The sequence below is a fragment of the Halorubrum sp. JWXQ-INN 858 genome, from assembly GCF_009806985.1.
In the GTDB taxonomy this organism is placed as follows: Archaea; Halobacteriota; Halobacteria; order Halobacteriales; family Haloferacaceae; genus Halorubrum.
In genome coordinates this window covers 1-53,705 of the sequence record NZ_WUAX01000009.1, presented here as the reverse complement: position 1 = coordinate 53,705, position 53,705 = coordinate 1, and the positions used below count along the sequence as shown (strand labels likewise).

General features: G+C 68.6%; 61 protein-coding genes, 4 tRNA genes and 1 pseudogene (1 of these 66 running past the window's edge). 26 read left to right on the top strand and 40 right to left on the bottom strand.

Annotated features, from left to right (window positions below; genetic code table 11):
* A protein-coding gene (locus GRS48_RS07465) for a type II glyceraldehyde-3-phosphate dehydrogenase (protein WP_159485131.1) crosses the window boundary here: on the bottom strand, positions 1-313 show its 5' portion. It extends 755 nt beyond the left edge of the window; only the first 313 of its 1,068 coding nucleotides appear in the window; its start codon is at positions 311-313; its stop codon lies beyond the left edge, outside the window.
* A 187-nt stretch (positions 314-500) separates the two neighbouring features.
* Here GRS48_RS07465 and GRS48_RS07460 point away from each other — a divergent pair, with 187 nt between their 5' ends.
* The gene (locus GRS48_RS07460; protein WP_159485129.1) at positions 501-1,451 is read left to right on the top strand and encodes an aminopeptidase; all 951 of its coding nucleotides are present in this window, start codon (positions 501-503) and stop codon (positions 1,449-1,451) included.
* 23 nt (positions 1,452-1,474) lie between these two features.
* Here the strand turns inward: GRS48_RS07460 and phoU are convergent, their stop codons facing one another.
* From phoU to GRS48_RS07435, 5 genes are all read right to left on the bottom strand, one after another.
* Positions 1,475-2,152, bottom strand: coding sequence for a phosphate signaling complex protein PhoU (gene phoU, locus GRS48_RS07455; protein ID WP_159485127.1), 678 nt, complete (start codon positions 2,150-2,152; stop codon positions 1,475-1,477).
* 174 nt (positions 2,153-2,326) lie between these two features.
* Positions 2,327-3,454 (bottom strand): ABC transporter ATP-binding protein, encoded by a 1,128-nt coding sequence (locus tag GRS48_RS07450; RefSeq protein WP_159485125.1) that lies wholly within the window; start codon positions 3,452-3,454, stop codon positions 2,327-2,329.
* Between the two features lie 2 nt (positions 3,455-3,456).
* Positions 3,457-4,470, bottom strand: a complete 1,014-nt coding sequence (locus tag GRS48_RS07445; RefSeq protein ID WP_159485123.1) for a carbohydrate ABC transporter permease — start codon at positions 4,468-4,470, stop codon at positions 3,457-3,459.
* Positions 4,471-5,490 carry a carbohydrate ABC transporter permease gene (locus tag GRS48_RS07440; protein ID WP_159485121.1) on the bottom strand — a complete coding sequence of 340 codons (1,020 nt, stop codon included), beginning with the start codon at positions 5,488-5,490 and terminating at the stop codon, positions 4,471-4,473. It abuts the gene before it with no gap.
* 5 nt (positions 5,491-5,495) lie between these two features.
* Positions 5,496-6,956: an extracellular solute-binding protein gene (locus GRS48_RS07435; RefSeq protein ID WP_159485119.1), complete on the bottom strand. Its 1,461-nt coding sequence runs from the start codon at positions 6,954-6,956 to the stop codon at positions 5,496-5,498.
* A gap of 305 nt (positions 6,957-7,261) precedes the next feature.
* On the opposite strand from GRS48_RS07435, the gene GRS48_RS07430 reads away from it, so the two are divergent.
* Entirely contained in the window at positions 7,262-8,170 is a 909-nt protein-coding gene (locus GRS48_RS07430) for a PspA/IM30 family protein (RefSeq protein ID WP_159485117.1), read from the top strand.
* Positions 8,171-8,234: 64 nt separating this feature from the next.
* Here the strand turns inward: GRS48_RS07430 and GRS48_RS07425 are convergent, their stop codons facing one another.
* From GRS48_RS07425 to GRS48_RS07405, 5 genes are all read right to left on the bottom strand, one after another.
* A complete protein-coding gene (locus GRS48_RS07425) occupies positions 8,235-9,272 on the bottom strand; it encodes a dipeptide epimerase (protein ID WP_159485115.1) in 1,038 nt (345 codons plus the stop codon).
* Positions 9,269-10,324: a DUF1611 domain-containing protein gene (locus tag GRS48_RS07420; RefSeq protein ID WP_159485113.1), complete on the bottom strand. Its 1,056-nt coding sequence runs from the start codon at positions 10,322-10,324 to the stop codon at positions 9,269-9,271. The genes GRS48_RS07425 and GRS48_RS07420 overlap by 4 nt, the downstream gene beginning before the upstream one ends.
* Positions 10,325-10,438: 114 nt before the next feature.
* On the bottom strand, positions 10,439-10,756 hold the full coding sequence (locus GRS48_RS07415) for a DUF5785 family protein (protein ID WP_159485111.1): 318 nt from the start codon (positions 10,754-10,756) through the stop codon (positions 10,439-10,441).
* A 183-nt stretch (positions 10,757-10,939) separates the two neighbouring features.
* Positions 10,940-11,245 carry a hypothetical protein gene (locus GRS48_RS07410; protein WP_159485109.1) on the bottom strand — a complete coding sequence of 102 codons (306 nt, stop codon included), beginning with the start codon at positions 11,243-11,245 and terminating at the stop codon, positions 10,940-10,942.
* A complete protein-coding gene (locus GRS48_RS07405; protein WP_159485105.1) occupies positions 11,242-12,279 on the bottom strand; it encodes an Mrp/NBP35 family ATP-binding protein in 1,038 nt (345 codons plus the stop codon). Before GRS48_RS07405 ends, GRS48_RS07410 begins: the two co-directional genes overlap by 4 nt.
* A gap of 198 nt (positions 12,280-12,477) precedes the next feature.
* Here GRS48_RS07405 and GRS48_RS07400 point away from each other — a divergent pair, with 198 nt between their 5' ends.
* Both GRS48_RS07400 and GRS48_RS07395 read left to right on the top strand, forming a co-directional pair.
* Entirely contained in the window at positions 12,478-12,627 is a 150-nt protein-coding gene (locus GRS48_RS07400) for a hypothetical protein (protein ID WP_159485103.1), read from the top strand.
* Entirely contained in the window at positions 12,620-13,630 is a 1,011-nt protein-coding gene (locus GRS48_RS07395) for a response regulator (protein ID WP_159485099.1), read from the top strand. The genes GRS48_RS07400 and GRS48_RS07395 overlap by 8 nt, the downstream gene beginning before the upstream one ends.
* 12 nt (positions 13,631-13,642) lie before the next feature.
* Here GRS48_RS07395 and GRS48_RS07390 read toward each other — a convergent pair whose 3' ends face one another.
* From GRS48_RS07390 to GRS48_RS07315, 16 genes are all read right to left on the bottom strand, one after another.
* Positions 13,643-14,431 carry an isopentenyl phosphate kinase gene (locus GRS48_RS07390; RefSeq protein WP_159485097.1) on the bottom strand — a complete coding sequence of 263 codons (789 nt, stop codon included), beginning with the start codon at positions 14,429-14,431 and terminating at the stop codon, positions 13,643-13,645.
* Positions 14,431-15,447 (bottom strand): mevalonate kinase, encoded by a 1,017-nt coding sequence (gene mvk / locus GRS48_RS07385; RefSeq protein ID WP_159485095.1) that lies wholly within the window; start codon positions 15,445-15,447, stop codon positions 14,431-14,433. The genes GRS48_RS07390 and mvk overlap by 1 nt, the downstream gene beginning before the upstream one ends.
* Positions 15,448-15,907: 460 nt before the next feature.
* A complete protein-coding gene (rpsB, locus tag GRS48_RS07380) occupies positions 15,908-16,714 on the bottom strand; it encodes a 30S ribosomal protein S2 (protein WP_159485093.1) in 807 nt (268 codons plus the stop codon).
* Between the two features lie 16 nt (positions 16,715-16,730).
* The gene (gene eno / locus GRS48_RS07375) at positions 16,731-17,933 is read right to left on the bottom strand and encodes a phosphopyruvate hydratase (protein ID WP_159485091.1); all 1,203 of its coding nucleotides are present in this window, start codon (positions 17,931-17,933) and stop codon (positions 16,731-16,733) included.
* The gene (locus GRS48_RS07370; RefSeq protein WP_159485088.1) at positions 17,933-18,112 is read right to left on the bottom strand and encodes a DNA-directed RNA polymerase subunit K; all 180 of its coding nucleotides are present in this window, start codon (positions 18,110-18,112) and stop codon (positions 17,933-17,935) included. Before GRS48_RS07370 ends, eno begins: the two co-directional genes overlap by 1 nt.
* Positions 18,113-18,114: 2 nt before the next feature.
* Positions 18,115-18,309 (bottom strand): DNA-directed RNA polymerase subunit N, encoded by a 195-nt coding sequence (locus tag GRS48_RS07365; protein WP_159485083.1) that lies wholly within the window; start codon positions 18,307-18,309, stop codon positions 18,115-18,117.
* Between the two features lie 12 nt (positions 18,310-18,321).
* Positions 18,322-18,720, bottom strand: a complete 399-nt coding sequence (locus GRS48_RS07360; protein ID WP_159485081.1) for a 30S ribosomal protein S9 — start codon at positions 18,718-18,720, stop codon at positions 18,322-18,324.
* Complete coding sequence (locus GRS48_RS07355; protein ID WP_159485079.1) at positions 18,714-19,163, bottom strand: 50S ribosomal protein L13; 450 nt, start codon at positions 19,161-19,163, stop codon at positions 18,714-18,716. Before GRS48_RS07355 ends, GRS48_RS07360 begins: the two co-directional genes overlap by 7 nt.
* Entirely contained in the window at positions 19,160-19,513 is a 354-nt protein-coding gene (locus GRS48_RS07350) for a 50S ribosomal protein L18e (protein WP_159485077.1), read from the bottom strand. Before GRS48_RS07350 ends, GRS48_RS07355 begins: the two co-directional genes overlap by 4 nt.
* Positions 19,514-19,552: 39 nt before the next feature.
* Positions 19,553-19,637 (bottom strand) — tRNA-Leu (locus GRS48_RS07345).
* A gap of 140 nt (positions 19,638-19,777) precedes the next feature.
* On the bottom strand, positions 19,778-20,530 hold the full coding sequence (locus tag GRS48_RS07340) for a DNA-directed RNA polymerase subunit D (protein ID WP_159485075.1): 753 nt from the start codon (positions 20,528-20,530) through the stop codon (positions 19,778-19,780).
* A gap of 1 nt (position 20,531) precedes the next feature.
* Positions 20,532-20,921, bottom strand: a complete 390-nt coding sequence (locus GRS48_RS07335) for a 30S ribosomal protein S11 (protein WP_159485073.1) — start codon at positions 20,919-20,921, stop codon at positions 20,532-20,534.
* A 6-nt stretch (positions 20,922-20,927) separates the two neighbouring features.
* On the bottom strand, positions 20,928-21,455 hold the full coding sequence (locus GRS48_RS07330) for a 30S ribosomal protein S4 (RefSeq protein WP_159485071.1): 528 nt from the start codon (positions 21,453-21,455) through the stop codon (positions 20,928-20,930).
* Positions 21,452-21,976: a 30S ribosomal protein S13 gene (locus tag GRS48_RS07325; protein ID WP_159485069.1), complete on the bottom strand. Its 525-nt coding sequence runs from the start codon at positions 21,974-21,976 to the stop codon at positions 21,452-21,454. Before GRS48_RS07325 ends, GRS48_RS07330 begins: the two co-directional genes overlap by 4 nt.
* Positions 21,977-22,033: 57 nt before the next feature.
* Positions 22,034-22,119 (bottom strand) — tRNA-Ser (locus tag GRS48_RS07320).
* Positions 22,120-22,277: 158 nt separating this feature from the next.
* The gene (locus tag GRS48_RS07315; protein ID WP_159485066.1) at positions 22,278-22,973 is read right to left on the bottom strand and encodes a hypothetical protein; all 696 of its coding nucleotides are present in this window, start codon (positions 22,971-22,973) and stop codon (positions 22,278-22,280) included.
* 102 nt (positions 22,974-23,075) lie between these two features.
* Here GRS48_RS07315 and GRS48_RS07310 point away from each other — a divergent pair, with 102 nt between their 5' ends.
* From GRS48_RS07310 to dhaM, 9 genes are all read left to right on the top strand, one after another.
* Entirely contained in the window at positions 23,076-24,116 is a 1,041-nt protein-coding gene (locus tag GRS48_RS07310) for a zinc-binding dehydrogenase (RefSeq protein ID WP_159485064.1), read from the top strand.
* A complete protein-coding gene (locus GRS48_RS07305; protein ID WP_321168342.1) occupies positions 24,106-24,438 on the top strand; it encodes a hypothetical protein in 333 nt (110 codons plus the stop codon). Before GRS48_RS07310 ends, GRS48_RS07305 begins: the two co-directional genes overlap by 11 nt.
* A 121-nt stretch (positions 24,439-24,559) precedes the next feature.
* Complete coding sequence (cmk, locus tag GRS48_RS07300) at positions 24,560-25,138, top strand: (d)CMP kinase (RefSeq protein ID WP_159485062.1); 579 nt, start codon at positions 24,560-24,562, stop codon at positions 25,136-25,138.
* 28 nt (positions 25,139-25,166) lie between these two features.
* Positions 25,167-26,234, top strand: coding sequence for an RNA-guided pseudouridylation complex pseudouridine synthase subunit Cbf5 (locus GRS48_RS07295; protein ID WP_159485060.1), 1,068 nt, complete (start codon positions 25,167-25,169; stop codon positions 26,232-26,234).
* A 23-nt stretch (positions 26,235-26,257) separates the two neighbouring features.
* Positions 26,258-27,379, top strand: a complete 1,122-nt coding sequence (locus GRS48_RS07290; RefSeq protein WP_159485058.1) for a succinylglutamate desuccinylase/aspartoacylase family protein — start codon at positions 26,258-26,260, stop codon at positions 27,377-27,379.
* Between the two features lie 101 nt (positions 27,380-27,480).
* Positions 27,481-27,551 (top strand) — tRNA-Pro (locus GRS48_RS07285).
* Positions 27,552-28,093: 542 nt separating this feature from the next.
* On the top strand, positions 28,094-29,092 hold the full coding sequence (gene dhaK / locus GRS48_RS07280; protein ID WP_159485056.1) for a dihydroxyacetone kinase subunit DhaK: 999 nt from the start codon (positions 28,094-28,096) through the stop codon (positions 29,090-29,092).
* Positions 29,089-29,817 (top strand): dihydroxyacetone kinase subunit DhaL, encoded by a 729-nt coding sequence (gene dhaL / locus GRS48_RS07275; protein ID WP_159485054.1) that lies wholly within the window; start codon positions 29,089-29,091, stop codon positions 29,815-29,817. The genes dhaK and dhaL overlap by 4 nt, the downstream gene beginning before the upstream one ends.
* Positions 29,817-30,197: a dihydroxyacetone kinase phosphoryl donor subunit DhaM gene (gene dhaM / locus GRS48_RS07270; RefSeq protein WP_159485052.1), complete on the top strand. Its 381-nt coding sequence runs from the start codon at positions 29,817-29,819 to the stop codon at positions 30,195-30,197. The genes dhaL and dhaM overlap by 1 nt, the downstream gene beginning before the upstream one ends.
* Positions 30,198-30,253: 56 nt before the next feature.
* Here the strand turns inward: dhaM and ptsP are convergent, their stop codons facing one another.
* Entirely contained in the window at positions 30,254-31,951 is a 1,698-nt protein-coding gene (ptsP, locus tag GRS48_RS07265; RefSeq protein ID WP_321168341.1) for a phosphoenolpyruvate--protein phosphotransferase, read from the bottom strand.
* Positions 31,948-32,223 carry an HPr family phosphocarrier protein gene (locus GRS48_RS07260; protein WP_159485050.1) on the bottom strand — a complete coding sequence of 92 codons (276 nt, stop codon included), beginning with the start codon at positions 32,221-32,223 and terminating at the stop codon, positions 31,948-31,950. The genes ptsP and GRS48_RS07260 overlap by 4 nt, the downstream gene beginning before the upstream one ends.
* Before the next feature lie 275 nt (positions 32,224-32,498).
* On the opposite strand from GRS48_RS07260, the gene GRS48_RS07255 reads away from it, so the two are divergent.
* Positions 32,499-32,642, top strand: a complete 144-nt coding sequence (locus GRS48_RS07255; protein WP_159485048.1) for a hypothetical protein — start codon at positions 32,499-32,501, stop codon at positions 32,640-32,642.
* 157 nt (positions 32,643-32,799) lie between these two features.
* On the opposite strand, the gene GRS48_RS07250 is transcribed toward GRS48_RS07255, so the two are convergent.
* Together GRS48_RS07250 and GRS48_RS15380 are read right to left on the bottom strand one after the other, a co-directional pair.
* The gene (locus tag GRS48_RS07250; protein WP_159485046.1) at positions 32,800-33,894 is read right to left on the bottom strand and encodes an archaeosine biosynthesis radical SAM protein RaSEA; all 1,095 of its coding nucleotides are present in this window, start codon (positions 33,892-33,894) and stop codon (positions 32,800-32,802) included.
* Between the two features lie 104 nt (positions 33,895-33,998).
* Complete coding sequence (locus GRS48_RS15380; protein WP_321168340.1) at positions 33,999-34,463, bottom strand: VanZ family protein; 465 nt, start codon at positions 34,461-34,463, stop codon at positions 33,999-34,001.
* Between the two features lie 196 nt (positions 34,464-34,659).
* Here GRS48_RS15380 and GRS48_RS07240 point away from each other — a divergent pair, with 196 nt between their 5' ends.
* The 3 genes from GRS48_RS07240 to GRS48_RS07230 all read left to right on the top strand — a co-directional run bounded on the left by GRS48_RS07240 (position 34,660) and on the right by GRS48_RS07230 (position 38,901).
* Positions 34,660-36,585: an aldehyde ferredoxin oxidoreductase family protein gene (locus GRS48_RS07240; RefSeq protein ID WP_159485044.1), complete on the top strand. Its 1,926-nt coding sequence runs from the start codon at positions 34,660-34,662 to the stop codon at positions 36,583-36,585.
* A 49-nt stretch (positions 36,586-36,634) separates the two neighbouring features.
* Positions 36,635-36,973 carry a hypothetical protein gene (locus GRS48_RS07235; protein ID WP_200840228.1) on the top strand — a complete coding sequence of 113 codons (339 nt, stop codon included), beginning with the start codon at positions 36,635-36,637 and terminating at the stop codon, positions 36,971-36,973.
* A gap of 104 nt (positions 36,974-37,077) precedes the next feature.
* Complete coding sequence (locus tag GRS48_RS07230; protein WP_200840227.1) at positions 37,078-38,901, top strand: S8 family serine peptidase; 1,824 nt, start codon at positions 37,078-37,080, stop codon at positions 38,899-38,901.
* Between the two features lie 12 nt (positions 38,902-38,913).
* On the opposite strand, the gene GRS48_RS07225 is transcribed toward GRS48_RS07230, so the two are convergent.
* Entirely contained in the window at positions 38,914-39,735 is an 822-nt protein-coding gene (locus GRS48_RS07225) for a hypothetical protein (protein WP_235028025.1), read from the bottom strand.
* A 173-nt stretch (positions 39,736-39,908) separates the two neighbouring features.
* On the opposite strand from GRS48_RS07225, the gene GRS48_RS07220 reads away from it, so the two are divergent.
* Positions 39,909-39,982, top strand: a tRNA-Tyr gene (locus GRS48_RS07220).
* A 177-nt stretch (positions 39,983-40,159) separates the two neighbouring features.
* Here the strand turns inward: GRS48_RS07220 and GRS48_RS07215 are convergent.
* Both GRS48_RS07215 and GRS48_RS07210 read right to left on the bottom strand, forming a co-directional pair.
* Positions 40,160-40,423 (bottom strand): glutathione S-transferase N-terminal domain-containing protein, encoded by a 264-nt coding sequence (locus GRS48_RS07215; protein WP_159485042.1) that lies wholly within the window; start codon positions 40,421-40,423, stop codon positions 40,160-40,162.
* A 133-nt stretch (positions 40,424-40,556) separates the two neighbouring features.
* The gene (locus GRS48_RS07210; RefSeq protein WP_159485040.1) at positions 40,557-41,339 is read right to left on the bottom strand and encodes a DUF6517 family protein; all 783 of its coding nucleotides are present in this window, start codon (positions 41,337-41,339) and stop codon (positions 40,557-40,559) included.
* A gap of 248 nt (positions 41,340-41,587) precedes the next feature.
* On the opposite strand from GRS48_RS07210, the gene GRS48_RS07205 reads away from it, so the two are divergent.
* Positions 41,588-42,202 (top strand): hypothetical protein, encoded by a 615-nt coding sequence (locus tag GRS48_RS07205; RefSeq protein ID WP_159485038.1) that lies wholly within the window; start codon positions 41,588-41,590, stop codon positions 42,200-42,202.
* 19 nt (positions 42,203-42,221) lie between these two features.
* On the opposite strand, the gene GRS48_RS07200 is transcribed toward GRS48_RS07205, so the two are convergent.
* Positions 42,222-44,036, bottom strand: coding sequence for a site-2 protease family protein (locus GRS48_RS07200; protein ID WP_159485036.1), 1,815 nt, complete (start codon positions 44,034-44,036; stop codon positions 42,222-42,224).
* Positions 44,037-44,129: 93 nt separating this feature from the next.
* On the opposite strand from GRS48_RS07200, the gene GRS48_RS07195 reads away from it, so the two are divergent.
* Positions 44,130-44,369, top strand: a complete 240-nt coding sequence (locus tag GRS48_RS07195; protein ID WP_159485034.1) for a hypothetical protein — start codon at positions 44,130-44,132, stop codon at positions 44,367-44,369.
* A 164-nt stretch (positions 44,370-44,533) separates the two neighbouring features.
* On the opposite strand, the gene GRS48_RS07190 is transcribed toward GRS48_RS07195, so the two are convergent.
* Both GRS48_RS07190 and GRS48_RS07185 read right to left on the bottom strand, forming a co-directional pair.
* On the bottom strand, positions 44,534-45,517 hold the full coding sequence (locus GRS48_RS07190) for a 5,10-methylenetetrahydromethanopterin reductase (RefSeq protein WP_159485032.1): 984 nt from the start codon (positions 45,515-45,517) through the stop codon (positions 44,534-44,536).
* Positions 45,518-45,599: 82 nt separating this feature from the next.
* The gene (locus GRS48_RS07185; protein ID WP_159485030.1) at positions 45,600-46,355 is read right to left on the bottom strand and encodes a coenzyme F420-0:L-glutamate ligase; all 756 of its coding nucleotides are present in this window, start codon (positions 46,353-46,355) and stop codon (positions 45,600-45,602) included.
* A 136-nt stretch (positions 46,356-46,491) separates the two neighbouring features.
* Between GRS48_RS07185 and GRS48_RS07180 the strand changes: the two genes are divergently transcribed.
* The 4 genes from GRS48_RS07180 to GRS48_RS07165 all read left to right on the top strand — a co-directional run bounded on the left by GRS48_RS07180 (position 46,492) and on the right by GRS48_RS07165 (position 49,150).
* A complete protein-coding gene (locus GRS48_RS07180) occupies positions 46,492-47,481 on the top strand; it encodes a zinc-binding alcohol dehydrogenase (RefSeq protein WP_159485028.1) in 990 nt (329 codons plus the stop codon).
* Positions 47,482-47,569: 88 nt separating this feature from the next.
* Positions 47,570-47,941 carry a hypothetical protein gene (locus GRS48_RS07175; protein WP_159485026.1) on the top strand — a complete coding sequence of 124 codons (372 nt, stop codon included), beginning with the start codon at positions 47,570-47,572 and terminating at the stop codon, positions 47,939-47,941.
* Positions 47,938-48,708, top strand: a complete 771-nt coding sequence (locus GRS48_RS15215; protein WP_200840226.1) for a CDP-alcohol phosphatidyltransferase family protein — start codon at positions 47,938-47,940, stop codon at positions 48,706-48,708. The genes GRS48_RS07175 and GRS48_RS15215 overlap by 4 nt, the downstream gene beginning before the upstream one ends.
* 58 nt (positions 48,709-48,766) lie before the next feature.
* Positions 48,767-49,150 (top strand): 6-carboxytetrahydropterin synthase, encoded by a 384-nt coding sequence (locus GRS48_RS07165; protein ID WP_159485024.1) that lies wholly within the window; start codon positions 48,767-48,769, stop codon positions 49,148-49,150.
* Between the two features lie 26 nt (positions 49,151-49,176).
* Here the strand turns inward: GRS48_RS07165 and GRS48_RS07160 are convergent, their stop codons facing one another.
* The gene (locus GRS48_RS07160; RefSeq protein ID WP_159485022.1) at positions 49,177-50,193 is read right to left on the bottom strand and encodes a methyltransferase; all 1,017 of its coding nucleotides are present in this window, start codon (positions 50,191-50,193) and stop codon (positions 49,177-49,179) included.
* A 161-nt stretch (positions 50,194-50,354) separates the two neighbouring features.
* Between GRS48_RS07160 and GRS48_RS07155 the strand changes: the two genes are divergently transcribed.
* Positions 50,355-51,158, top strand: a complete 804-nt coding sequence (locus tag GRS48_RS07155) for an HpcH/HpaI aldolase/citrate lyase family protein (protein ID WP_159485020.1) — start codon at positions 50,355-50,357, stop codon at positions 51,156-51,158.
* Positions 51,159-51,319: 161 nt separating this feature from the next.
* On the opposite strand, the gene GRS48_RS07150 is transcribed toward GRS48_RS07155, so the two are convergent.
* Both GRS48_RS07150 and GRS48_RS07145 read right to left on the bottom strand, forming a co-directional pair.
* Positions 51,320-52,249: a DUF106 domain-containing protein gene (locus GRS48_RS07150; RefSeq protein ID WP_159485018.1), complete on the bottom strand. Its 930-nt coding sequence runs from the start codon at positions 52,247-52,249 to the stop codon at positions 51,320-51,322.
* Between the two features lie 172 nt (positions 52,250-52,421).
* Positions 52,422-53,033, bottom strand: coding sequence for an adenylate kinase (locus GRS48_RS07145; RefSeq protein WP_159485016.1), 612 nt, complete (start codon positions 53,031-53,033; stop codon positions 52,422-52,424).
* Positions 53,034-53,245: 212 nt separating this feature from the next.
* Between GRS48_RS07145 and GRS48_RS07140 the strand changes: the two are divergent.
* Positions 53,246-53,705, top strand: a pseudogene (locus tag GRS48_RS07140) (RNA-guided endonuclease TnpB family protein); the annotation flags it as partial.

The window sequence follows — 53,705 nt, the reverse complement described above, 5'->3', positions numbered from 1 at the left end:
CGGGAACGTCGTGTGCGCGGTACAGCTCGCGGTTCTTCGCGCCGACGCCGGAGGGACAGCAGTCGACGACGACCTCGACCGCATCGAGCAGGTCGGGGAGCGTCCCGGCGACCTCGACGCCGGCCGCCGCGAAGGCGTCCTCCCGTTCAGGGATCGCGGCGTAGAGGTCGTAGCCACGGCGACGAGCCGTGTCCGCCTCGAAGTTCGGTCGCGTCTTGGTGACGCCGACGACCTCCATGTCGGGCTGGGCCGCGACGGCGTCAGCGACCCGTTTCCCGATCGTTCCGTACCCGTTCACGCCCACGCGTGTCATGCCCGTAGGTCCCCGGCCGAACGCAATAATACTTTCGAGTAAATCAATGGGGAATTAACTACGTCGCGAGTAACGGATCGGTTAATTCGCCACCAGTCGCGGTGTAACTGTCTTTCGTAACGGTGTACTTTTGGGCGCATCGACGGTGATGACAAGGACTAACGCCCGGGGCGATCGACGGGCGTGTATGACCGACGAGATCGCGACCGCGGCGCGGACCGCCATCGAGCAGTGTCTCGCCGTGGGCCCCCACGAGACGGTACTGGTCGTCACGGACGACGAACGACGGCGCATCGGCGAGGCGCTGTACGAGGCCGCCGCCGCCGTCACCGACGACCCGTCGATCGTTCGGTACCCGCCCGGCGAGCAGCACGGCACCGAACCGCCCGCGCCGGTCGCGGCCGCGATGGCGGACTGCGACGTCTTCCTCGCGCCCACGACGACGAGCCTGAGCCACACCCGCGCCCGCGGAAGCGCCTGTGCGGCGGGCGCTCGCGGCGCGACGCTCCCCGGGATCACGGAGGACGTGTTCGTGGCGGGGCTCGACGCCGACTACGCCACCATCGCGGACCGCTGTGAGGAGGTCCTCGATCAGGTCGGCGACGCCGACGAAGTGCGCGTCACGTCCCCACAGGGAACCGACATCACGTTCGGGATCGGCGACCGCGAGTGGCTCTCGGACACGGGGATCGTCCACGAGCCCGGCGTCTTCTCGAACCTCCCGGCCGGGGAGGTGTTCGTCGCGCCCGAAACCGCGACCGGGACGTACGTCGTCGACGGGACGATGCGACCCCACGGCCTGCTCGACGCCGGTGAGACGCTGACCTTCGAGGTCGAGGACGGGCTCGTCACGTCGATCTCCGACGACGAGATCCGCGCGGACGTCGAGGCCGCGGCCGAAACGGTCGGCGACGCCGCCTACAACCTCGCCGAGCTCGGCATCGGTACCAACGTCGGTGTCACGGAACTCGTCGGGTCCGTGCTGCTCGACGAGAAGGCGGCCGGGACGGTCCACATCGCGATCGGCGACGACGCCGGCATCGGCGGCGAGACCGACGCGCCGCTCCATCTCGACGGCATCCTCCGCGAGCCGACGGTGTACGCCAACGGCGACGAGGTCACCCTCCCGAGCGCCTGATCGCGAGACGGGAACGCAACCGATCAGAAGAGCAGTTCGTCGTTGTTCTCGATCATGTACAGCGCGCGCGCCGCGATGTTGACCGTGTGGTCACCGACCCGTTCGAGGTCGCGGATCGTCAACAGGAGCCGCGAGACGTTCCGCATCGTCGACTCGACCTCCGCTTCGTTCTCGTCGAGGTGTTCGCGCTCGATCAGGTCGCGCACGACGAGCTCGCTGGCGTTCTCACACAGCGCGTCGAGGTCGTCGTCCATGTCAGCGACGTCATAACAGACGTCCGGGTTCGACGTCTCGTAGGCGGTCATCGCCGTCTCCAGCATGTGGAGCGTCTCGTCGCCGATCCGTTGGACGTCGACGTCCGGGAACACCTCCCGCTCCGCCTGCCCGGCGTACGCGCCGAGGTTCGTGGCGAGGTCGGCGATCCGTTCGAGGTCGGTGATGATCTTGAACGAGGCGGCGATGAAACGGAGGTCGCCCGCGACCGGCTGCTGTAACGCGATCAGGTCGGTACACTCCCGTTCGAGTTCGAGGTACAGCTCGTTGATCTCCGCGTCGCCCGTGATGACTTTCTCGCCGAGTTCGCCGTCCCGCAGCTCGAGCGCGTCGAGACCCATCCGCAGCCGCTCGGCGACGAGCTCGCTCATGTAGAGGACGTCGTCGCGCAGGTTCTCCAGTTTCGTCTGGTACTGTTCGCGTGGCATCGTTCCGGGTGGTATCGCACGCCGAACGCACAAAAACACGTCGTTGCCACGGACGATCACCGCTCTCACCGCCGAGAAACGCGGGTATCCAGGATCCGCCGTGACGACGAACTCAGTTCGTGACGGTGAATCCGGCCCACGACGACGGATCCCGTCGACGGCGGTCGAGGGACCCTAGTCGAAGCCGTGGCTGATCGCTTCGCCGGAGGCGGTTTCGAACAGGTGGAGCTTCGAGCGGTCGAACACGACGTCGATCCGGTGCTCCTCGTCGATGGCGATGTCCGGGTCGACGCTCATCAACACCTGGTCGTCCGCCTGTTCGTCGAGCCGGACCTCGCCCTCCTCGTCCAGCTTGAGGTAGACGAAGATCTCGTTGCCCATCGGCTCGATGACGTCCGTATAGGCGGGGAACCGGCCGGATCGGTCCTCGATGGTGGCGTCGGAGTCCGCGATGTACACGTCCTCCGGCCGGACACCGAGCGTGACCTCCTCGCCGACGGCCGCCTCGTGTGCGCCGACGTCGAAGTCGATGTCGACGTGGTCGGACGTAAAGCCCGACTCGGTGACCTCACCCTCGATGAAGTTCATCGACGGCGACCCGATGAAGCCGGCGACGAACAGGTTGTCCGGCTCGTTGTAACAGACGAGCGGCGGATCGATCTGCTGGAGCTGACCGGCGTTGATCACGGCGATCCGGTCGGACATCGTCATCGCCTCCGCCTGGTCGTGCGTGACGTAGATGATCGTCGTGTCCAGCTGCTTGTGGAGCCGCTGGAGCTCCGTCCGCATGTGGACGCGCAGCTTCGCGTCGAGGTTCGCCAGCGGCTCGTCCATCAAGAACACGTCGGGGTTCCGGACGATGGCGCGGGCGATGGCGACGCGCTGGCGCTGCCCGCCGGACATCTCGTCGGGCATCCGGTCCATCATCCCCTCCAGCTGGACGACCTCCGCCGCGTTCTCGACGCGCCGGTCGATCTCCGCCTGGTCGTACTTCCGGAGGCGGAGCCCGAAGGAGATGTTGTCGTAGACGTCCATATGCGGGAACAGGGCGATGTTCTGGAACACCATCGACACGCCCCGGTCCTTCGGCGGGAGGTTCGTCACCTCACGGTCGCCGATCCGGATCGTTCCCTCCGTGGGGAGCGTCAGCCCCGCGATCGTTTCCATCGTGGTCGACTTGCCACACCCCGAGGGGCCGACGAACGTAACGAACTCGCCGTCCTCGATCTCCAGGTTCATGTCGTCGACCGCCGTTACGTCTTCGTACCGCTTCGTGATGTGTTCTAGTTGTACGTCGGCCATGGTTACTCCTTCAGCGCCCCCGAGGTGAGGCCGCTCACGATCTTCTCCTGTGCGACGACGACGAGCAGCGCGACCGGGATAACCCCGACGATGCTCGCGGCCGCCATCAGGTTGAACAGTACCTCGTGTTGCCCCTGATAGCGGAGGATACCCTCCACCAGCGGGGCCCAGTTGTGCTCGCGTCCGTCCGTCATCAACGAGGAGAAGAAGTACTCGTTGTAGACGGCGATGAACGTCAACACGCCCGCGGTCGCAACGCCCGGTGCCGACAGCGGGGCGATGACGCGGAACAGCGCGCCGACGCGGGTGGTCCCCTCGACGCGGGCGGCGTCCTCCAAGCCGTCGGGGATCTGCGCGTAGAACGTCGTGAGGATGAAGATGGACAGCGGCATGAACAGCGCCGAAAACGGGATCAACATCGCGTACGGCGTGTTGTACAGCGTCCCGTCCGCGAGGATGGGACGCATCACGTCGACCGGCGTGTTGAACAGCTGGTTCAACGGGATGAAGAACGCCGCCGGCGGGAAGAACGACACGATCAACACGAGCAGCATGAGCGGCCCTTTGAACCGGAACTTCAGGCGGCCGAACACGTAGCCCGCGAGGCTCGCGACGACGATGACGATCACCGTCGTCACCGCGGCGATGGCGAAGCTGTTGAAGATGTATCGGTGGAACGGGACCGTCATGAACACCTCCACGAACGCCATCGGGTTCGTGCCCATGAAGACGTCGCCCTCAGCGAGGAGCGTCGGATCGAAGCTCCCGGGCGTGAAGACGATGTTCTGCAGGTTCCCACGGCTGGTCAACGCGACCATCAACAGCCAGTAGAACGGGAACAGCGTGGTGACGAGGAAGAACACCGTCGCGGTGTAGAACATCGCCTTGTACGCGCGGTCCGGGTTCTTGATCGCGTTCGCGGCCCACTGCTCGACGGGCCCGCGATCCAGCTCCGGCTCCTCCTCGTCGCCGTACTGCTTGAGGTTCTCGGCAGCGTCGGTTTCGTTCGTGCTCATCTATGCGAACCCTCCTTCCGACTCACGGAACTGCCACAGATAAACGATGACGAACAGCCCGATGACGACCGCGGTCATGAACGCGACGGTCGCGGCCGTCGCGTAGATCCGGGTGCCGCCGAACAGCCCGTCGACGACGAGACAGGTGAGCGACGGAACGGTCGTACAGCCGACCGTGGAGTCGATCACCCCGTAGACGCGCATCGCGTCCATCGTCCGGAACAGCATCGCGACGAGCAGCGCCGGCAACACGATCGGCAGCGTGATCAGCTTGAACCGCTGCCACGGCGACGCGCCGGACACCTTCGCGACGTCGTACAGGCTCCGGTCGACGCTCTGGAGCCCGGCGAGGATGAGCAGGGCCATGAACGCCGACGTCTTCCAGATGTCGGCGACGAGCACGATGATGAACCCGTCACGGCTGCTCGCCAGCGGCGAGGAGCCGAAGATCCCGATCGTCTGCATCAGGTCGGAACCGAACCCGACCGTCGGCTGGAACATCAGGTAAAACAGCATCCCCTGGATCGCCACCGGGATCGCCCACGGGAGGATGATCGCGACGCGAACCCAGCGGCGTCCCCGGAAGTCCTGATCGAGGACCAGCGCCTGGCCGAACCCGATCAGGGTCTCGAAGAGCACGCTCAGGATCGCGAACGCGAGGGTGACGAAAAGCGCCTGCCGCAGGAACGGGGTGCCGAGTTCGAGGAACGGGAACGAGCCGGAGAGGCCGACGTCGACGAACTCGCGGGTCAGCCGCGTCTGGCCGGTGAGCACGTCGACGTAGTTCTGGAAGCCAACGAACTCGCCGAACGGCGACGCCCCGGCCGTCTCGTCGGCCAGCAGCGACATCCGGAACGTGGCGATCAGCGGGTAGAACGCGACGATCGCCAGCAGGATGAACGCGGGGATCAACAGGAGGTAGGCGTAGGCGGCCTCGCTCAACGTCTCCATCCGGTTGACGGGCCTGGAGACGAGGCTCCGGAGGGCGTTCGAACCGTCGTTCGAGCTATCTGTGGCCATCTACCTCAGTCCTGGTCGCTCGTCTCGAGCTGTTCTTGGAGGTCCGCCATCGCCTCGTCCGGCGTCTTCTCTTGGGTGTACGCGTCGTGGACCTCCTGGTACACCTGCGCGGCCTGCTGTGGCCAGACGTCGGTCACCGGCCGCGGGATCGTGTTGTCCGCGGCGACGGTGAGCGTGTCGAGGTACCGGCCGATCGCGCCGAGCTCGTCGGGGTCGGCGTTCTCCATGACTTCCGGGACCGGCGGGATGTTTCCGTTGAGCTCGAACAGCGTGAGCATCACGTCGTCGTCGACGAACGCTTCGACGACCTCGACGGCCGCTTCGACGTTCGAGGAGTTGGGGTTGACGGTGAGGTGCCAGCCGCCCAGCGCGTGCTGGGTGCCGCCGAGACCGTCGTACTGCGACTCGGACGGGTCGACGCCGTACGGGAGCGGCATCGTACCCAGGTCCTCGCCGAAGGCGTCGTCCTCGCCGTTGATGACGACCGAGTAGGGCCAGTTGCGGTGGAAGATCGCGTTGCCGTTCGTGAACGGCTCCCGGGCGTCCTCCTCGGTGTACTGGACGATGTCGTCGTTGGTGATCCGTGGGAAGTCGGGATGGGCTTCCTCGTCGTCGTCACCGTACATGAACGCGCGCATCATCCGGATCGTGTCGACGACGGGCTCCTCGGTGACCGTCACCGGTCGGTCGCCGCGGGTGAACAGGTTCTCGCGGCCGCCGAAGTACGCCCCGCCGAACGACGACATCGTTTCGTTGAACGTACAGCAGGCGAGCCCCTCGTAGGCGTCCGCCTGCGTCGTGAAGCCGTAGCGGTACTCGTCCTCGCCGCCGTGGTACTCCCAGACGTCGGCGACCATCTCGGACCACTCCTGCCAGGACATCGGCTCCGTCGCCCAGTTCTCGCCCTCGGGGTCGTAGCCGGCCTCCTCGACGAGGTCCTTGCGGTACTGCATCACGGGGTAGTCCGGGAACAGCGGAACGCCGTAGAGGTCGCCGCTTTCGGGGTGCTCGGCGGTCGACACCGACGCCTCGAGGTATTCGCTGCGGACCCGGTCGACGACGTCGTCGGAGAGCTCCGCTTCCATGTTGAGGAGCTGCTCGCGCAGGATGAACGGGATCGTCCACCCGCTGTCCATCATGAAGATGTCCGGGTCGCCGCGGTTCGCGTCGAGCGCGGCCTGGTAGTCCTCGCGGCGGGAGTCCGTCTCGAAGTCCCCCGGAAGGACGTCGACGTCGATGTCCTCGGAGAGGCCCGCGGCCTGTAGCGCGTCGTTGATCTCGTCGCTGATCTCCTCGAAGTCGGCGTCCGCGGAGAGGCGGATCGTCGTCGTTCCGTCGTCATCGCCGCCGTCGTCGGAACAGCCGGCGATCCCCATCGCCGCCCCCGTCGCCCCTGCGGCCGCCATGAAGCGCCGCCGGGAGACGTCGCTCTCCGTGGAACCGGTTTGTGGGTCAGTATCGACCATTACGGTTACTGTGTTACGTGTACCCCATCAAATAGCTTTTGACTGTCTTACTACACCTGTTGTAGTCAATTCTCTCCGCTCATCGAGAGCGAATCCCCTCCGCGTACGTCGATTATGTTTACTTGCACGATAGTAAACACTCAGCATCCTCGTCACGCAGGGACGCCACCGTCCGCCGACCACGCCTCTGGACGGATCACCCTCCTCGGACAGGGGCCCTCGTCCGGGTCGCCCGGTGGTCGACCGCGTGGGGGGTCGTAGACGAACCGCATGAGGTTTTAACGGGTGGGGCGTGTATGGCGCGTATGGGAATCCTCTCTCGCGCCTCCTACGTCATCCGCTCGAAACTGAACGCCCTCCTCAATCGGGCGGAGGACCCGACGGAGACGCTCGACTACTCGTACGAACAGATGCGCGACGAGCTCCAGGACGTCAAACAGGGGATCGCCGACCTCACGACCCAGAAGAAGCGGCTGGAGATCCAGAAACGGAAGCTCGAGGAGAACGTCGAGAAGCACAACCGGCAGGCTCGCGAGGCAGTCCAGCAGGACCGCGACGACCTCGCGCGCAAGGCTCTCGAAAAGAAGAAGTCGAAGATGGCGCAGATCGAGGAGCTTGAGGGCCAGATCGCCGATCTGAACCACACCCAAGAGCAGCTCGTCGAAAAGAAGAACACCCTCCAGGGGCGGATCGAGGAGTTCCGCACCAAAAAGGAGACGATGAAGGCCCGCTACGAGGCCGCGGAGGCTTCCTCGCGCGTCTCCGAGGCGATGACCGGCGTCGGCGACGAGATGGAGGACGTCTCCCGGTCCATCGAGCGCGCCGAGGAGCGCACCGAGGAGATGGAGGCGCGCGCGGAGGCGATGGACGAGCTCCAGGACTCCGGCGCGTTCGAGGACGCGCTCTCGGACAAGGACGACATCGACCGCGAGCTCGATTCGCTCTCGACGGACAGCGAGGTCGACGCGGAACTGGAGACGCTCAAAGGCGAGCTCGGCAAAGGGACCGAGACGGCGGACACGGGGTCCGAGTCGACCGACGCGGAGATCGACGCCGAGCTCGACGAGATCGAAACGGAGATCGACGGCGCGGACCTCGAGGCGGAGCTCGAGGACGACATCGATGTGGGGGACGACGTCGATGTGGACGTCGACGCCGACGTGGAACTCGAGGAGTCGGAAGCGGAGGCGGACGCCGACGAACGACGGAACTGACCGAACGGTTGAACGGTCGAACGATCCGATCGGCCCTTAAAAAGGCGTTACGAGGCGGTCCGTCCTATTCTTCGGCGCCGGTCCCGCCCCGCTGTTGGTCGCCCAACCGAATACTCCCGCCCGAGAGGTCGACGCCGGTGAACGGGTCGTCCGCGAGCAACAGCGACCCGTCGAGATCGGCGTAATCGAGCAGCGGGGCCAGCTGTGCGCCCGCCGCGATCGACGCGTTCGACTCGATCATACAGCCGAGCATCACCTCCAGCCCGTGTGCGCGCGCGGTCGCGATCATCCGTCGGGCTTCGAGCAGTCCGCCGGTCTTCATCAGCTTCAGGTTCGCGATGTCACAGCGGTCGGCGATCGCGGGGATGTCCGAGAGCGTGACGCAGGACTCGTCGGCCGCGATCGGGAGCGCCGAGCGCTCGTAGGCGAACCGGAGCCCCTCGGGGTCCTCGGCGGGCACCGGCTGCTCGATGAACTCGACGCCGTAGTCGGCGAGCCACTCGCTGTTGACGACGGTCTCGCGGGGCGTCCACGCCTCGTTGGCGTCGATCCGGAGCGTCGCGTCGGGGGCGGCGTCCCGAACGGCCTCGACGAGCTCGCGGTCCCGGTCCGTTCCGAGCTTGATCTTCAGGATCGGGTAGCCCGCCTCCGCCGCGGCCGCCGCCTTCTCGTGGACCCGTTCGGTCGTGTCGAGACCGATGGTGTACGAGGAGTCCGGGACCGCCGACGCGTCGAGCCCCCACATCCGGTACAGCGGGACGCCGAGGCGTTTCGCGGCCAGGTCGTGAACCGCGATGGAGACCGCACAGCGCGCGGCGGGGTTGTCGTGGACGACCGACTCCATTCGGGACTCGATCTCGTACAGCGCGTGCGGGTCGCCGACCTCCTCGACGACGTCGAGGAGGTCCGGGAGCACGGCGGCGACGGTGTCGGCCGTTTCGCCGTAGTGTGCGGCGGGCCCCGCGCCGCCGATCCCGGTCATCCCCCCGTCGTCGGTCACCCGAACGATCAGGTTCTCGGCGGCGGTCTGGGTCCCTCGCGAGATCGTGAACGGCTGGTCGAGATCGAGCGACACGCGCTCGAAGGACGCCTCGAGGCTCATCGGTTCATCACCGTCTCGGCGATCGCGTCGGCGATCGCGCCCGCGCCGTCGCGGACGGGGTCCGCCGCCGGGACGCCGACGGCCTCGCCGTACTCCGCGACCGTGTCCGCGGCCGCGCCGTCGTCGGCGATGTCCTTCGTGTTCAACGCGCCGGCGACGATCTCGGCCTCGTGGACCGGTGCGGACAGGTCCTCGTAGAGGTCGACGTACGCCGACAGCGACGGGAGCGGGAACGACTCGTAGCCGTTGATGGCGTCGCGCCCCGCCGCGTGACAGAGGACGAGCCCGTCCGCCATCGCGCCGTGGAGGATCCCGCACGTCACCGCGGAGTAGGCCGGGTGGACGATGCTGCCCTGCCCCTCGACGACGAGCAGGTCGTGTTCGTCGCCGAGCTCGAGGATCATTTCCTCGACCGCGCCGGCGGTGAAATCGGAGATGACGCGGTCGATGGGGTTGCCCCAGCCCGCGATCATGATCCCGGTCTGTCCCGTTGGGACGAACGCGGCGTCGATCCCGCGCTCGCGCGCCGCGTCGACGATCTCGAGCGACGCCGTCATCTTCCCGACGGAGCAGTCGGTCCCGACGGTGAGCACGACGTCCGCGTCGACGTCGCCGGACGACCCCGTCGCGACCGTGAGGTCGTCGTGTGGCTCCCGGACGTCGCGGAGCGTCACGCCGTGTTCGTCCGCGAGCGACGCGAGGTCCTCGTCCTCGTTCAGGAAGTAGTGCAGCCCGCTGACGACGTCACAGCCCGCCTCGATCGCGTCCCGCACGTCGTCGCGCCACGACTCCTCGAACCCGCCGCCGATCGGGGCGATACCGATATATAAGGCGTCGACCTCGCCGTCGGCGGCCTCGTACGCGTCGGCGAACGTGCCGGCGATCGGCGCGTCGTCGACGTCGGGGACGTGGTCGTGAACGCGGTCGCCGGCGGTGTCGCGGTCGAGAACCGCACGAACCTCCTGGTCGCCGTATCGCATCACTCCGAGGGCGGTCTTCGCGCCGTCCGGGAACTTCTCGTGTGCCAGAATGACGATCCGCTCGTGGTCCATGCCCGGTCGGTTACCCCCCGTCCGACTTAAAAGGGAGGGGGTCGGCGCGGGCTGCCGGCATCGCCCGCCGGCAACGCCGAACGGGCCGCGTTCGTGGGAGGGTCGACCCCTCGATTACGCCGATCCGTCGACGAACGCGTCGGCCCCCTCGTAGAACCAGTAGCCGCCCTCGCGCATCGCGCGACCGAGCTCCTGGTGGAACTCGACGAAGTCGTCGAACTCCGCTTGGTCGACGTACTCGAAGATCTCCGCGACGGAGACGACCGTCTCGTAGTCGATCCGAACGGGGTGATCGCCGAACTGCTCGACGTAGTCGGCCGACCGGAGCGGGAAGTCCTCCTCCTCGTCTATCTTCTTCGCGAGCACGGCGTGGCCGTACTGCCGTCTGCCCTCGCTCCCCTGCTCGCCGTCGGGGTCGTGTGGCCAGTCCATACGCCGCGTTGGCCCGGACTCGGGATAGTCGTTACGCTCGCCGCGGGCGGGGCGGCGTGTAACCCGTCGCGTCGCGACGGCGACCGTCGCCCGATGGTGGCCACGCCATCGGTGCCCCACTCACACCGTCGGTGCCCTACCCACGCCGTCGACGCCGACGTATCGTGAGCCGGAGGTGACCGACTACCGCCGCAGCCCACCCCGTTCTTTGACCTGCATGATGTGTCTGACGTTGCGGTAGATCTCCTCCGGGGAGGTGTCCTCGCCGGGGTCGTACAGGTCCGACACCCGGTACACGACCGCCGCGAGCTGTTTGCTTTCGGACGTCTCCCCGCGGACGTCGTCGGCGACCCCGCGAAGGAACTCGCGGACCTCGTCGTCGTCCGCCTGCTCGACCGCGTCGATCGCCTGCTCAGCCGCGTCGCCGTCCGCGCTTCCGGCTTCGTCGTCGGCGTTCGCGAGCGCGTCGCCGGCGTCACCGACCGTCATCGTCCGTCGCCCACCCCGCGTCGGCGGACGACGCCCGCGTTGTTCGCGACGTTCTCGACGATGACCCGGAACGCGTCCGCGGTGTCGCCCTCGCCCAACACGATCGGGTCGCCGCCGTCGCCCCCCGTCCGAACCGCGGGGTCGAGCGGGACGCCCCCGAGGAAGGGGAGCTCGTGCTCGGCGGCCATCGCCTTGCCGCCGCCGGAGCCGAATATCTCGTGGAACCCGCCGCAGTCCGGACACTTGAACCCCGACATGTTCTCGGCGATCCCCAACACGTTCGTGTCGTGTTTGCCGAACATCCGCAACCCCTTCACCGCGTCGTCGAGCGCGACCTCCTGGGGCGTCGTGACGATCACGGCCCCCGTCAGCGGCAGGGTCTGCAGGATGGTGAGTTGGGTGTCCCCGGTGCCCGGCGGGAGGTCCATCACGAGGTAATCGAGCGAGCCCCACTCGACGTCCTCGACGAGCTGGGTGATGATCTTGTGGACCATCGGCCCGCGCCAGATCACCGGGTCGTCCTCGCCGGTGAGGAAGTCCATGCTCATCAGCTTCACCCCGTACCGCTCGGGCGGGACGATCGACTCGCCGTCGGTGCGGGGGCGCTCCTCGGCGGCGACCATCCGCGGGACGTTCGGGCCGTACACGTCGGCGTCGAACAGCCCGACGCGAGCGCCGAGCGCCGACAGGCCGGCGGCGATGTTCACCGACATCGTCGACTTCCCGACGCCGCCCTTTCCGGACGCGACCGCGATGACGTTCTTCACGCCGGGGAGCACCTGATCGGCCGGCGAGAGGTCCGTGGGGATCCGCGCCGACAGGTCCGCCGTCAGCCCCGCGTCGTCCAGGACCGATCGGACGTCGTCGGCGATCCCCGTCTCGTGTGGCGCGTAGGGCGCGCCGAGCGCGAGCGAGACGCGCGCCGTGTCGCCGTCGAGTTCGACGTCGTTCACCAGTCCGAGCGACACGATATCGTCCCCGAGGTCCGGGTCGTGAACGTCCCGGAGGAGGTCCCGCACGTCGGCTTCGTTCATAGTCGAACGGAGTGCGGTGATCCGAATAAGGGTTCTGTACGCGGCGGTCGCCCGTCGGGCCAAGGATCTCCATCACCGAACCGCGGCGGAAACCCGGAACCCTCCCCCAGGACCCCTCCGATCGCGAGCCACGGTGGAAACGCGGGGCCCGCGATCGCGATGACGAGGAGTCCCGTCCCCGACCGTGGGGGTTTTTACGTGGACGTCGACGACTGGCTGCCGAACATGGCCGCCGTCGTCCACGTATCGACCGGGTACGATCGATGGCAGCGGGGGCCCCGTTGGAACCGCGAGCACGGCGAGACGGATCGGCGACGCGACCGCCGACGCAGGTGGTTCGATGCGTGACGGGAACCGACGCGCTTCCGAGACGGGGGCGGGAGCGACGACGGGCTCGTCGTATCCGTCGGACGGCCCGTCGTCGGAGAGCGCTTCGGACGGTCAGTTGGGGTCGGAGCGCTCCCCGGAGGGGATCCGGCTGCTCCACGTCGAGGACGACGAGGCGTTCGCCGCCCTCACGACGACGTATCTCTCCCGGCTCGCGCCCGGGATCGACTGTGTCTCCGCCTCGACCCTCTCGGAGGCACGGGGGCGACTCGAGGGAGAGTCCTTCGACGCGATCGTCAGCGACCACGACCTGCCGGACGGAACCGGGATCGAGTTCCTTCGTGACGTCCGTGACGACGACCCGAGCCGCTCGTGTACCGACCCGAACCTCCCGTTTATCCTGTTTACGGGGAAAGGAAGCGAGGAGGTCGCGAGCGAGGCCATCTCCGCGGGCGTGACCGACTATCTCCAGAAGCGTGGCGGCGCGGACCAGTACGCGGTGCTCGTCAACCGCGTCCACAACGCGGTGGACCGGCATCGGCTCGAGCGACAGGTCGACCGGAGCCTCGCGGCGTTGGAGACCGCGAGCGAGCCGATCGGGATCCTCGACGAGGAGGGCGTCTATCTGTTCGCCAACGCGGCGTACGCCGGCGTCTACGGGCTTCGACCGAACGACCTCGTCGGGACACACTGGTCCCGGCTCTACCCGTCAGACGAGATCGACCGGTTCACCGACAGGATCCTGCCGCGGGTCGTCGACGACGGCCACTGGACCGGTGAGGCGACGGGCGTACGGGTCGACGGCACTCCCGTCCGCGAGCGGCTCGCGCTCACCCACACGAGCGGCGGCGGACACGTCTGTGTCATCCGTGAGGCCGATCCGGCCGTAAATTCCGATCGAGAAGGGTCGGGGACGGTGAGCGAAGAGTCGGAGGGGTCGGGAGCGGAGGGAGGAAGCTCGGAAGAGCCGGAGAAGGAGAGAGGTGAGTCGGAAGGATCAGGGACCGAAGAGTCCGGGACCTGACGCGGGGCGACGTCACCCGATCCGAGTTCCGGGGTCCTCACCGCGGAGGAACCGTTCCAACCCGTCGGCACCGAACACGGACGCCGGCGCGTCGAGCGCGAGGAGTTCGCGGACCTTCGCCGCCATCCCCCCGGAGACGTCCGTCGCGTCGCTCCCCCCCAACACCGCGGCGACGTCCTCGAACGCGTCGATCGAGGGGATCACCTCGCCGTCCTCGTCGAGCACGCCCGGGACGGTCGAACAGACGCCCACCCGGTCGGCGTCCAGTCCCGATGCGAGCTCGACGACGATCTCGTCGCCGGAGACGACGGTGACGCCCTCGCCGGCCGTCGCGACGCCGTCGCCGTGAAGCACCGGGACGAACCCCTCCGCCAGGAGGGTCGCCGCCGACCCCGTTGGGAGCGACAGCGTGCCGTCGGGGCCGTCGCGGCGGGCGGATACCGAGAGCGGATGGACGGGGACCGCCGGCACGCCCCGATCGTGGAGCCTGGAGAGGACGAACCGGTTGAGCGTCGTCATCGCGCCGTGGACGTCCATGACCGCGCCGGCGTCGTGGGTCCCCGTCGTGGTCGAGATCCCGTGTTCGCTCGCCTGATGGTGTCCGAAGCTCCCGCCGCCGTGGACGACGACGAGCCCGCCGACGGAGCCGTCCGCGAGCGCGGCGGCGATCGCGTCGCAGGCGGCCGCCAACGCGGGGCCGTCGAGCGTCTCCGGACGGTCCTTCTCCGTGATGAGGCTCCCGCCGAGTTTCACGACGACCGGACCGGCCGACGATCCGTCGCTCGCGTTCGCCCCCGCCATCACGCCCCCTCCACGCGCACGCCCTCCGTCGCCAGCTCCGCGCGGAACGCGTCCTCACAGCCCTGAGTGAACGAGAGCGCCGTCTCCGTCTCGTCGGTCGGGTCGAGCGCAACGACACACCCGCCGCCGCCGGCGCCCGTGAGCTTCGCGCCGTGTGCGCCGGCGTCGCGTGCGGCCCACACCATCGTGTCGAGCGACCGGGCCGAGACGCCGAGCGCGGAGAGGAGCCCGTGGTTGAAGTCCATCAGTTCGCCGAGGTCCTCGAGCAGCTCCCGCTGCGGATCGGCCCCGGGAACCGCGTCGGCGAGGAGTCGCTCGCCTTCGCGGACGACGTCGCCGATCGATCGAACGGTGTCGGCGGCGAAGCGGTACTCCTCTTTTAAGGCTCGGACGCCGGCGACGAGCTCGCCGGTGTCGCCGGCCCCGCCGTCGAACCCGACGACGAACGGGAGGTTCGGGGCGTCGATCGGCTCGCAGTCGTCCCCCTCCACGCGCACGGCCCCGCCCATCGTGGAGCAGAACGTGTCGGCCCTGGACGCCTGGCCGTCCTGTACCTCGAACTCCGCCCGATAGGCGCGGTCGGCGAGCTCGCGGCGGTCGATCGGTTCCCCGAGCGCACGCGTCGCGGCGTCGATCCCCGCGACGACGACAGCCGCCGACGACCCGAGCCCCGCGCCGAGCGGGATCTCGCTCTCGATGGTGATGTCGAAGCCGGCGTCGGGGCGATCCGCGGCCGCCCGCGCCTGTCTGACCGCGGCATCGACGTACCCCATCGCGGCCTCGACCAGCGGCGTCGGGACGTCGACGTCCGGCCGGTCTCCGGTTCCTCCCGTGTACTCGACGGTGAACCCGTCCAGCGAGAGGTCGGTCGCCTCGACGCGGACGTGGTCGTCCGCGCGCGGTTCGGCACTGACCGTGGCTCGGCGCTCGATCGCCGCCGGAACCGCGGGCTCGCCGTACACGACGGCGTGTTCGCCGAAGAGGTACACCTTCCCCGGCGCGCTACAGACGGTCATACCCCTCACCTCTCCCCGCGGGCTTACAGGCGTTGCGTTTGGCGGCGGCTCGGGAGCGGTCGACGTGCGTGCCGAGGATGACACCTCCCGGGAAGTTTATGTTCACCGGGTGCGGACGTGCATGTAGTGGTGGACCCGTCGGCGGTCGGCGGACGTCACCCTGGGGAACTGGGGAATGGACGCGTCCCCGCGTCTCTCGACCCGAGCGGGCCGGGGAAACCCGCTCGGATCTCCGTTTCGTTTCGATCGTCGAGCGACAGCGCTCGCTTCCGCCTTCCCCTCTCGCTTCCGTCCTCCCCCTCTCGCTTTCGCCTTCGCCCGCTCGCCTCCGTCTTCCATCGCCGATCACGACGCTGACGACTGTTCTCGACGATAGGGGCTCAGATCCCGACGAACCGAGCCGCCGGCTCGGGGGACGATCCGATAAAAAACGCGACGGTCGAACTCGAGTAACGCCCGTCTACAGCTCGTCCTCGAAATCGTCGAGGGCGAAGACGGTGTCGGTACCGCGGCGGTCGAGCGTCTCGTTGGCGAGCAGCCAGTAGACGACCGACAGCGCGCGTCGACCCTTGTTGTTCGTCGGGATGACGAGGTCGACGTTCGACAGCTGGTTGTTCGAGTCACACATCGCGATCACGGGGATACCGACCGTGATCGCCTCCTTGACGGCCTGTGCGTCGCCGATGGGGTCCGTCACCACGACAACGTCCGGCTCGATGTAGCCGGCGTAATCGGGGTTCGTCAGCGTCCCCGGGATGAAGCGGCCGGTCCGGGCGCGGGCCCCGATGGCGTCCGCGAACTTCTCGGCGGGGAAGCGGCCGTACTGTCGCGAGGAGGTCACGAGGACCTGCTCGGGGTTGTAGTTCGACAGGAAGTCCGCGGCCGTACGGATCCGACTGTCGGTCTCGCTCACGTCGAGCACGTAGAGCCCGTCGTCGCGGACACGGTGGATGAACCGCTCCATGTCCTTCGTCTTCTGCTGGGTCCCGATATGGACACCCGCGCTCAGGTAGTCCTCGACGGGGATCAGCAGGTCGACGTCGTCGTCGGGCATGACGTCGTCGTCGAACGGCGACGCCTCCTCGGCGTCCTCCGCGTCGACGTCTTCCGCCTCGACGCCCTCCGGTTCGGCTTCGGCGGACGCCTCGTCGGCGGCCGCGTCGGCGGTCGGTTCCTCGGTCGTGTCGGCCTCCTCCTCGACTGGCGCGTCGACCGCCTCGGTCTCAGCGTTCTCGTCGAGTTCGACCGCGTCGTTGTCTTCCGTCATACGTGATGTGCGTCCGTCATACCGCGTCGTCCGCGATGCGGATCAGTTCGTTCAGCTTGGCGGTTCGCTCGCCCCCGACCGTTCCCGTCTTGATGTAGGCGGCGTCGGTCGCGACGGCGAGGTGTGCGATGGTCGTGTCCTCCGTCTCGCCGGAGCGATGGGAGATAACACACTCCATGTCGTTCCGGTGAGCCAGCTCGACCGCGTCGAACGCGTCCGAGAGCGTCCCGATCTGGTTCGGCTTGATCAGGATGCTGTTGGCCGCGCCGACGTCGATCCCTTCCTGGAGCCGCTCGACGTTCGTGACGAACAGGTCGTCACCACAGACCAGCGTCCGGTCGCCCACCCGGTCGGTGAGCTCGGCGAACGCCTCGTAGTCGTTCTCGTCGAGCGGGTCCTCGACGTACGCGAGGTCGTACTCGTCGACGAGGTCGGCGATGTACGCGACCTGCTCGTCGGTCGAGCGGGTCTCGTCGCCGTAGACGTACGCGTCCTGCTCGTCGTCGTACAGCTCCGCGGCCGCGACGTCGAGCCCGAAGCGGACCTCGAAGCCCACCTCCGCCTCGACGCGGTCGACCGCCTCCTCGACGACCTCGAACGCCTCCGCGTCCGAGATCGGCGGGGCCCACGCGCCTTCGTCGCCCTTCCCCGCCGGGACGCCGCGTTCGTCGAGCACGTCACCGACCGCCGCGTGGACCGCGGCGTTCGCGAAGACGGCCTCCGAAACGCTCGGCGCGCCGACCGGCGCGGCGAGGAACTCCTGGATGTGGGTCGCCTCCTTGGCGTGCTCCCCGCCGCCGACGACGTTGCCGAGCGGCACGGGGAAGTTCTCCCCGCGGAACGCGCCGCCGAGGTGCTGGTACAGCGGTGCGCCGAGCACGTCAGCGCCGGCCTTCGCCGCCGCCATCGATATCGAGACCGCGCTGTTCGCGCCGATCTCCGAGAAGTCGTCCGTGCCGTCGGCCGCGCGCAACGCGCCGTCGACCTCCCGCTGGTCGCCGGCGAACAGCCCTTGGAGCCGCGGCACCGCGTGCTCCCGGGCCGCCGCGATCGCCTCGTTCGCCGGCAGCTCGAGCGCCTCGAACTCGCCGGTGGACGCGCCGCTCGGTGCCGCCGCGCGGCCGAAGCCGCCGGACTCCGTGAGCACGTCGGCCTCGACGGTGGGGTTCCCCCGAGAGTCGAGGATCCGGCGGAGCGAAACGGACGTGATCCGGGTCATCAGTTCGTCTCCCTCCGGACGGTGAACGGAAGCGCCCCCGCGTCGTACTCCTCTGCGGCGACGAGGATCGGCTCCGTCTGGTTCGTCTCGATCAGCACGGGTGCCCCGTACGACACCTGTAGCGCCCGTGCGCCGAGGATTCGGGCTTTCTCGTATCGGTTGTAGCGCTGGCCTGACATGGTCACTGGTACGGGGAGACGACGTCGACGAGGTCGCGGTGCGACACCATCATCCGCCGGCAGCAGTGTCGGTCCACGCCGAGCTCGTCGAGGACCGCCCCGGGGTCCTCGTCGCCCTCGCGGGTACGCTCGCGGAACTCCTCCCAGTGTTCACCCACGACGTTGCCGCACGTGAAACACCGGACGGGGATCATCATAGCGAGATCACCTCAGCGGTACGATTTCTGGTAGCGGGCACGCGCGCCGGGTCCGCCCCACTTCTTGGGTTCGGACTGGCGGACGTCGTTGACCAGCAGCGTGCGGTCGAAGCTCATGTACGCGTCGCGCAGCTCGGCGTCGCCGAGGTGCTGGACCAGCCCGCGGGCGATGGCGGTGCGGGCCGCGTCGGCCTGGCCGCTGAAGCCGCCGCCGCTCACGCTGACGTCGATGTCGACCCCGTCGCGGAGGTCGTCGCCGGCGATACGGAACGGCTCCAACATCTTGAGGCGTGCCTGCTCCGGTTCGACCAGCTCGACGGGCTGGGAGTTGATGCGAACGCGACCGTCGCCCTCACGCACGGTGGCGCGGGCGACGGCCGTCTTCTTCTTGCCTGAGGTGTTGGTTACCATGTGACGTTAGCTCCCAAGGACTCGGAGACCTCCCCGAGCGAGGTGAACTTGATGTTCGAGAGCCGATCGAGCGACGTGCCGTCGAGAACGACCGACTCGACGTCCTCGTCGCGCTCGTAGGGGTTGCCCACGTAGACGCGAACGTTCGAGAACGCCTCGCGACCGTCCTTCGACTTGTACGGCAGCATGCCGCGGATCGCGCGCTTGAAGATGCGGTCCGGGCGCTTCGGGTAGTAGGGGCCGCTGTCGGAGCCGAGGTTGGCTCGGGTGTGGTACGTCTCCATCGTGGCCTCCTCGTTACCCGTGATGACCGCGCGCTCGGCGTTGACGACGGCGACCGTTTCGCCGGCGAGCGCCTTTTGGGCGACTTCCGAGGAGACGCGACCGAGGATGCAGTCACGGGCGTCGACGACGACGTCCGCGTCGTAGTCGGCGACGCTCATCGGATCACCCGTACGTTCCCGCCGTCGGGGTTGCGTTCAACGAACTGTTCGAGCGTCACCGCCTCCCCCGCCTGGTCGATCTTCGTTCGGGCCGTTCCCGAGAAGTCGACGGCGGCGACGGTAACGTTCTTTTCGAGCACACCGCTGCCCAGCACCTTGCCGGGGACGACGACCGTCTCGTCTTCCTGAGCGTACCGCTCGATGCGACCCAGGTTGACCTCAGCGTGCGTGCGCCGTGGCTTTTCGAGTCGGTCGGCGACGTCCTGCCAGATGTTGGCACCGGACGAGCGCGACGCCGACTTCAGCTCGGCGATGAGGTTCTGTAGTTTCGGATTCGTCTTGCTACTCATAGCTGTCCCTCCTGTGTGGAGAGTTCCTGAAAAACGGAGTGCAGGGAGCAGGATTTGAACCTGCGGACCTCTACAGGACAGCGCCCTGAACGCTGCGCCGTTGGCCTGACTTGGCTATCCCTGCGTGCACTCCTTCGTAATCCGCCTCCCTTCAAACCACTTTCGGTCCCGCCGTCGCCCCCGGCCGATCGGCTCGGCGTCCCGCCATCGCTGGCGAGCGGGGCTGTGGTCGGGTCGGTGGTGGTTCGAAGGGTGGACATTACGCTATACCGCGACTTTCGTTCGTAGTTCGTCCGCGCGCTCCTCGATGGAGTCGATCGCGCGGAGCAGCAGTTCGTCGACGGTGAACGACCCGTCCGTCTCGATGTGGAAGACGAACGCGCCGGGGACGTCCTCGACGCGCACTTCCTTGCCGGGATACTTCTTCGAGAGGTCGTTGTCGAACTCGTCGGTGACGACGATCTCGCCGTCGGGCGTCTCGATCACGCCGCGGAGGATCCGCGGCTCGTCCTCGTCGAACTCGCCGAGGTCGCCCTCGACGGTGACACGCTGGAGGTGACGGTAGCCGACGGAGACGCCGCCCTGGTGTTTGGCGTGCTCCTTGCCGGTGTCGAGCACCGCGTCGGCCTCGAACTCCAGCCGCTGTCCCTCCTTCAGGTCGACGATCGGGACGTTCTTGTCGGCGGTCTCGACCATCGGCTCTGCGCTCTCGATGTCGCCGGAGTACGCCGCTCCCGGCCCTTCGACGTCGAGTGCGAGGGTGACTTCGTCACCGATCTCGAACTCGTCGACCGGCGTCGTCAGGGGGATGAGCCCCAGACGGAGGCCGATCATCTCGTCGAACATCACCGAGGAGTTCTCGACGAACCGGGCGGTGTCGATCGAGAACGTCGGAACGTCCGCGATCATCGCACGGCGGATCCCGTTGGCGAACGCCGGCGTGAGCCCGCGGATCAGCACCCGGGCGCTCCGGTCGTCTCGTTCGACGTACTCCACGTCGAAATCGGCGTCAGTCATGTTAGACTCGCTTGTTCTTCGGTGCCTTCGTCCCGTCGTGCGGGATGGGCGTGACGTCCTCGATCCGACCGATCTCGACGCCCGCACGCGAGAGCGCGCGGATCGTCGCCTGTGCGCCGGGACCGGTGGACTTGTTGAGGTTACCGCCGGGGCCGCGCACGCGGACGTGTACGCCCTCCAGGCCGGCTTCCTTCACGCGCTCGGCGACGACGTCGGCCATCTGCATGGCCGCGTACGGCGACGCCTCGTCACGGTTCTGTTTCACCACGGTGCCGCCGGACGACTTGGCGATCGTCTCGGCACCCGTCTCGTCGGTGACCGTGATGAGCGTGTTGTTGAACGATGCGTACACGTGGGCGATGCCCCACTTGCCGTCCTCTGATTGGCTCATGATTGGTTACTCCTGTGACTCCGCGCGCTCGGGGTGGAGATCGTCCGCGAGCGGGCTCGTCTCGTCGAAGGCGACCGCGCCCTCGTCGCTCACGTCCATCTTCACCGACGGGCGCGTGACTCGCGCACCGTCGACGGTGATGTGTCCGTGGACGATGAACTGGCGGGCCTGCTGTGCCGAGGACGCGAAGCCCTGCCGGTACGCGATCGTCTGGAGACGGCGCTCGAGCAGGTCGGTCACGTCGAGCGACAGGACCGCCGAGATGTCGTCGTTGTCGCCCAAGATGCCGATGCGGCGGAGCCGTGCGACGAACTCCCCGCCGGCTTCCTGTGCGAGATCGACGTCACCCTGTGCCTCGCCGAGCAGGCGTCGCGCCTCGCGGCGCATCCGTCGCAGCTCGGACTGGGCACGCCACAGCTCCTCCTTGTTCTGAAGGCCGTATCGCCCGAGGAGGTCGGACTCCTCGGCGATGCGCTCGCCCTGGTAGGGGTGGTTCGGCGTCTCGTAGCCTTTGGTGTTCTTGCCGGTGCTCATTCGTCCTCACCCGCTGCTTCTTCCTCGGCCATCTCCTCGCGGATCTCCTCGACGTTGACGCCGATGGTCCCCTCGGTACGACCGGTGGACTTCGTGCGCTGACCGCGGACCTTCTGTCCGCGCTTGTGACGGACCCCTTTGTACGATTCGATCTGCTTCATCCGGTTGATGTCGTGACGGGTCTTCTCGTTGACGTCCGTGCCGACGAGGTGTGCCGTCTCACCGCTGAAGAAGTCGTTCTGTCGGTTCGTCATCCACGACGGGACGTGGTCCTCGAGGTTCTCGACGACGTCGACGACGGTCTGGATGTCGTCCTCGTCGAGCAGCCCGAACGTGGCGCTTCGGTCCACGTCGGCTTCCTCGGCGACCAGCCGCGCCATGCGCGTGCCGATGCCGTTGAGTTCTGACAGGCTTCGCTCGACCGTCTTCGTCCCGTCGAGGTCCGCGCCCCCGATCCGAACGAAGTACTGGAGGTCTTCCTCCTCCTCCGGCGAGCCGTCCTGTGGTTCTTCCGTGCTCATGTATTGGTTGTGGTGAGCCCTACCGGCGCGAATCCGGCGGTACTCGGTCCGTTCGAGCGTTACGGCGGGGATTCGAACCCCGGAGGCAGTGACGCCACAGAGTTAGCAACCCTGCGCCTTGGGCCAGACTTGGCTACCGTAACCCGCGTTGTATCATCGCCCTTGCGGACTCGGGACCCGGTGCCCCTGCAGTTCGTGCATGCGAACAAACCCGGTTTCGATACTTAAACGTCACGGAAGCCGCGGCGGGATGCGTCGAATTCACACAGCCCCCACGGCGTCGCCGTTCCGACCGCCGACGCTATCGGCTCCACCAGCGTCGCCAGATCCCCCGGTCGACACGGGGATCCGGGGACTCGGCCGCCGCGAGCTCCCGCCGAGCACGCGTTCGAAGCCGGAGGTTCGACGCACCCGCCAGAACCATCGACAGCGTGACGGCGACGTACGCGCCCGGAACGACCGCCACTGGGATCCACTCGGGTCCCGTGCTGACGGCCGCCATGGCGGACGGGTACGCGCCGACGAGGAACGCGACGTACACCCCGAACGCGACCAGGTATATCCCGACGGCACACGCGACTTGCGGGAGCGAGCGCCAGACGCTGCCGCCATCCGGTCGCGTCCAGTCGGTCAGCGTGATCGGACTGAACGCTCGGGTCCAGTCGAACCGTTCGACGCCGTGTTCGGTCGCGATCCGGTCCTCGATCCGACAGCACTGCCAGTGGCGGTAGTGGACGTGGTTCGTCTCCTGCATGTGGAGGAGGAACACCACCGCGACGATCGGCGGCACGAACGCGAAGAGCCACTCGGTTTCGCTCCTGAGCGCGTAGCCCGCGACCGCCGCCAACAGGACCATACTGGCGACGATCCGTCGGTGCGACTGTCGTTTGTGGGCACGGACGTCCGCCTGCAGGCTCTCCCACTGCCTGACGAGCGCCTCGAGCTCGTCGGCCCGATCGACCCCCGGTCCTTCCTCCGTCTCCGACTCCCCGTTCATCGTTCTCGGATCGGCTTCAGCACCACGACGAAGAATAATAAAACCTCGCCGCCGCCGTCCGCTTGCCGTACTGTTTTGTGGGCTCCCGCGGTTGGATCACGTATGAAGGCCGTTCAGTTCGCCGCCCACGGCGACCGAGACGTGATCGAGTACGGCGAGTTCCCCGACCCGGAGCCCGCCGCCGACGAGGTCCTCGTCGACGTGAAGGCCGGCGCGTTGAACCACCTCGACGTCTGGACCCGGCGCGGGCTCCCCGGGATCGACCTCGAGATGCCACACGTCCCCGGCAGCGACGCCGCGGGCGTCGTCGAGGCCGTCGGCGACGACGTCGCCCGATTCGAGCCCGGCGACCGCGTCGCCGTCAGCGCCGGCGTCTCCTGCGGGACGTGTGAGTTCTGTCGCGACGGCGAGGAGTCGCTGTGCGTCTCCTTCCGCATCATCGGCGAGCACCTGCCCGGCGTCCACTCGGAGCTGGCGGCGGTCCCGGCCGACAACCTCGTTCCCGTCCCCGCGGGGGTCGAGTGGGAGGTCGCCGGCTCCGTCTCGCTCGTCTTCCAGACCGCGTGGCGCATGCTTCACACGCGCGCGGACATCGAGGCTGGCGAGCGCGTGCTCGTCCTCGGCGCGTCGGGCGGGGTCGGCCACGCCGCGGTCCAGATCGCGGACCACGCCGGCTGTGAGGTGTTCGCGACCGCCTCGACCGAGGAGAAGCTCTCGCACGCGGCGGCGTGCGGGGCGGACCACGTCATCGACTACGAGGCCGACGACTTCGCCGCGGAGGTGGCGTCGCTGACCGGTCGCCGCGGCGTCGACGTCGTCGTCGATCACGTCGGGGCCGCCACGTATCCCGACTCGTTACAGGCGTTGGCGAAGGGCGGCCGGCTCGTCACCTGTGGCGCGACCACCGGGCCGAACCCCGGGGCCGGACTCAACCGCATCTTCTGGAACCAGCTGTCCGTGCTCGGCTCCACGATGGCGACCCCCGGCGAGGTCGACGACGTCCTCGAACTCGTCTGGGATGGCACCTTCGAGCCGCGGATCCGGGAGACGCTCCCCATGAGCGAGGCGGCGCGCGCCCACGAGCTGCTCGAGAACCGTGAGGGCTTTGGTAAGGTAGTCGTGATCCCAGACAGTGAGCGCTGAACCAGACGCCGACGGCGGATACGTCCACACCCCGGACGGAACCGACGACACCGACCCACGGGAGGGAGAGACGCCCCGATCCGCGGGCGACGGTGCCGACGAGCTCGAGGCGGACGGCTTCGGCCGGAAGGGGTGGGCGCTGACCGCCGCGCTGTTCACGTGCGTGTTGGTGATCCCGGGGATCATCTACGTGTACCCGTACGCCGCCGGGTCGTTCGGGCTCACGTTCTTCGGGACGTACCTGGTGCTCCCGCTGATCCCCGCGGTCCTGCTCGGGCTCATCGCCGTCTGGGCGATGAGCGCCGCGACGGCCGACCGGTAGCGACACGAGCGGCGCGACCGCTTCGACCTCGTAACCGACACGGGCCGCGTCGACCCCGCGAACGGGTCACACGGCCCTCACGAACGGCAACCGTTTTCACCGGCAGCGACGCAGTACCGATATGTTGATCACCGTCTCCGGCCCGCCGGGCAGCGGGAAGAGCACGAACGCCGCGGGCCTCGCGGAGGCGCTCGGGCTCGACCACGTCTCGGGGGGCGACATCTTCCGTGAGATGGCCGCCGAGCGCGACATGACGCCCGTCGAGTTCAACGAGTACGCCGAGGACGACGCCGACGTCGACCGCGACCTCGACCGCCGGCTCCACGAGATCGCGACGACCCGCGACGACCTCGTGTTGGAGTCCCGCCTCGCCGGCTGGCTCGCGGCCGACCACGCTGACCTCCGGCTCTGGTTCGACGCGCCCGTCGACGTCCGCGCCGAACGGATCGCCGAGCGCGAGGGGAAGCCGGTCGACCGTGCACGCGCGGAAACCGAGCGACGCGAGGCGTCCGAGCACAAACGCTACCTGGAGTACTACGACATCGACATCGGCGATCTCTCCATCTACGACGCCGCGTACAACACCGCCCGCTGGGGTCCCGAACGGTTCCTCGACGCGCTCGTGGCGACCGTGGAAGCGTACGACCCGGCCGACGACGAGGGGAAAGCCGCCGTCGTCGGAGTCACACACGACTTTTAAGCGGTCGGCGCGTCGCTCACGTATCCGAATGACTGACGAAACCGGTGACGGCCGCGACGCCGACGGAACCGCCGACACCGTCGGGGCTGCCGAGGCTGCTGACGCCGTCGAGGCTGTCGAGGCTGCCGACGCCGCTGGAGCTGCCGACCCCGTCGACCCCCTTCGCGCGCCGCCGGACGAGCGGTCGGTACCGGAACTCCTCCGGTTCGGCGTCGTCAACGTCGACAAACCCGCCGGGCCGTCCTCCCACCAGCTCTCGGCGTGGGTCCGGGACGCGATCAACGGGACGCTGGCGACGATCGACCCGGACGGCGACCGGATCGCCGGCGTCGCCCACGCGGGCACCCTCGACCCGAAGGTGACCGGCTGTCTCCCCACGTTGACGGGCTCCGCGACCCGCGCGGCACAGGTGTTCCTCGAGGGGACGAAGGAGTACGTCTCCGTGCTCGAACTCCACGCGGACGCGCCCGCGGACCTCGCGGCCGTCGTCGCCGGGTTCGAGGGGGAGATCTACCAGAAACCTCCCCGGAAGAGCGCCGTGAGCCGTCGCCTCCGGACGCGGACGATCCACGACCTCGATCTCCTCGAGGTCGAGGGGCGACAGGCGCTGCTCCGGATCCGGTGTGAGTCGGGCACGTACGTCCGCAAGCTCTGTCACGACGTCGGGCTCGCCGCGGGGATCGGCGCACACATGGGCCACCTCCGGCGGACCGCGACCGACCCGTTCGACGACGGCGACCTGCACACGCTACAGGACCTCACCGACGCGCTCGTCTGGGCCGAGGAGGGCGACGACGGCTTCCTCCGGGAGGTCGTTCGGCCCGCGGAGGACGCGCTCGTCCATCTCCCGTCGGTGACGATCGCTCCCTCCGCCGCCCGCAGCGTCGCCACCGGGGCTCCCGTCTACGCGCCGGGCGTGATCGACAGCGACGTCCGTCCGTCCGACTCCGACACCACGACCGGCCGCAACGGCAAGGACGCGCCCCTCGTCGCGTGTCACACCCCGGACGGCTCCGCGGTGTGTCTCGGGCGGCTCGTCGGCGACCCCGACGCGGAGGCCGGGACCGTCGTGTCGCTCGAACGCGTCCTTTTATAAGTAGCCCCGAAAACAGCCAGGGCATGGAGACGGAACTCGGCAGCGCGAGCGCCGCCCCGGGCGAGGTCGCCCGCGGCTGGTTCGACGTCGCGGACCTCCCGACGGGCACCCCCGAGCGGCTCCCGGTCGTCATCGTGAACGGCGCGGCTGAGGGGCCGACGCTGTGGCTGACCGGCGGCGTCCACGGCGACGAGGCGACGGGGGTCGCAGCGGTTCTGGACGCAGCCGATGCGTTCGGATCGATGCGATCCGACCTCGCGGGCACGGTCGTCGCCGTCCCGGTGGTGTCGCCCGCGGGCCTCCGGCGGAACGCCCGGCACACCTACTACGACGACGCCGACCCCAACCGCCACTTCCCGGACGCCGACGCGGAGTCGGCCCGGCCGCCGAAGCTCCAGGAGCGGATCGACGCCCGCCTGTATCGGGCGATCGTCGGCGAGGGAGAGGGCGAAGGCGTCGCGGCCGACGCTCTGATCGACTGTCACACCGCGGGGGTCGACAGCGAGCCCTTCGCGATCCGCGACCGCGTCCTGTACGGGGATCGGCGGACCGAGGCCGAGGCGACGGCGCTCGCGGACGACCTCGCGGCGATCGTCGACGCGTTCGGGTTCCCGACGCTCACCGAGTACCCGGCGGCCGAGTACGTCGAGGAGAACCTCCAGCGGTCGGCCGCGGGAGCGGTCCTCAACGAGGCGGGAATCCCCGCGTTCACCGCGGAGCTCGGCGCACACAGCGTGGTCGACGACCGGATCGCGGCGGCCGCGGTCGCCGGCACGGTCTCGGTCGCGGTGGCGCTCGGACTCCTCGACGCCACCGACGTCCCTTCGTCGGTCAGTGACGCGAGCGACCGTCTCGACCCCGCCCCCGTCGACCATCCGGTTCGACGATACCGCGGTCCGACCGCGGAGACCGCCGGGCTCGTCCGCCATCACGTCTCGGCGGGCGAGCCGTTCGTCGCGGGCGACACCCTCGCGACGGTCGTCTCGGCGACGGGGGAGCGCCGTGACGAGGTCACCGTCGACCACGACGGCTACGTGATCGCGCGGACGGAGGGACTCGCCGTCTACGAGGGCGACCCGATCGCGAGCCTCGCGGTGCGGGACGACGGGGACCTCGTGGTCCCGCGCGACGCGGCGGGCGACTGATGCCGGGACGACGAAACCGGGACACGCCGCCCCCGTCGATCCGTGGCGTCAGCGAAACGAAGTCCTTAATTACCGGACTCCCATCTGTCCGAGTGCAGCACGGGACCGTGGGGTAGTGGTATCCTCTGCGGATGGGGTCCGTAGGACCTGAGTTCGACTCTCAGCGGTCCCATCACTAAACGTTTGTTTCGATCCGAGATCCCCAGCTATTCGCAAGCGGACGGCAACTCCGGATCGTTAGCGGAGTCATCCGCTCCAACGGGGGTGACGCCACGTGTTGAGACTCCGTGAGAAACGTATCCGTCCACGTGTCTCAACTGTGAAACGCGGTTTTCGAGCGACTACCGACGGGGCCACGGTGACGACGACGCTCGCGTTCACCGATGCTCGGACTGCGACTCCCACATGCGGATCTGGAAGGGGAGCGCCGCCGAACTCGACGTGGATCGGCCGGACCCGACCGAAAATCCCGGTCGTCACGGTCCCCGCGCTGCGGAGTGGCGCGAATGACGTATCCCGATAGCGTGCGCCGTGGGATCCGACGGATCGAGGGGATGATGTGCAGCGAGCACGGCTCCGTCCCACTCCGGTCGCACTACGTCGCCGAGCAGGTCGTCGAGGCGCTGCAGGAGGTGCGCGAGGACGTGCGGAACGCGCTCGACGCCCGCAGCGCCACTATGTTTAATGTATCACGGACTGTCATAGTCATTGATTATGAAAAAGCTGATCAACGACCCGGACGACGTCGTCGACGAGATGCTCGACGGGATGACCGCAGCCTACCCCGAGCGACTCCGTCGTCTCCCTGAGACACAGGTACTCGTTCGCGACGACGGGCCCGTTGAGGGAAAGGTCGCGCTGGTCACGGGCGGTGGCAGCGGTCATGAACCGACTCACGCGGGCTTCGTCGGCGACGGGATGCTCGACGGGGCGGCCGCGGGCGGCGTCTTCTCCTCGCCGACGGCAGACGAGTTCGGGGCGTTGATCGACGCCTGCGACGCGGGCGACGGCGTCCTCGCGATCATCAAGAACTACGAAGGCGACGTGATGAACTTCGAGACCGCCATCGAACTCGCCGAGATGGAAGACGTCGAAATCGACAGCGTCGTCGTCGACGACGACGTGGCCGTCGAGGATTCGCTGTACACCTCCGGCCGGCGGGGCGTCTGTGGCACCATCCTCGTGCATAAGGCCGCCGGCGCGAAGGCTGCCGAAGGGGCTGAACTCTCGGAGGTCAAACGTGTGGCCCAGAACGTCATCGACAACGTCGGCACGATGGGGATGGCGCTCACCTCGTGTGTCACCCCCGAGAAGGGTGAACCCACCTTCGACCTCGGTGCGGACGAGATCGAGCTTGGCATCGGGATCCACGGTGAACCAGGGACCGAACGCACCGAGACCATGCCCGCCGACGACGTGACCGACGAGCTGACCGAGACCGTCCTCGACGACCTCGACGTCGATTCGGGACAGGAGGTGCTCACCATCGTCAACGGGATGGGGGGCACCCCGCAGATGGAGCTGTTCGTCGTCAACCGCCGGCTGCAAGAACTCCTCGGAGAGCGCGACATCGAGACGTGGGACGCGTGGGTCGGCGACTACATGACCTCCCTCGACATGGCAGGCGCGTCGATAACCGTCTGCGTCGTCGACGACGAGCTGAAAGAGCTGCTCGGCGCGCCCGCGGACACGCCGGCGCTGACCGTCCGATGACCGATGACGGCCGGGCCGCCGTCGCGGCGGTCGAGGCGGTCGCAAACCGTATCGAGCGCGAGCGGGACTACCTGACCCAGCTCGACTCCGCCATCGGCGACGCCGACCACGGCGGCAACATGGCTCGCGGCTGGGCGGCGGCGGCCGACGCCGCCCGCGACCTCGACGATCCCGACGCACAGACCGTCGCGAAGACGGTCGGAAAGACGCTCATGTCCAAGGTCGGTGGGGCGTCCGGCCCCCTCTTCGGCGGCTCGCTCGTGTTCGCAAGCGTCGAACTCGACGACGGAGTCACTGCGGAGAGCGCCGTCGCCTTCGCCGAGACGTACCTGGAAAAGGTCAAGGACCGCGGCGACGCACGCGTCGGCGATCAGACGATGGTCGACGCGCTCACCCCGGCTGTCCACACCTTCAAGAAGTCGATCGAGACGGACAGCCGTCCGGCGCTGGAGGCCCTCGCGAAGGCCGTCGACGCGGCCGAGCGCGGCGTCGCGTTCACCGTCCCGATCCGCGCGCGAAAGGGGCGCGCTTCCTACCTCGGCTGGCGCTCCGTGGGCCATCAAGACCCCGGCGCGACGAGCACGCTGTTCATTCTAGAGGAGCTGCTCGCAGTCGCCGCTGACCAGCTCGACAGCGAGGTGCCGGACGTCGACGCGACCTCGCCGACGATCCCGGACGAAGCGGGGACAGACGAAGGGACGACGCCCGAACCGGAGGAGGACTGATGGTCGGGCTCGTCGTGGTTTCACACAGCGAGCGGGCCGCCGAGGGAATCGCCGAGATCGCCGCAGAGATGGCTGGTGACACGGTAATCGAACCGGTCGGCGGCGACGGAGACGGTGGGATCGGCACCGTTCCCGACGCGATCGAGAACGCGATCGTCGCCGCCGCCGACGCCGACGGAGCCGTGGTACTCGTCGACCTCGGCAGCGCCGTGATGAACGCCGACGTCGCGATCGAGATGAGCAACGCGGAGGCGGTCATCGCCGACGCGCCGGTGCTCGAGGGTGCGGTCAACGCGGCCGTCGCCGCCACCGATCCGTCCGCCACGCTGGATTCCGTCCGCGAGGAGGCCGAAGCGGCCCGCGAGATAGAGAAGCTGTAGCTCGCGAGACCCGAATCCAGTCGCAGTCGGTGCCGACCACCGCCCTCGAACGGGGTTCAGTCGAGGTCGAGCACGCCCGTCACCTCGTCGCGCGTCTCGCAGGTAACCACCGCCGCGGCGAGTTCGCGTGCCGCGGCCGAGTCGGTCGACCGTATCGCTTGTTTCACCGCCGGAACGGTGACCGCACTCATGCTGAGTTCGTCGAGTCCGAGCCCGACGAGCAGCGGCGTGAGAGCCGGATCTCCGGCCATCTCGCCGCACATACCGACCCACGCGTCGGCGTCTTGGACCGCCGACGTGGTACGGTCGATCGCGCGCAACACCGCCGGATGGAGCGGGTCGTGGTGCGCGGCGACCGCGTCGTTCTCGCGATCGGCCGCCATCACGTACTGGGTGAGATCGTTCGTGCCGACGCTGAGGAAGTCGAGCCGCTCGGCGAGCGAATCGGCGAGAAACGCCGCCGCCGGCGTCTCGATCATCGCCCCCAGTTCGGGGATCGCGTAGTCGGTCCCCGCCGCTTCGAGGTCGGCGGCCACGGAGTCGACGGCCGCCGACGCCGCCGTGACCTCCTCTATTCTGGAGATCATCGGGAACATGACCGCGAGGTTGTCGCCGTGTTCGTGGGCTCCCGCACGCAACAGCGCGCGAAGTTGTGTCTCGAACAGATCCGCGTGCTCACCGAGGGACAGCCGGATTCCTCGGCTCCCGAGGAAGGGGTTCGACTCCTGCGGGAGGTCCAAGTACGGAACGTCCTTGTCGCCGCCGACGTCGAGTGTGCGGACGACGACGCGATCGCTCGGAAACGTCGACAACGCCGCTTTCACCGCCTCGTACTGCTCTTCCTCGCTTGGAGGTGCCTCGCGATCGAGGAAGAGAAACTCGGTCCGAAAGAGACCGATCCCGTCGGCGCCGCGGTCCGTCGCCGCGTCGAGTTCCGCCTCGCTCCCGACGTTGGCGGCGACCTCGATCGCCCGTCCGTCGACGGTCGAAACGCGCTCCGAGACGGCCGGCGACGCGTTTCTACTGGCGGCAGCCCGGCGTTCTTCGTCGGGATCGACGACGACGGTCCCGGCCTCGCCGTCAACGAGCACGTCGGCGCCGTCAGGGAGTGCTTCGAGGTCGCTCCCGACGCCGACGACCGCCGGTATCGATAGCGAGCGCGCGATGATCGCCGCGTGAGAGGTTCGTCCGCCGGCGACGGTCGCGATCCCGACGACCGCGTCCGGATCGAGCTCGGCCGTGTCGCTCGGCGTGAGCCGCTCTGCTAACAGGACGGTCCCGGCGGGGAGCGTTCCGAGCTCGACCGCTCCCGTTCCGGTATCGAGGAGCGCCCGGAGCAGTCGATCGCGCACGTCGCGCAGATCGTCGGCCCGCTCGGCCATCCGTCCGTCCATCACCTCGAACTGAGCGATCGCCTCCGCGAACCGGTCGTGAACGGCATGTTCGGCCAGGGTTCCGTCGTGGACGGCCGTCTCGATGTCCTCGACGAGCATCGGGTCGTCGAGGAACTCCTCGTGAGCCTCGAAGACGGCCGCCTCGTCCTCGCCGACGCGATCGGCCGCCCGCGCCCCGGCCCGGCGGATCGCCTCACGGGCCGTAGCGCGCGCGGCTTCGAATCGCGCCAGTTCGGCGTCGCCATCGACCGTCGAGGAGTCGGGGCGATCGGCGAGAGTTAGCCCCGCTTCGGGCCGGTACCAGCGGGCCGTTCCGACGCCCGAAAGCGGCGTACTCCCGACTCCAGTGAGGACTCTCACTCCGCCTCACCGTCGATTTCCGTCGTGAGCAGATCACAGACCGCGTCCAGCGCGTCCGCCGCGTCGGGCCCTTCCGCGACGATGCGGACCGACTCCCCGTGTGCGACGTTCAACCCGCTCACAGAGAGCATGCTGTCGGCGCGGACCAGTTCGTCGTCCTCAGCCCGTCCGATCGACACGTCGGCGTCGAACCGGTTCACGGCCTGCACTACCTTCGACGCCGGTCGCGCGTGGAGACCGGCCTCCGGGACCACCGTCACGACACGTTCCATGGTCACACTTGGCAGTGGATCGTATTAGATACTCGTCCCGCGTCCGCCCGGTCGGCGTCGAGGCGGTCGTCGGCCTACGGTGCCGCCTGCTTCGTCGAGAGTAGCTCGATCACGTCGCGGTGGGTGAGTTCGTGACCCGGTACGACCCGGCCCACGACCCACGAGCCCACGTCCGTGACGCCGCCCGGTTGCGGTGGGAACGCGACGGTTCACTACCGTCACAGTGTCCGTCGGCACGAAGCCCGCACCGGATCCGGACGGGTGCGGTCACTCACATGCGTGACGAAGGGGCACCGATCCGTGCGGTCGCGGAACGGGTCGATGCGACCCCGGAGACGCTGAAGCTCCACTACGATTTCAGCGACGAGCGGAACCGAATGGAACACCGCCGTGACGTTTTCGACGAGATTGAACTATGAGCCACGATCAGTTACTCGAATCGGATCAGTCGAATGACGGTGACCTGCCCGGTTCCGCCGCTCGTGTCGCCTGTCAAGGGGGCGTGCGCGGCGACGGAACGGCTTCAAGCGTGACTGCGGACGAATTTCGGACGAACCCCTCGTAGATGCGCGAAGCCTACCGGGCCAGCGGCATGTTGTAGCTCGTCTCCTCGGCCATGACGAGCTCCCACGTCGCTTCACAGTCACACGACACCTGTCCGAAGACGGACGGGTCCTGCCGGAGGTCGAAGTCCTTGATCGCGGTCTGGACGCGGTCGTCACAGTCGCCGCAGTTGTGTGCGCCGCGATCGGAGCCGTGGCCGACCGGGTCGGAGACGACGATGGCGTCGACGTCGGCGGTCTCCGCGAGGACGTGCGCGACCGACCAGAGCCACGGCGGGCGGTAGCCGCCGGCGAAGAACAGCTCGTCGACCATGGTGTAGCGTTGGACGTTGGTCGGGTTCATCGAGACGGTGTGGCAGCCGTCGACCGCCGCACAGCGCCGGATCGAGTCGGTCATATCGGCGACGGCGTCGGGCTCCGCGAGGAACGGCGGCTTCATCAGGAGGTACGCTTTCACGCCCACGTCGGCGTCGAAGGCGTCGTCGGCCGCGGCCGCCTCCGCGCAGGCGTCCTCGAAGTCCGAGAAGTCGAAGTACTTGTTCACGCAGTCGTGGCGGACGCGGTCGGTCGCGGTCTCTAACCCGACTGCGACGTCGGTCGCGATGCCGTGGTCGGCGAAGTCGCCGATCTTCTCCTCGCTCACGAAGTCCGGCAGCGACTCGACGACGATCCGCTCGCGGTCCGCGAACGTGTCGGCGATGGCCCGGCGGGTCTCGGCGGGCACTTCGCGCTCGTCGAGGAACGACCCGGAGGTGTAGATCTTGATCAGCTCGGCGGGGTCGTCGGCGTTCTCGCGTTCGTGGGCGAGACACACCTCGATCTGGTTCATGAGGGCCTCGTGGCTCACGCTCCCGCCCGCCACCGACTCGGCGACGTAGCCACACATCGTGCAGCCGCCGGCGCGCGCCCAGCGACAGCCCCCGGTGTTCAGGATGATCGTGAGGGAGTTCACGACGCCGTCGGGCGTGTTGTCCTCGTCGATCCAGACGCGGGTGGGCTCGGTCGGGTCGTACGTCTCGGTCCGCTCCGCGCGGATGTCGCGCATGACCGCGTTGTGCGCGTCCATCCCGCGCCCCTGCTCGTATGCGTCGGGGCTCGGCTTGCTCATTGTCGGGAGAAACCCCCGCGCGCGTAAAGCCGTGTCGCCATCGGGGAGAGACGCGTCGCCATCGGGGAGAGACGCGTCGCCATCGGAGAGAGACGCGTCGACGGTCACGGGCGGTTTCCCGCTCGCTCGTCGCCGACGGCGTCGCCCGCGGTTCGAGCCGCGACCGCGAGGACGCCGAGAGCCGCACCTCCGGCGTTGACGGCGACGTCACGCCACGCGAACGTCCGCCACGGGATCGTCGACTGGAGGACCTCGACCCCGAACCCGATCCCGGTCGACAGCGCCGCGGCGACGATGAGGCCGCGGCGCGTGCGTCCCGTTCCGCGGGTCGCGAGCGCCGCGAGGACGGCGTAGCCGACGACGTGGAACGGGTCCGTGAGACCCACCCCGAAGGGGAGTGCCCCGCCCGCGCCCGCCGCCGTGCCGCCCGGGATCGGGACGACGGAGGCGAGGACGAGGAGGGCCGCGAACGCGACGGTCGGCCCCCACCGGAACGACCAGGACCGAACTGATCGGCGGATGTCCCCTCGGCCGCGTCGGTCGGGGGTTCCGGGGTCGGTCGACGTCACGACGTCCCGTTCGGAGGGACTCGTGTTAGGTGGTCGGGTCGGCCGGGAAGGTGGAATGGTCGGGAAGGTGGAATGGTCGGGTCGGCTGGGACGATGCGGGTGGTCGATCCGGTCCGTCGGGGCGTAACTGCTATCGGTTTCGTTGCGACGTGAACAGCTAACCGGCTCCGGTTCGAATATAAGGAACGTACATTACATGACTGAGTTAGGTGGATTCAGGGACCGGGTGGCACAGGTCGACCTCACGGAGGGTGAGGTAACGTATCAGGGGATCGACGACGAGGACGCGGAGAAGTACATCGGGGCGCGCGGGTTGGGCGTCAAGTACGTCTTCGACGCCGGGCCGGACGTCGACCCGATGGGACCGGAGAACCGACTGGCGTTCATGACGGGGCCGCTCACCGGCACGCAGACCGTGATGAGCGGTCGGATCGCGCTCGTGACGAAGTCGCCGCTGACCGGGACCGTAACCGACTCCCATCACGGCGGCTGGTCGGGGGCCCGGCTGAAGTGGGCCGGTCTCGACGGCGTCGTCCTCGACGGCGCGAGCGACGACCCGGTGTACCTCCACGTGAAGGACGGCGACGTCGAGGTCCGTGACGCCTCCCACCTCTGGGGGATGGGCGTCCACGAGACGATCGACACGATCGACGAGGAGGTCGACGCCACCGTCGGCCGAAACCTCTCCGTGATGGCGATCGGGCCGGGCGGCGAGAACGGCGTCAGGTACGCCTGCGTGATGAACGAGGACGACCGCGCGTCCGGCCGCGGCGGCACCGGCTGCGTGATGGGGTCGAAGAACGTGAAGGCGGTCGTCGTCGAGGCGGGCACCCGGATGCCCAAACCCGCGAAGCCCGAGCTGTTCCAGGAGGGCTACCAGCAGGCGATGGAGCTCATCCGCGAGTCCGACGTCACCGCCCCCAACGAGGGCGGGCTCTCGATGTACGGGACGAACGTCCTGATGAACGCGACCAACGAGATGGACGGGCTCCCGACGAAGAACGGGAAGTACACCTCGACGGAAGCGTACAACGGGACCGAGGGTATCGACGTCGACGCCGAGCGCGTCTCCGGGGAGAACGTCCGCGAGAACATCCTCGTCGACGAGCCGACCTGCCACTCCTGTCCGGTCGCCTGCAAGAAGGAGGTCGAGGTCCAAATGCACCACAAGGGCCAGGACATGAACGTCCGCGTGGAGTCGTACGAGTACGAGTCCGCCTGGGCGCTCGGCCCCAACTCCGGGCACACCGACCGCGACGAGATCGCGCTCATGCTCGAGCGCTGTAACGACATGGGCGTCGACACGATCGAGGTCGGCAACATGATGGCGATGGCGATGGAGATGACCGAGGAGGGGAAACTCGACGCCGGCCTCGACTGGGGCGACTCCGAGACGATGATCGACCTCATCGTCGACATCGCACACCGGGACGGCGAGCTCGCGGACCTCCTCGCGGAGGGTGCGGACCGTATCGGCGACCGGAAGGACGCCCACGACAACAAGCTCTCGGTCAAGGGCCAGACGATCGCCGCCTACGACCCGCGCTGCATGAAGGGGATGGGGATCGCGTTCGCGACCTCGAACCGGGGCGCGTGTCACCTACGCGGCTACACGCCCGCCGCCGAGATCCTCGGGATCCCGGAGAAGGTCGACCCGTACGAGTGGGAGGGCAAGGGCGAGCTGACCGCCACCTTCCAGGACCTGCACGCGATCTCGGACTCCTTCGACATCTGCAAGTTCAACGCCTTCGCGGAAGGGATCGAGGAGTACGTCCTCCAGTACAACGGCATGACCGGCCGCGACGTGACGGAGGACGAGCTGTTCGAGGCCGGCGAGCGGATCTACAACCTCGAGCGCTACTACAACAACCTCGTCGGCTTCGACGGCGAGGACGACAGCCTGCCCGGCCGCTTCGTCGAGGGACATCCCGACGCGATGCCCGGACAGGGAGCCAGCGAGGGCGAGCTCGCCGAGCTCGACCGGATGAAAGCGGAGTACTACGACCACCGCGGCTGGGTCGACGGCGTCGTCCCGGACGAGAAGCTCGATGCGCTCGGTATCGACATCGGCCCCGGAACCGGCGTCTCCGCCGGCGACTCCGCCGCCCCGGCCGACGACTGAATCGGCCCCGTCCCCATGTTTTTAAGCGATCGCCCGGATAGCCACGCGCATGGTCCACGATCCCCTCTCGCCCGGCGACGCGCTCCGGACGCGACTCGGCGCGTCGCTCGTCGCGTTCAGCCTGCTCGCGTTCGGCTACTCGCTCGTCGTCGTCGGGCAGGTCGTCCTCGGCCTCTGGTCGCTCGTGCTGCTCGCGGGGGCGTACCTCGTGTATCGTTCGCTCGCGGTGCTCGACTCCGTCGCCGACGCGGCCCAGCGGCTCGCGGCCGTCCGCGAACGCGAGGCCGGAATCGACGGTCGCGACCCGAGAGGCGACGAGACTCCCCGGTCCGGGACCGCCCATTCGGCCGCCGAAACGCGGGCACGCGACCGAGAGTGGGGCGCGTGAGAGGGGTGTCCTGTCGGTCGACCGAGGAGACGTGATCCGTTCCCGTCAACCGAACCGTCCCCGTCAACAGAACCTATTTGCCTGCCGCGTCCGATCGCTCGGTAATGAACGGGGAGGCGGGACTCCGGCGGCTCGTCATCGGGGTCGGGCTATTCCTCCTCTTGGGGGGGATCCTTCCGGGCGCGGTCGGTGCGGTCGGTGCGGTCGGTGCGGTCGGCGCGGTCGATGCACCCGGCGCGGTCGATGCACCCAGCGCGGTCGGCGCGGTCGAAATGGACTCGACGGCCGGCTCGACCGGTTCAGCCGGCTTAACCGACTCAGCCGACACGACCGGCGTCGCCGAGACGACTCGCGAGCCGCCGGGCGCGGATCCCCTTGAGAACGGAACGGGGACCACGGAGGTGGTCGTTCGGTTCCCGCCGCTCGCCGTCGACGATGCCGACGCCGAGGGAGACGAGGTCGTCGACGAGCTCCGGGACCACGCCGCGGCGGAACGGACCGCGTTCGAGGCGTTCGCCGACGGCCACCCCGCGGTGACGATCGAACGCGAGTTCTGGCTGGCGAACGCGGTCCTCGTGCGCGTCGACGCCGACGCGGTCGACGCCGACGAACTGATCGCGGTCGCGAACGTCACGCGGGTCCACGGGAACGTCGTCGTCGACACGGTCGACCGGCCCCGACCGACCTCCGATCGCCGGTCCTCCGAGGACGGCCCGATCGAACCTGCGGGAACCGGTAACCACACGCCCGGGCTGGAGCTGATCGGCGTGGCCGACGCGTGGGACCGGTTCGACACGCGCGGCGCGGGCGCGACCGTCGCCGTCATCGACACCGGAGTCGACCCGACACACCGGGACGTCACGATCGACGCGTGGGCGTCGTTCGACGAGAACGGAACGCTCGTCAGCGACGACGTCGCCGACGCCGCGGACCCGGACGGCCACGGCACGCACGTCGCGGGAACGGTCGCCGGCGGGGACGCGTCCGGGTCACACATCGGGGTCGCGCCCGACGCCGCGCTGTACGCGATCGACGCCTTCGGCGAGGACGGCACCGCGACGTTCGCGAGCACGCTGGCGGCGATGCAGCGCGCGACCGCCGACGAGGACGTCGACGTCCTCCAGATGAGCCTCGGCGCGACCGGAACGTTCGGCGGGTTCATCGCCCCGGTTCGCAACGCCCGCGCGGCGGACACGGTCGTCGTCGCTGCCGCCGGCAACGAGGGACACGGCACCTCGTCGTCGCCCGCGAACGTGTACGACTCGCTCGCGGTCGGCGCGGTGCGGAACGACCGCACGGTGCCGGCGTTTTCCAGCGGGGAGCCGATCAACAAGACCGCCGCGTTCCGCGAGCCGCCCGCCGAGTGGCCCGACCACTACGTCGTTCCCGACGTGAGCGCGCCGGGCGTCGACGTCCGAAGCGCGGAGGCCGGGACGACCGACGGCTACGTCGTCCTACAGGGGACGAGCATGGCGGCCCCCCACGTGAGCGGGATCGCGGCCCTGGCGGTGTCGGCGACGGACGGGCGGGTCGAAGCGGACGCGGTCCACGCGTCGATCGTCGACACGGCCGTCCATCCGGGGGACGCGACCGAGCCCGACGACCGCCACGGACACGGCGTCGTCGACGCGGAGGCCGCCGTCGCCGCGGCGGTGGTCGCGGCTCCGCCGACTCCGTCACCGACACCCTCGCCGACGGGGACGCCCACGGAGATCGAGCCGGCGACGAGCGACGACGCACCCGGGTTCGGCGTCGCGATCGCGATAGCCGCGGTCCTGGCGCTGCTTGCGACGGCGACCGGGATCGGAAGCGCCGCCGGGCACGCCGAGCCGCGCGCTGGTGGACACGGCAGTCGAACGCGACCGGGGAAGATCACGCGGAAACAGGAACGGGGACGGGACCAAGAACGGGGACGGGACCGGACCTGAGTCGCGGTCGCCTCAGTCGGTGTCCTCAGAGCGCGGTTCCCTGCCGTCGTCGTCCGGATCGTCCACGTCGTCGATGTCGGTCCAGGGCTGCGCCGGGTCGACGGGTTCGACGGCGCGATCGAGCTCCGCCGCCCCGTAGTCGATCTCGTCGTCGAGCAGCATGGCGAGCCGCTGCCAGCGTGCGCTCTGCTCGTCTTCGCCCTCGGGACCGACCCGCGCGCCGTGGGTCTTGAAGAACCGGGTCCCGCGCCCGAGCCGCGACCCCGAGCCGGTGTGGCCGTCGAGGGCGGCGTCGAACCGGCCGCCGGGTTCGAGGTCGCCGACCGGGAAGTCGTGGGCCGGCTCCTCGCCGCGGTCGGCGGCCGCGGCGCGGCGGTCGGCGACTCGCCGGAAGTACTCGTCCGCGTTCGACGCCTCCCGGGTGGAGCGCGCGCGGGCCGCCGCGAGCGCGGCGTGGATCGCACACAACCGACCGCGCCACTCGGCGGGCTCCCAGCGCTCTGTCGCCAGCGTCTCGTAGCGGTCGATCAGGAGCGCGACGTCGTCGCCCGCGCGGAGGTCCTCGACGACGTACAGCTGGAGCCGGTCCCAGAGGTTCCACGCGTACCCCGACCGGGCGAGCTCCCACGCCGCCCACGCGGCGACCTCCTCGTCGGAGCGCCGAACCGCCTTCTGCAGCAGGCTCGACACGTCGTACCGGCTGTATCCGCCGTCGGTTTCGTTCGGCTCCTTCGGCTCGCCGAAGTCGTTCTCGCCGGTCGCGTCCGGCGGGGTATCCGTCTCGAGGCTCCCGTCGGCCGCGAAGGTGGCCTGTCTCTCGTCGCCGTCGCTCATACGCCCGTTCGCCCCGCGATCGACTTAAATACCCGGCGCATCGCGTCCCGGAGACGTCTCCGGAACGGGGACGGCGACGACCCCGCCTCTCACGATTCCGGCCGTGTGACACCGGATCGAACCGCTCTCGAAAGAGAACCCTTAAGTCGGATCCGACGACTACGAATAAGTGCCCGCTCTTAGCTCAGCTTGGTAGAGCAGCCGACTGTAGATCGGCTTGCCCCCCGTTCAAATCGGGGAGAGCGGACTGAAATTAACCGTTAATTTCGGGTGTACTCCGGAATTAGCGTTTTCGTCAGTTAGAAGACGTGAGACAGGGGTCTACGGTCTCGAAAGACACTCTTAAAAAGCGGAGTGGAACGAGGGGCCGGAGCCGGTACGGAACGGCTCTTTCGGCCCGAAAGACGATCGGTTGAGCGGCTCGCTACGCGTAGTGCGTCTCGAGATGCTCGACGATGTCGTCGCTCTCGTAGAGCGTCGTCCGACGTTGCGTATCGACGAGGTACGGGACCTGATCCTTCCCGCCCAGTTCCGTCAGTTCCTCGTGCGTTTGCTGGTTGACGACTTCCCGATCGTGTGCCTTCCCTAGACGCGGGTTGTGGTTCACGTACGAAACACCGAGCTCCGAGAGCTTCTCGCGTACCTTTTTACAGTGTGGACAGCTTTCGAACTGATACAATTCGAGCATTACCTTTGGTAACAAGGCACGAGACGTTATAAATCACCGTCTTCCGGATAACCCACCGTCTTCCAGAGAACCTCGTCGAGTAGCGGATCCGGTCCGCAGTCACGACCGGCAGTTCGACGATCCAGGATCGAGGCTACCGTACCGACTCGATCAGCGTTTCCAGTTCCGCCTCGAACCGTCGTGGATCGAACCCGAGATCGACGTCGACCGTGACCGAGATCAGGTCGGTCAGCTCGTTTCGGATCGATTCCTCGAACCGCTCGTCCGGATACGCGCCGCCCGCAACGAGCGCGTCGGTTCCGTCGTGCCAAACGGCGAGGGTCCCGGCGACGGGGAGCTGCCCCCCGGCTACGTGGATATCGTTCATCCCCTCGACCGGGAACCGCATGCCGTCGTATCTGAACTCGGACCGGAACTCCGTGACCCGGAACTCTTGTCCACGGGACATCTCGTCCGTGCCCGTCCGGGTCACCGTGACGCTCCGGAGCCCATGCGACTCCATCTCTCGAACGAACTCTTCCCGCGCCTCCGATTCGATCGCGTCCAGAACCGTTCCGCTTCCAAGGCCGAACGGGAGGGTGTCGATCCCCGGAACCAGGTTGATCTTCCCCGCAGCGAAGACGCGGACGGTCTCGTCGAACGACCCCATCGTCCCTTCGGACAGCTCCCGTCGGAGGGCGGCGTCCTCGTAGATCTCGAGGTGGTTGTACCCCTCGATGTCGACGAGCGGAAGCGACTCGTTGAACACGTCCCGGCTGGTGTCCGTTTCCTCCCAGACGGTCAGGTCGTGGCGTACCGTTGGCGCCTCGAAGTGCTCCCCCTCGCTGGCATCGTCCTCGCGAGGCGGGGACGAACACCCCGAAAGCAGCACGGCACTACCCGTCCCGGTCGTCGCGAGGAACGTCCGACGGTCCATGATCGTTCCCGAACGCGTCCACTATTAACGGTTTATAAACACCGGACGGATAGCTGCGGAACGTCCCGATCGGACGACGGCGCCGTCCCGTCGGCGTCCGTTCGGGTCGTGGCTGGGGACGCGCCCGTAGCCTCGACGGCGGCCGATCGTTCACGGATCCCGAAAGCGCGGGGTATTACCGTCGCCGTTACATACCCGCAGGTAGTTCTCATGGTCCACTTATCACTCTCGCGGAGCGGGGATCGACGATGAAACCCGGACGGGTCGACTTCGTGGTCGACGTCGCGTACGGGATCCTGATCTTCATCGCGATCGCGCTGATCGCCTTCATCGGGACGACGGTCGGGGTCGCGTTCGGGCTCGGGGTGCTCGTCTCGTACGTGATCCACGTCACGTGGAAGATGGCCCGGTTCGATCCCAACTGGATGACCGAGGAGGTCACTGAAGAGGTCACCGAGGAGGTCACCGAGAACGTCGAGAAGACGCTCCGGAAAGAGGTCGACGAGGTCATCGCTCGGCTCGAAGCCGTAAACGACCGTGTCGACCGCCGACCACGGGTCGAAGAGATCGAGGAAACGGTCGACGAGACCGTCGGCCAGGTGTCTTCCGAGGTCGAAGAGACCGTCGAACGAAAGGTCGGTGAGGTGACCAAGGAGGTCGAGGGAGTCGTCGAGGCCGTCGAGGAGAACGTGGAGAAGACTGTCGAGGAAACCGTCGGCGAGACGGTCGAGGAAACCGTCGGCGAGACGGTCGAGGAGACGGTGGAAGAAACGGTCGAGGAAACAGTCGAGGAAACCGTCGAAAAGAAGATCGGGGCGGTCGGTGCCGACGACGCGGCCGTCGACACCGACGACGGGCGCTAACGCGCCGGCAGTCCCTTCCTCAGAGCAGGCCGAGTGCGGCCATGATCTGGTTGCCGAAGATCATCACGATCAGCCCCGCCAACATGATCAGTCCCGAGGAGACCGTCACGGTCCTGACGGCCGCGTGTCGGTCGCCGATCGGGAGCCGGCTCGCGACGGCCTCGGCGACCATCCTGAGTATCCGGCCGCCGTCGAGCGGGAACGCCGGCAGACAGTTGAACAGGGCGAGTTGGATGTTGATCCAGCCGGTCCAGAACAGCAGGTTCGCGAGGAGGAAGACGCCGCCGCCGAGGACGGCGAGCCCGCCGTCGACGGCGTAGAAGTTCGTCACCGCGCCGGTGAAACCCGCGAAGTTGTACGGGAGCCCGAACAGGCTGCCGAGCGGAAGGATGAGCGTCACGAACACGAGCCCGAGCGGCGAGTCCGTCAACCCGCCGAGCGGTACCTCATCGAGCGCGCCGTCGCCGCCGTCGCCCCCGAGCAGCTCGAGGTACGCACCGGCCGGGTACTCCGAAACGCCGAAGTCGTCGAGCGCGATCCCGCTGGTTCCGGGGAAGATGTTGACGCCGATGAACCCGCCCTCGCGGCTCGGATGCGGGTCGAGCTCGACGTCGTAGGTGACGCGCTCGTCGTCCGCGCCGTAAGCGACGACCTCGACGGTCGACCCCGGGCTCCGCTCCTGGAGGGTGGCCGCGAGCTCGTCGTCGTCGTGGACCCGGTCGCCGTCGATCTCGACCACCGTCAACGGCTCGCCGATCGGCGCACCCGCGTCGTGGATCGGGCCGTCCTCCTGGATCCCGACGACGTACGCGCCGATCGGCATCTCGGCCTCGGCGGCCGCCGTCGTCACCGTCGCTCGCTCGGCGTCCCCGACCGCCGCGAAGAACTCGCGTTCGGTTCGAACGGGTTCGCCGTCGACCGCCTCGACGGCGACCGGCTCGTCAGTAATGGTGATCCCGAGCGGGTTGCCGCCGGCCGACCCGACGATCTGGAGGTCGCGCGCGACGTCGACCCGCCGCTCTCCGTCCCCGTCGTCGACGGTCACGGTCACGTCGACGCCGGCGTCGGCGAGCGCGTCCTCGAACTCCGCGGCGGTGTCGACCGGGTCGCCATCGACCGCGAGCAGGCGGTCGCCGTCGGCGATCCCGGCGGCTTCGGCCGGCGACCCGGGGTTCACCTCGCCGACCGCGTAGCCGGGCGCGACGGAGATCGCGCCGACGACGGGGCCGAACAGCAGCGCGAAGACGACGACCGTCAACAGGGTGTTGGCCGTGACGCCGGCCGCGAACATCCTCGCGCGTGCGCCGCGGGACACCTCTCGGGTGGCCTCCTCGTCGGGCTCGACGAACGCGCCGACCGGCAGGAGCGCGAAGAAGACGAGCCCCATCGACTCGATGTCGATCCCCTCGACGCGACACAGGAGCCCGTGTGCGCCCTCGTGGACCACCATCGCGATCGCGAGACCGATCACGATCTCCAAGGCGACCTCTAGCGGGAGGAACTCGTTGACGCCGGGGATGATGAGGAAGTTCTGCGGCTGCTGGATGGCGCTCGGCTGCGTGGCGGCGAGCGCGGAGATCCCGGAGGTGACGATCAGCAGGAACGAGCCGATCATCGCGACGAGCGCGCCGCCCAATCCGAGGTTGGCGACGGCGCGCCAGAACCGTTTGGGGCCGGCGAGCCAGTTGAGGAACGCCCGCCCACGTCGCGTGTGAACCGTCGTCAGCGGCCCGGAGACGCGCACGGAGTCGGGGAGGACGCCCCGGTTCCGCAGCCACATCGCCACCGCCGTGTACGCGAGGATCCCCGTCAGGACCCACAGCAGGGTACTCATTGGCCCAGGGTTGGCAGCGGCCGTGGGTAAGGCGTTCGGTTCGGCGAACGGGAACCCTCAACACACAAGTACCCCCACCTCGAAGCCCCGACCATGTTCGCGCTTCTGGAGTTCATCGTGCGGCTCGTGACCGACGTCGGCCGGTTCACGGACATCTTCGTGAACGACCTGATTCTGGGGGCCGGCGACCCGCTCACCGTCGTCTTAGTGCTCGTCGGGCAGCTCTTCATCGTCGCCGCCGTGGCGGTCTTCGGCTACGCCGCGGTCGGGGGGCTCCTCGCCGAGATGGGCGTCCAGCTCCCGTCGCTGGGCGGTCGCGGCCGCACCGAGTAGCCGGTCGTCCGACACGACCCACGCGTCGACGACGACCCACCGTTTGCCGGACGATCACCGGACGACTGCTTTTAAGCATCGCATCGCCCTGAAAGGTGGTCGTTTAACAGTACACCGGCCGAGAGGTGGTCACTTAAAAGTCATCCTCCACGGCCGATGGCCGGTTAAAAGACTCCGTCGAGCGCGTCGGCCGCGAGGTCGACGCTCGCCTCGAGGTCGGGGCCGAGGGGGGAACCGACGACGAGCCCGTCGGCGTGTTCGGCGACCGCGATCGCTCGCTCACGGACGGCCTCCGGCGTGCCCGCCATGCTGAACGCGTCGATCATGTCGGGCGTGACCCGTTCGAACGCCGCGGAGAACTCGCCGGCGGAGACGCGGTCGCCGATGGCCGTCGCCGCGTCGGGGTCGATCCCGTGGCGGTCCAACACCGGCGGGGCCGCCCCGGCGGCGATGAACGCGACCGGCGGCCGGGCCGCCTCCCGGGCGGCCTCGCCGTCCGCGTCGACGCTCACGGCCGCGTAGGCGATCAGGTCGAACCCGCCGCGGTCGGCGGGCCGGTCGTCGAGCCCGTCGGCGACCTGCTCGCGCGCCCAGCGCAGGTCCGCCGGATGCGAGCCGTTGTACAGGAGCCCGTCGGCGTGTTTCGCGGCCATCCGACACATGTGTGGCCCCTCGCCGCCGACGTGGACCGGGAGGCCGTCACCCTGTGGCGGCTCGTAGTTGAGCCCCGCCCCGTCGGCGTCGAAGGTCCCCTCGTGGTCGACGCGCTCGCCCGCCCACAGCCGCTGGGCGGCCTTGAACGCCTCCAGCACCGGTCGGAGGCCGCGGCGGTCCGCCATCCCGAGGTTGCGGAGCGTGGAGGGATCGCCCGGGCCGACGCCGAACACCGCCCGGCCGTCGGACGCCTCGTCCAGGGTCGCGAGCTTCGAGGCGAGCGTGACGGGATGGGTCTCGAGGGGGTTCGCGACGCCCGGACCGAGTCGGACGTCGTCGGTCGCCGCCGCCAGCCGCGAGAGGAACGCCCACGGGTCGCGGTTGTTGTAGTGACACGTCGCGTAGACGGCGTCGTAGCCGGCGCGTTCGGCGCGGACGCCGAGGTCGACGAGTCGATCCAGGTCGTGTTCGGGGGTGAGTTCGATTCCGAGCATGGGTGTCTCCGTGTCGTCTGCGTCGGTCGTCTGCGGATCGCGTCGGTCGTCTGCGGTGTCTGCGGCGCCGGCGGTCCTCGGATCAGCCGTCGAACCGCCACTCCCGGAGCGCCTGCCGGACGAAGTCGCCCTCGACCTCGCGGAAGTGTTCGTTCGACCCCGCGTGGTCGCCGAACGCCCAGCCGCGAACGACGACGACGGGCGTCCCGCCCGCGCCCTCGCCGGCGACGAGGTTCGCGGCGCTCGCGAGCTCGTCGATCACGTTCTGCACCGTGACGCCGAGTTCGCGGCCGTCGCGGTCGCGCTCGCCGCGCCAGTCGCGGCTCGCGGGCAGGCCCGCCCAGCCGATCGCGACGCCCCGCTGACCGTGGCGGAACGGTCGCCCACAGGTGTCGGTGACGACGACTCGGTCGGCCGGGAGCCCCGCGCGGATCCGCTCCGCGCTCTCCGTGGGGCGCTCGGGGAGCAACAGCAGGTCGCCGCCGGGGACGTTCGACCGGTCGATGCCGGCGTTGACGCCGACGTGACCGAACCGGGTGGCGGTGAGGAGGAACGGGGCCTCCATCACGAGCTCCGTCGACTCCTCGAGCACCGCCTGTGCGAACCGGGGGTCCTTCTCTTCCCCGGTGATCCCCGCGAGCCGGGCCGCGACCTCCCGAGCGCGTGGGCTCGGCGGGAAGTCGTCGAGGTCGAAGGTCCGCCCCTCCGCCTTCGAGACGACCGTGCTCGCGACACAGACCACGTCGTCATCGCGGAGGTCGACGCGATCGTCGATCATCGCCGCGAGGTCGTCCCCTTCCCGGATCTCCGGGAGGTCCGGAACGGCGAACAGCTCCATGCGATCACCTGTGGGGCGGCGGGCAAAAACCCCGCCGGTACCGGGTTCGCTTGACGCGGTCGTGGGTGTCCCGCGTCCACCTGTTCGTCCCCCTCCCGTGACCCGTTTTTAAGCGTCTCCGGTCCGTTGCCCGTGCATGGACGGCTCCGCGCTCTACTTCACCGGTCGGCGGGCGGTCGAGACCCGTCCCGTCGACGTGGGGCCCGTCGGGGAGGACGAGGTCGTCGTCGAGACGGACGCCTCCGCGATCAGCGCCGGCACCGAACTCCTCGTCTATCGCGATCAGGCGCCGGCCGGCGTCCGCGTCGACGAGACGATAGACGCGCTCGACGGCGACTTCTCGTACCCGCTCCGGTACGGGTACGCCACGGTCGGCGAGGTCGTCGAGGCCGGGGCCGCGGTCGACGAGGACTGGCTCGGGCGGACCGTCTTCTCGTTCCGGCCCCACCAGACGCGGTTCGTCGACCGACCCGAGGCGCTGATCGCGGTCCCCGACGGAGTCACCGCCGAGGAGGCGACGCTCCTCCCGACCGTCGAGACCGCGACGAACGTCGTGCTCGACTGTGCCCCCCGGATCGGGGAGACCGCCGTCGTGTTCGGCGCGGGCGTCGTCGGGCTCTGGACGGCGCGGCTGCTGGCCGCGTTCCCGCTCGACCGGCTCGTCGTCGTCGACCCGATCGAGGCCCGCCGGGCCGCCGCCCGGGCGTTCGGCGCGGACGCAGCGATCCGCCCGGACGTCGTCGGCGACCGCGTCTCGGACGTCGACCTCGCGGTCGAGCTCTCCGGCCGACCGTCCGTGCTCGACGACGCCGTCGGCACCGTCGGCTACGACGGCCGGGTCGTCGTCGGCTCCTGGTACGGGAGCAAGCGCGTGAACGTCGACCTCGGCGGTCGGTTCCACCGCGACCGGGTCTCGATAGCCTCGAGCCAGGTGAGCACGATCGATCCAGCCCTCCGCGGGCGGTGGGACACCGACCGCCGACTCGACGTCGCGCTCGACTGGCTCGACCGGGTCGACGCCGCCTCGCTTATCAGCCACCGGATCCCGTTCGCGGACGCCGCCGACGCGTACGACCTGCTCGATAGGCGGCCCGAGGAGGCGCTCCAGGTGTTGTTGACGTACTGACCCCGCCGAGCGACGGCGACACGGGTGGGATCCGTCCACGATCCGCTGGTGGATATATAGGTGCCCGACCCGTGAGTACAGGTAGCACATGAGTTCGATCGTGGAGCGAGCGGACCTCGATTCGTTGACGCCCCTTCACTGGGCCGCGGTGGCCATGGCGCTCGTGAGCGCCGCGGTCCATCTCGTGCTCGGCGTGGGCTTTCTCCCCCACTGGATGGGCGTCCTGTTCGTCCTCGCGGCGGGCGGCTTCGTCGGCGCGGTCGTCCTGCTGCTCGTCGACTACCGCCGCCGGCTCCTGTACGTCGTCGGGGTCCCCTTCACTGGGATGCAGCTCGTCGGCTGGTACGTCGTCAACCAACCGGCCGGGCTCGCCGACCTCTCCGCGGTCGAGATCGTCGACAAGGTCGCACAGATCGGCCTCGTGCTCGCGCTGATCGCGCTGTACGCCCGCGAGTCGTGACCGATCACGCGACCCCGTCGGACGTCCCCCGAGCGGCCCGTCAGTGGCTGGGTACGGCCGGCGCCACCGGACTCCTCGCGCTCGCCGGGGTCGGCGGGCTCGCCGCGGGCTGGGGCGGGACGGTCCCGCCCGGGTTCCTCGTCGGCTCCGCGGTTGCGTTCGCGTTCCTCGCGGGCGTCGTCTGGCGGTGTCTCGGGGCCGCCAGGCGTGACGCCGGTCCCGAGCCGATCACGGGGGCGACGTGGATCACGCTCGTCAGGGGGAGCGCGGCGGTCGTCCTCGCCGGCTTCCTGGTCGCCGAGCCGCCGGGCGGGGCCGTGGCGTGGGTCCCGGGAGTCCTGTTCGCGGCGGCGGCGGCGCTCGACGCCGTCGACGGCGCGGTCGCGCGAGCGACGGACTCGGTGTCGGCGGTCGGCGGCCGGCTCGACGTCGAGATCGACTCCGCGTCGGTCCTCGTCGGGAGCGCCCTCGCGGTCAGCTACGGCGGCGCGCCGGCGGCGTTCCTCCTCGTCGGGTTCGCCCGCTACGCGTTCGTCGCCGGGATCCACGCCCGGCGGCGACGCGGGCGAACCGTGTCCGACCTGGACCCGAGCGACCGCCGGCGCGCCGTCGGCGCGCTCACGATGGTCGTGACCTGCCTCGTGCTTCTCCCCTCGCCCGGCGAGTCGCTCTCGTGGCTCCTTGCGATTCTCGTGTTGGGGCCGTTTCTGGCGAGTTTCGCCCGTGACTGGCTCGTGGTGTCGGGGCGGATCGAGGGCGCGCACTGATCGGGTCGCGCCGGCCGCGGGTTCAGGAGTTTAGGTTCTCGAGATCATACGTGCGGGCATGTACGCGGTTGCGGTCTCCCGGTCGTTCGTCGCACAGCACTTCCTCACCGTCCCCGACCCGGGACCGCGTGAGGGAGAGCTTCACTCCCACCACTTCACCGTGGAGGCGACGTTCCGGGGTCCCGACCTCGCGACGTACGGCTACCTCGTCGACATCGACGCGGTTATCGAGGCGGTCGAGGCGGTCGTCGACGGGCTGTGTGACGAGACGCTCAACGACCTGCCGGCCTTCGAGGGACGCAACCCGAGCGCCGAGCGGCTCGCGAGGGTGTTCGGCGATCGACTGGTTCGCCGGCTCGAACCGGACGCCGCGACCGAGCTCGAGGTGTCGGTGCGCGAGGACGACGTCGCCACCGTGGCCCACACGCGGGCGCTGCAGTAGGGGGGTGTGGTCGGCGGGAGTCGACGTTAGACGTGCAGCGCCACGTCGAGCTGATGGGCGACGTAGACGAGCTCGCCCGCCTCGATCGCCTCGTGACGGCGCTGCGTCCACGCCGCGAGGCGGTCGTTATCGAGGCAGTCGTTATCGAGGCGAGGGTCGTCGAGGCGGGGGTCGTCCGCGAGCGCGCGGTCCACGGTGTCGACGATGTGGTGGAGGAAGTACGCCTCGTCGGCGGGATAGCCGCCGTCGGCGGCGGGCGCCACGACCCAGTCGGACGCGCCGGCCGCGAGGAGGTCGTGGTCTGCGGTCGCCCGCGCGAGCACGCGGCGGCCGGCGTGTGGGTCTCCCGGCTCGTCGCGCCGCCGCATGTCCTCGTGGTAGCGCTCGACCACGCGGTCGTCGAAGTCGAGGTCGACCTCGGGTCCGAACCACGTCCCTCCGTCGAAGGTGATCGGGAAGTAACAGACGCAGCCGTCCGGGAGCGCCGCGAACAGGTCGTCCGCTGCGGGGGGACACAGGAGGTCGAGGAACGCACACCCCACGAGGACGTCAGGCGTCGGCGTCGCTCCGGGTACGGAACCAGGCCCGGAGTCGGCTTCTCCGTCCGACGCCGCCCTCGTGAGGTAGGCCGTCGCGTCGGCGACGACCGTCTCGACCCGCACCGTCCGGTCGCCATCGCGGAGCTCGACGGCGTGCCGTGGATCGGTCGGGGCCGTCTCCCCGGACGCATCCGTCGGCGCGTCGCCCTCGTCCGTTCCCACCGCCGTGTACCCCAGCGAGGCCGCCCGGTCGGGGATCCGCTCCGCCGCGACCGCCAGCGCGTCGGCGTCGACGTCGACCAGCGTGTACGTGACGTCGTCGCCGAGGAGGTCACGGCCGAGGAGCCGCTCGACCATCGTACCGATCCCCGCGCCGACCTCGACGATCCGCGACGCCGACCGGAGCGCCGGCGTCACGGCGTCGAGGACGTGCGCGTTCAGCGCGCGGTCGTCGACCGTCCGCTTCGCCGCGAGGTACCGTCGCTGTGAGTAGTTCCGGGTCATGGTGTGTGTCCGTCGTCGCGCTCTATCGCCCGTTGGGGCAGGTCCATTGTAGTCCCGTCGCCGCGGCCGGCCGATCCGACCGTCCCCGGTCCGGCTCGACGGGACGTTCGGCGAGCCATCGAGGCGAACGCTCATGCTCGTCCGCGTGGCGGTACGTAGCGATGGACGACGACACGCCGACCGAAAACGCCACGACCGGAAACGCCACGGCCGGAAACGACACGCTCCGCAAGCTCGACGCCGGCGAGGCCGTTCACGGCGCGTGGCTCCTCTCGGGGAGCCCCCGCGCGGGTGAGGTCCTCTCCCGGACCGGCCTCGACTGGATCGGGATCGACACCGAACACGCCACGTACTCCCCGGAACGGGTCGAGTCGGTCGTCCGCGCCGTCGAGCGGGATGCGACGCCGATCGTCAGGCTCCCCTCCGTCGAGGCAGCGGTCGCAGGCGCGGCGAAGCGCGCCCTCGACGCCGGCGCGGGCGGGGTCATCGTCCCCGGGGTCGAGCGCGTCGCCGACGCCGAGCGGGCGGTCGCGGCGGCGACGTTCCCGCCCGCGGGCGAGCGCGGCGCGGCCGGTACGGTCCGGGCGAACGGGTACGGCGAGCGGTTCGACGACTACCTCGGAAGCGCGAACGACGACACCCTTGTCGTCGTCCAACTCGAATCCCGCACGGCGGTCGATCGGGCGACGGAGATCCTCGCGGTCGACGGGATCGACGTCGCGTTCGTCGGCGAGAACGACCTCTCGACGGCGCTCGGACACCCCGGCGAGAAGGGTCACCCGACGGTGGTTGACGCCGTCGATCGGGTGTTCGAGGCGGCCCGCGCCAACGGCGTCCATCCGGGGATCGCCGGCCGAACCCCGGAGACGATGCGTGAACGGACCGATCGCGGGTTCCGTTTCTTCCTCCTCGGGGCGGAGCTCTCGTTCATGCGGCGCGGCGTCGAGGCGTTCCTCGACGAGTGACGAGCGAGGACTGCGGAAGGAAAAGTCGGGGAAGGGACGGTCGCGGGAAGACGGTCGCGGAAAGACGGTCGCGGGAAGACGGTCGCGGAAAGACGGTCGCGGGAAGACGGTCGTGGAAGGAAAAGTCGCGAAAGGAAGTGTCGTGACCGATCGTCGTCGTTCTACGACGACGTCGGCGACATCTGGATGTTGAGGCTCTTCTGGACGAGCTGCGTGAACGCCATCGAGCAGAGGAAGTACCAGACGATCCATACCTGGATCGGGCCCACGACGCCCGTCGTCCACTCGACGGTGCCCGCGAACGGGATGACGAGCGTTTCGAGCTGGTACTGCGCCTCGCTCCCGCGGTAGCCGACGACCCAGAACATCCAGAGGAACGCCGGGATGGTGAGGAACATGATCCACACCATCGGACGGAACTGCTCTTTGAACATTCCGAGCTGGTCGCCCATGGCCTCCATCTGCTCCTCCTGGATCGCGTCCATCGCCTCCTGATCGTCGCGCTCCTTGGCCTCCTTGCGGCGCTGTTGGATGTCCTTCATCCGGTCCTGATAGACGCTCATCTTGTCCATGTCCATCAGCCCCGCACGCAACAGCGTCGAGTAGAGCCCCGTCGCGAGCGCGACGACCATGATGACGACGTAGAAGGGAACGATCTCCATCAGCGGACCGAACGCGAGGTCGATCGTCCCGGCGATCACGTCCCGAACGGGCGAGAACGCGTAGCCGACGAAGAACCCGACCGTCGCCAGCGCGGCCAGCTTGTCCCACTTCGACCAGGACGTCGTCTCCGGCGTCTCGAAGTCGCCGCCGCCTGTGAGGTCGCTCTCCTCCTCCATTCCCGCCTCGATCGCCTCGCGGTCGGCGAGCGCGAAGCCGCGGTCGCCGTCGACGAGGATCTCCTTCTCGATGAGTCGACCCCACTGTCCGCTGGTGATCTCGTCGCGGACGTCGATCCACTGTACCTCGTCGGGGGCCGCCTCGTCGTCGCCCTCGTCGGTGCCGGCGCGGTCGAGGACGACCTCGAGGGCGTCCCGCATCTCCCCGTCCTCCCGGACGAGCGAGCGGACCCGCCGTTCGACCTTGCTCATTACGACCGGGTTCGCGGTCGACGGTTAAGAACCTTGCAGGATCGCCGGGGGACCCGATCCGACGGCAGCCGGAGAAACGACCCCCGACGACGGAGGTCGAGCGAACGATCCCCGCTGACGTGGCACCGACTGGCTCACCGCGACCGACCGGCTCACCGCGACCGGACGGCGATCAGTTCGCGACGACGTCGCGGATCCGTTCGAAAACGTCCGCGGGGGTCGCCTCGCCGTCGACTTCGACGAGGTCGCCGCGTTCGCGGAAGTGCTCGATGACGGGCTCCGTGTTCTCGTGGTACACCCGAAGCCGCTCGCGGACGGTGTCCTCCTCGTCGTCGTCGCGCTGGACGAGCCGCTCTTGGATCGCCTCGTCCTCGGGCCAGTCGAACTCCACGTGGTAGATGTCGCCGGTTTCGGGGTCCATCCGTCGGCCGGTGAGTCGGTTGACGAGCTCCTCCTCGCCCACGTCGAGGAAGACGACCGCGTCGAGGTCGGTGATCTCCGAGAGATACTCCGCCTGCGAGAGGTTTCGCGGGTAGCCGTCGAGGACGAAGCCGTCGGCGTCCTCGAGGGCCGCCTTGACGATCTCGTTGACGACCGGGTCCGGGACCAGCTCGCCCGCGTCCATGAACGAGCGGGGCGTCCCGTACTCGGTCTCCATGTCCTTGTTCGCGCGGAGCGCGTCGCCGGTCGTGACGTGTTCGATCCCGAACTCCTCGGCGAGCTTCCGGCTCTGCGTCCCTTTCCCCGCGCCCGGTGCCCCCAACAGCAGGATACGGTGGCTCATATCGATGGCTTGCCGCCCGCACGTAAAGCCTTGAAGATAGCCGACGGCTTCTGCCGGCTCGTCGTTACGGAGAATCAAGGAGAAAGCCTCGCGCTTTAGCGCGGGGATGAATCCGACACTACCCTTCACAGTCCACCGTTCGATGTCACGGCTGGATACTCCACGCTGCCCCAATCCAATCCTTCAAGTAAGTTTGTCTACATAGGTTACATATGGCGAAACAGGTCGTCACTCGAACCTACACTGCTTCCATACGGAACCAGTCTCGGGTGCAAGACGATCTTGATTCGCTCGGGTTCGCAGCCAGTAAACTCTGGAACGTCGGACGGTGGACGTGTAGTCGGATCTGGGATGAAATCGATCACATCCCTAACCACAACGAACTCACCACGTACCTCAAAAACCACGAACGCTATGATGACCTCCATTCTCAGTCAAGTCAGCGCGTCCTTCAAGAACTCGCTGAGGCGTTTAACGGCTGGTACGGCAAACGACGCAACGGAGATACACGAGCGAACCCGCCCGGCTACCGCAAACGCGGCGACGAGCATCCGCGTTCCACAGTCACGTTCAAAGCCGCTGGTTTCAAACTCGACACCCAGTACGACCGAGTTCGACTCTCACAAGGATCGAACCTGAAAGAGTATTGGTCAGATTTCGTCCTGTGCAAGT

Bases quoted from the DNA above. Each gene is read 5' to 3' on its own strand.
- GRS48_RS07185 (WP_159485030.1), bottom strand. From the start codon at position 46,355: ATGGAGCTGTTCGCCGTTCCGGACCTCCCGGAGATCCGGGAAGGGGAC.
- GRS48_RS07230 (WP_200840227.1), top strand. From the start codon at position 37,078: ATGAACGGGGAGGCGGGACTCCGGCGGCTCGTCATCGGGGTCGGGCTA.
- GRS48_RS07355 (WP_159485079.1), bottom strand. From the start codon at position 19,163: ATGAGCGTCGCCGACTACGACGCGGACGTCGTCGTCGACGCCCGTGAC.
- GRS48_RS07200 (WP_159485036.1), bottom strand. From the start codon at position 44,036: ATGAGTACCCTGCTGTGGGTCCTGACGGGGATCCTCGCGTACACGGCG.
- GRS48_RS07420 (WP_159485113.1), bottom strand. From the start codon at position 10,324: ATGGACCACGAGCGGATCGTCATTCTGGCACACGAGAAGTTCCCGGAC.
- mvk (WP_159485095.1), bottom strand. From the start codon at position 15,447: ATGACCGTCTGTAGCGCGCCGGGGAAGGTGTACCTCTTCGGCGAACAC.
- dhaM (WP_159485052.1), top strand. From the start codon at position 29,817: ATGGTCGGGCTCGTCGTGGTTTCACACAGCGAGCGGGCCGCCGAGGGA.
- GRS48_RS07370 (WP_159485088.1), bottom strand. From the start codon at position 18,112: ATGTCAGGCCAGCGCTACAACCGATACGAGAAAGCCCGAATCCTCGGC.
- GRS48_RS07180 (WP_159485028.1), top strand. From the start codon at position 46,492: ATGGACGGCTCCGCGCTCTACTTCACCGGTCGGCGGGCGGTCGAGACC.
- GRS48_RS07395 (WP_159485099.1), top strand. From the start codon at position 12,620: ATGCGTGACGGGAACCGACGCGCTTCCGAGACGGGGGCGGGAGCGACG.
- GRS48_RS07335 (WP_159485073.1), bottom strand. From the start codon at position 20,921: ATGAGCCAATCAGAGGACGGCAAGTGGGGCATCGCCCACGTGTACGCA.
- GRS48_RS07155 (WP_159485020.1), top strand. From the start codon at position 50,355: ATGGACGACGACACGCCGACCGAAAACGCCACGACCGGAAACGCCACG.
- phoU (WP_159485127.1), bottom strand. From the start codon at position 2,152: ATGCCACGCGAACAGTACCAGACGAAACTGGAGAACCTGCGCGACGAC.
- rpsB (WP_159485093.1), bottom strand. From the start codon at position 16,714: ATGACGGAAGACAACGACGCGGTCGAACTCGACGAGAACGCTGAGACC.
- GRS48_RS07235 (WP_200840228.1), top strand. From the start codon at position 36,635: ATGGTCCACGATCCCCTCTCGCCCGGCGACGCGCTCCGGACGCGACTC.
- GRS48_RS07445 (WP_159485123.1), bottom strand. From the start codon at position 4,470: ATGAGCACGAACGAAACCGACGCTGCCGAGAACCTCAAGCAGTACGGC.
- GRS48_RS07250 (WP_159485046.1), bottom strand. From the start codon at position 33,894: ATGAGCAAGCCGAGCCCCGACGCATACGAGCAGGGGCGCGGGATGGAC.
- GRS48_RS07240 (WP_159485044.1), top strand. From the start codon at position 34,660: ATGACTGAGTTAGGTGGATTCAGGGACCGGGTGGCACAGGTCGACCTC.
- GRS48_RS07390 (WP_159485097.1), bottom strand. From the start codon at position 14,431: ATGGCGGGGGCGAACGCGAGCGACGGATCGTCGGCCGGTCCGGTCGTC.
- GRS48_RS07205 (WP_159485038.1), top strand. From the start codon at position 41,588: ATGAAACCCGGACGGGTCGACTTCGTGGTCGACGTCGCGTACGGGATC.
- GRS48_RS07415 (WP_159485111.1), bottom strand. From the start codon at position 10,756: ATGGACTGGCCACACGACCCCGACGGCGAGCAGGGGAGCGAGGGCAGA.
- dhaK (WP_159485056.1), top strand. From the start codon at position 28,094: ATGAAAAAGCTGATCAACGACCCGGACGACGTCGTCGACGAGATGCTC.
- GRS48_RS07425 (WP_159485115.1), bottom strand. From the start codon at position 9,272: ATGAGCCTCGAGGCGTCCTTCGAGCGCGTGTCGCTCGATCTCGACCAG.
- GRS48_RS07405 (WP_159485105.1), bottom strand. From the start codon at position 12,279: ATGAACGAAGCCGACGTGCGGGACCTCCTCCGGGACGTTCACGACCCG.
- GRS48_RS07145 (WP_159485016.1), bottom strand. From the start codon at position 53,033: ATGAGCCACCGTATCCTGCTGTTGGGGGCACCGGGCGCGGGGAAAGGG.
- GRS48_RS07295 (WP_159485060.1), top strand. From the start codon at position 25,167: ATGACTGACGAAACCGGTGACGGCCGCGACGCCGACGGAACCGCCGAC.
- GRS48_RS07325 (WP_159485069.1), bottom strand. From the start codon at position 21,976: ATGAGCACGGAAGAACCACAGGACGGCTCGCCGGAGGAGGAGGAAGAC.
- GRS48_RS07255 (WP_159485048.1), top strand. From the start codon at position 32,499: ATGCGTGACGAAGGGGCACCGATCCGTGCGGTCGCGGAACGGGTCGAT.
- GRS48_RS07315 (WP_159485066.1), bottom strand. From the start codon at position 22,973: ATGAACGGGGAGTCGGAGACGGAGGAAGGACCGGGGGTCGATCGGGCC.
- eno (WP_159485091.1), bottom strand. From the start codon at position 17,933: ATGACCCGGATCACGTCCGTTTCGCTCCGCCGGATCCTCGACTCTCGG.
- GRS48_RS07210 (WP_159485040.1), bottom strand. From the start codon at position 41,339: ATGGACCGTCGGACGTTCCTCGCGACGACCGGGACGGGTAGTGCCGTG.
- dhaL (WP_159485054.1), top strand. From the start codon at position 29,089: ATGACCGATGACGGCCGGGCCGCCGTCGCGGCGGTCGAGGCGGTCGCA.
- GRS48_RS07460 (WP_159485129.1), top strand. From the start codon at position 501: ATGACCGACGAGATCGCGACCGCGGCGCGGACCGCCATCGAGCAGTGT.
- cmk (WP_159485062.1), top strand. From the start codon at position 24,560: ATGTTGATCACCGTCTCCGGCCCGCCGGGCAGCGGGAAGAGCACGAAC.
- GRS48_RS07160 (WP_159485022.1), bottom strand. From the start codon at position 50,193: ATGACCCGGAACTACTCACAGCGACGGTACCTCGCGGCGAAGCGGACG.
- GRS48_RS07340 (WP_159485075.1), bottom strand. From the start codon at position 20,530: ATGACTGACGCCGATTTCGACGTGGAGTACGTCGAACGAGACGACCGG.
- GRS48_RS07450 (WP_159485125.1), bottom strand. From the start codon at position 3,454: ATGGCCGACGTACAACTAGAACACATCACGAAGCGGTACGAAGACGTA.
- GRS48_RS07350 (WP_159485077.1), bottom strand. From the start codon at position 19,513: ATGAGTAGCAAGACGAATCCGAAACTACAGAACCTCATCGCCGAGCTG.
- GRS48_RS07365 (WP_159485083.1), bottom strand. From the start codon at position 18,309: ATGATGATCCCCGTCCGGTGTTTCACGTGCGGCAACGTCGTGGGTGAA.
- GRS48_RS07410 (WP_159485109.1), bottom strand. From the start codon at position 11,245: ATGACGGTCGGTGACGCCGGCGACGCGCTCGCGAACGCCGACGACGAA.
- GRS48_RS07150 (WP_159485018.1), bottom strand. From the start codon at position 52,249: ATGAGCAAGGTCGAACGGCGGGTCCGCTCGCTCGTCCGGGAGGACGGG.
- GRS48_RS07165 (WP_159485024.1), top strand. From the start codon at position 48,767: ATGTACGCGGTTGCGGTCTCCCGGTCGTTCGTCGCACAGCACTTCCTC.
- GRS48_RS07175 (WP_159485026.1), top strand. From the start codon at position 47,570: ATGAGTTCGATCGTGGAGCGAGCGGACCTCGATTCGTTGACGCCCCTT.
- GRS48_RS07430 (WP_159485117.1), top strand. From the start codon at position 7,262: ATGGGAATCCTCTCTCGCGCCTCCTACGTCATCCGCTCGAAACTGAAC.
- GRS48_RS07215 (WP_159485042.1), bottom strand. From the start codon at position 40,423: ATGCTCGAATTGTATCAGTTCGAAAGCTGTCCACACTGTAAAAAGGTA.
- GRS48_RS07435 (WP_159485119.1), bottom strand. From the start codon at position 6,956: ATGGTCGATACTGACCCACAAACCGGTTCCACGGAGAGCGACGTCTCC.
- GRS48_RS07360 (WP_159485081.1), bottom strand. From the start codon at position 18,720: ATGGTAACCAACACCTCAGGCAAGAAGAAGACGGCCGTCGCCCGCGCC.
- GRS48_RS07225 (WP_235028025.1), bottom strand. From the start codon at position 39,735: ATGAGCGACGGCGACGAGAGACAGGCCACCTTCGCGGCCGACGGGAGC.
- GRS48_RS07440 (WP_159485121.1), bottom strand. From the start codon at position 5,490: ATGGCCACAGATAGCTCGAACGACGGTTCGAACGCCCTCCGGAGCCTC.
- GRS48_RS07290 (WP_159485058.1), top strand. From the start codon at position 26,258: ATGGAGACGGAACTCGGCAGCGCGAGCGCCGCCCCGGGCGAGGTCGCC.
- GRS48_RS07310 (WP_159485064.1), top strand. From the start codon at position 23,076: ATGAAGGCCGTTCAGTTCGCCGCCCACGGCGACCGAGACGTGATCGAG.
- GRS48_RS07260 (WP_159485050.1), bottom strand. From the start codon at position 32,223: ATGGAACGTGTCGTGACGGTGGTCCCGGAGGCCGGTCTCCACGCGCGA.
- GRS48_RS07195 (WP_159485034.1), top strand. From the start codon at position 44,130: ATGTTCGCGCTTCTGGAGTTCATCGTGCGGCTCGTGACCGACGTCGGC.
- GRS48_RS07330 (WP_159485071.1), bottom strand. From the start codon at position 21,455: ATGAGCACCGGCAAGAACACCAAAGGCTACGAGACGCCGAACCACCCC.
- GRS48_RS07190 (WP_159485032.1), bottom strand. From the start codon at position 45,517: ATGCTCGGAATCGAACTCACCCCCGAACACGACCTGGATCGACTCGTC.